Source organism: Phocaeicola sp. RTP21359st1_B8_RTP21360_211022 (assembly GCF_040911965.1).
GTDB classification, from domain to species: Bacteria; Bacteroidota; Bacteroidia; order Bacteroidales; family Bacteroidaceae; genus Phocaeicola; species Phocaeicola vulgatus.
Genome location: NZ_JBDFXP010000016.1, coordinates 1 through 57671, shown reverse-complemented (window position 1 = coordinate 57671; position 57671 = coordinate 1). Strand labels below are relative to the sequence as shown.

Below are 57671 nucleotides of genomic sequence, written 5' to 3'. Positions count from 1 at the left end.
GGATATAGCTGAGATAAACATAGACTAAATCGGGTAAGGAAATGGCCCATACCATCGGCCAGAGCCATTGTTTCAAACCGTTACGGGCTACGGCTATTCCTCCTAAAATACCTCCTAGGGTAAGTCCGATGATGCCGACAGTGCCTTGTACGAAACCTATTTCTTCGGTTGTCAGCCCCAAACCACCTTTTTCAACGGGGTCTATAAGGAAAGGAATGCACATTTTTGCCAGTTGAGCTTCGGGCAAACGGTAGAGTAACATGAAAAGAATGGCAATGCCTGCCTGCTTTTTTTGAAAGAAACTGGCAAAAGTACCAAAGAACTTTTTGAGCAGATTGGAAGCGGAAACTTCTTTGGAGGTATGATCTGAATCCGGACAGGGAAGAACAAACTTATGATAAATCCATATTCCAAGGAAAAGTCCGGCCAATACAAAAAAGGTGATGGACCAAGCGTATGGTATATTATCTGTCATTATTTCCAGTCTTCCTGCAAGCATGATAAGTAATCCTTGTCCCGCAATGGTTGCAATACGGTAGAAGGTACTGCGGATTCCTACAAACAGGGCTTGCCGATGCGAGTCCAGTGCCAGCATGTAAAAGCCGTCGGCAGCAATGTCGTGTGTGGCGGAGCTGAATGCCAGTAACCAGAAAACGGCCAAAGTGAGTTGGAAAAAATGCTCTGTGGGGATGGTGAAGGCTATGCCCGCCAGTCCTGCGCCGATTAAAAGTTGCATGGTGATAATCCACCAGCGTTTCGTCTTGATAAGATCAATGAAAGGGCTCCATAGAGGCTTGATAACCCAAGGCAGGTTGAGCCAGCCGGTATAAAAAGCTAACTCGGTATTGCTGATGCCTAATCTTTTATACATTATGACCGAAATGGTCATTACTGCCACATAGGGCAGCCCTTGTGCAAAGTATAGAGTGGGTATCCATGCCCATGGCGAGGTATGCTTGTTTTTCATGGTTCCTTTCATTTTAAAGAGTCCGAATGGAATCCCCGCCCATGTGGGCGGGGCCTGTTAATAAAAACGGCGGATATCCGCACCTTTATAGTAATGCAATAGAATTTCATCGTAGGTATATCCCCGTTCTCCCATTACGGCAGCCCCGATTTGGCAGAGCCCTACTCCATGTCCCCAGCCGGCGCCGGTCAGCAGAAACCATTCGGGAACGCCGTTTTTCAGTTCTCCCTTATCTATTACAAAGGCTGAGCTGAACAGGTGGGAAGAAGATAGAGTGCGGCGTATTTCCAGTTCCTTTCCGATAGTCAATGTTTTTAGCGAACCTACAATTTTCAGTTTGCAGATACGTCCGGATTTGCCGCGTTGGATAGGAATCAGGTCGATGATGTCCCCATAATCCGATTTTGTATTTTGACGGATCAGTTCGGATAATTCTGCCTGGGAATAACGTACTTTCCAACGATAGAAATCTGTAGTTTCCTGATCGTAGTTGTTCAGAATTTGTGAAATGACTTTTTTATCGTGGGTATCACAGAACGAAACAGGAGAAGTACGTATCCAACGCTCTGCCTCTTCTTCTTTGGTCAGATCGGGTAACGGGCGGTTTTCTTCTTCTTCCGCATCACGGATTGTAGACAAGTAGGGATAATTCTTGTCTTCCCAGCAGTATCCGAATTCCTCGCTTGCTCCTCCGCAGCATTTGGAGAAACGGGCATCGCAAATGCCGCGTTCATACATCAGCAATTGTCCGCGGGTGGCTCTTACTGCTTCGGTCACGGCGGCACTGGATGCTTTGGTTATTCCTTGGTAGCGTTGGCAATGGTCATCGGCGCAAACATCGAATATGGTATGATCTTCGCGGTCGTACCAGCGGATGTATTCGGTATCGGTTTTGATAAAGGAGAAAAAGCCTTCGTTTTTGTCACTCAAGGCCTTGCGTTTCTCTATTTGGGCAAACAGCCAGCTGCGTGATACCACGGCATGGGCTTTCAGAAACTCCAAAGAGGAAGTGGCGTTCATCTCCGAGGAGATGACGCTTATCAGATAGTCTTCGGCGGGAAGAATATTGATAGCGGTGATTTTGCCTTCGTCCACCACTAGTTTCAGTGTTCCCATAAAACTTTGGGTTTCTTGCCGTTCCCAGTGGAAATTAATTCCGATGGTTACGTCATATAATGAAAACGAGGCATGTTCGTCTTGTGGAGTGAAGGTCAGTTCGCGGTAAAGATTACCATTCCACAGAATACCTCCTTCGCTGAAGGCTACTTGTTGTTCACCACAGACTGTTTCTCCTTTAGCGAAAAAATTGCCGTTCAGTGAAAAATGAATTTCTTGTGCATTTACTATTCCTACGCTTATTTCGGGTTCTTTCATTGTTATTCGTCTTGTTTTTGGGCTTGCTGTAATTCCTTCATCTCTTCGTGTTCTCTCTATCTTTTTGCTTTCTCGTCAAAATAACGTCCGGGTATCTTCTCGGCTTCTTCTACTGTTATTCCCACTTCTTTTATGATGGATGCCACTTTTTCTTCTGTTATTTTGTCGAAATCTTCCTGACGGGTGGTGACGATTACGCCAGCCATGTCCAAAGCTCCCGGACTGATGAGCATCTGTTCGCTGCCTTCTGCAAAGTAGCAGTCGGGACGGTGCTTGCTGCGGGGAAAAACCACCGTATAGTATAGATGGCCTTCCTTCCATAACAGCAGGTTGAACTTCGCTTCTTGTCCGTCTTCATCCGGTGGGAAAGCGGCGAGGGCACTGTATAACAGGGAGTCGTCATAATGCGTGTTGCTTGAGAGGATTACCAAAGGACAGGGATAGTCCTTGGTGTTGAGGTAAATTCGGCTACATTCTAGTGGATAATCTTCCTCTTCTTCTAGGTAGGGAAAATACATGCTGCGTATATCGATTGTCTGTGCGTGGGTTATCAGCTGTTGTACGTTCGGGATGATGGGAACATCAGTTTTTCTGACTCCTTGAAGATGGAGATGGTCCGGTGCAGAGGCTCCGCAATGTGCTCCATTATAGAATAGGGCGTAGTCCGGATATTTCTGTACGAATGCACGGACGTCATCGTAACTGAAAATATTCTCATCCATGAGTTGGGGGATGTGATCTTTATGGGCGATAGTGAGGTGATCCGGCAATATGGGATAAGGGTTAACGCATATTCTGTTTGCAGTGATGGTTTCCAGTGCTTTCTGCTCCTTAGGCTGGTTTTCCTTGCACAGGAAACAGGGGCGTGCTTGGATGCTGTCCTTATCCACTTTGGCGGTAGTCGAAACCGCACGCTGTGCATTGCACTGTACCACAAACGTGTAGCCGTTTATGGACAGTTCCTTGGTCTGTATAGTCTGTAATGCCTCGTGGTTGTGGTGTGCCAGTGGCCAGCACGCCAGTTGGCTGTCTATAAATTGCTTGATTTCATTCCGGTTCTTCAGCTCTTCTGTATATTTTTTGCGGATTCCCAGTTCACGGGTGCGCAGGCTGTCTTTGTAGTGATTGTTGGCATTGGTCTGCTCTATGCTCAGGGCGGCATCCGAGTTCCCTTCCCAGCGGCGGCACAGATAGAGTACATCATAGATTCTTCCTATCTTATATTGGCGCGAGAAAATGAGTCCCAGGGCATAATCTTCTCCGTAGCTGACATTGGGCACGCCTGTTTCACGCAGGATAGGTGTGAAGAATGCGCGCGGAGCTCCCAGACCGTTGATGCGCAATGCGTTATTGTGTCCGTTCTCTTTCGTCCACTCGCTATGGTCTATCACTCCCGGAGCGATGGTGTTCAGCCGGAAGTCCGTCATGCGGTAAGTTCCTATTACCATGGCGCATTGCTCTTTGTAGAACGTGTCTACGATGGTTTGCAGGGTATGGGTGTCGCTGTACAGGTCATCGCTGTCAAGCTGTATGGCGAAGCGTCCGCACCGGGGGTGGTTGATTGCGAGGTCCCAGCATCCCCCTATGCCCAGATCGGTACGTTGGGGCTGAAGGTGGATTACCGCTTTGTTGTCCTTGTATTGACCGATGATTTCTGTGGTTCCGTCTGTCGAGTGATTGTCCACGACGATGATGTTGAATGGAAAGCGTGTTTCTTGTGCGAGTGCCGACCGGATGGCATCGTCAATGGTACGGGCGCGATTGCGCACGGGGATGATGACGGAGGCTTCATATTCGAAATTTCCTTTCTTTACATCCGTTTCCACACATATGGGTTCAAGGAGGGCATTGATGGATTTCAAGTATCGTGTGAATGCTTCTTCCATTTCTATCTGTACCTCCCTGTTACGGGGATTTACGTAGTCGAACTGCTTTTCGCCGGACAGGCGGTTGTCGCTTTCTGTTTCCGTATAAAGATATTCGTTGATATGTACCAGATGAGAATGGAGGGTAAGGAACAGACGCAGTTCATAAAGGGCGGCATACTTTCTTTCCTCTGTCATTTGGAGACTGGCGAGGATGAATTCCGTTCTGTTGAATATCAGTAGCGGACCGAAGTCGAAATCATCACGCACACTGCCGGGTTGGTAGTCGTTGACGGGATGTTTCTTCTTTTCTCCGTTTTTCCATTCATGATGGTCGGCATAGACCATGCCGCATTCTCTGTCCTGCAGGAAGTCCGTCATGCGTTCCAGTGCCTTGTAAGCCAGTTCCAAAGCAGAAGTTTTGGTATAGAGCAATATATAAGGTGTGTCTGCTTTTTCAGCAATCATCTTCATTGTCTTAGAACTGGTTAGTGAATCAACAGGTAATATTTCGCATCCTTCGGGGGTGGATAATGTCTTGTTGGGTTCGATATTCAGCAGATAGATTTTGTTGACTATGCTACTTTCTTTTAGAGCATGGATTGTCTGTTCTGCCGCTGTGCTTTCCCTATAAGGAATAAAGCAATTAATTGTTTTTCTCATTGTTAAAAAGTATTTCTCACGGCAAAGATAGGTAATATATCTTATTTTTTCTCTACCTTTGTACGCTAATTGTCTTTTAAATATAAATGGAAACTCCGAAAACAGCATTACTTGGCAGGACATTGGATGAGATTCAACAGATTGTGAGGAATCTGGGAATGCCTAAATTTGCCGCAAAGCAGATTACGTCTTGGTTGTATGATAAAAAGGTGGAAACGATAGACGAAATGACCAATTTGTCATTAAAGCATCGCGAAGCATTGAAAGAAGGGTATGAGGTGGGAGCATCTGCTCCGGTGGAAGAAATGCGTTCGGTAGACGGTACGGTGAAATATCTTTTCCGTACACCGGCTCATAATTTTATTGAAGCGGTTTATATACCCGATGAGGACCGGGCTACTCTTTGCGTTTCCTCGCAAGTGGGATGCAAGATGAATTGTAAGTTCTGTATGACCGGGAAGCAAGGTTTTACAGCTAATCTGAGTGCCCATCAAATATTAAACCAGATCTATTCTATTCCTGAAAGGGAAAAGCTGACTAATCTTGTTTTCATGGGTATGGGAGAGCCTTTCGACAATCTGGATGAGGTGTTGAAAGTGCTTGAGATTCTGACTTCAGAATATGGTTACGGTTGGAGCCCGAAACGCATCACTGTTTCTTCTGTGGGTTTAAAGAAAGGACTGGAGCGCTTTCTGAATGAAAGTGATTGTCATCTGGCTATCAGTATGCATACTCCGATTCCTTCGCAACGAAGGGATTTAATGCCTGCCGAGAAAGCTTTTTCCATTACGGAAATTATTGATATATTGCATAATTATGATTTTAGCAAACAGCGGCGTCTGTCTTTTGAGTATATCGTATTCAAAGGGGTGAACGATTCACTTATTTACGCTAAAGAGATTGTGAAACTTTTGCGCGGCATTGAATGTCGTGTCAATTTGATCCGGTTTCATGCCATTCCTAATGTGGATTTGGAAGGGGTAGATATGGAAACAATGGTTGCCTTCCGTGATTACTTGACGCAGCATGGCGTATTTGCTACGATCCGTGCTTCAAGAGGAGAAGATATTTTTGCTGCTTGTGGAATGTTGTCAACGGCTAAACAACAGAAGGAGAAAGGTGTTACATTACAGTAAATAACAACAATAATACCATATAATTATGAAACGAATAGCATTTTATTTAAGTTTGGTGCTGGTGGTTCTGGTACTGGCTTCTTGTAAGAAGGGACAAAAGAACTTGTTTACCCCCACGTCCAGCGGTAGGCCTTACGAAGTATTGGTCGTAGTAAATAAACCTGTATGGGATCGTCCTGCAGGACGTGCATTGTTTGATGTATTGGATACCAATGTGCCCGGACTGCCCCAGGCGGAACGTTCGTTTCGTATATCAAATGTGGACCCTCAGCATTTTGACCGTGTGCTGAAAATATTCCGTAATATCATCATTGTGGATATTCAAGATATTTATACTCAGCCCAAACTCAAGTTTTCCCGTGATGTTTATGCGTCTCCGCAGATGATTATGACAATTCAGGCTCCTAATGAAGACGAATTTGAGGAATTTGTAGCAAAGAACAGTAAAGTGATTATAGATTTCTTTGTGAAAGCTGAGATGAATCGTCAGATAACTTTGTTGAAACAAAAACATAGCGATGTGATTTCCACTAAGGTAGGAAGTATTTTTGATTGTGATATCTGGGTGCCGGTAGAACTGGCTAACTATAAAGAAGGCAAAGATTTTTTGTGGGCTTCTACTAATCGTGCTACAGCGGATATGAATTTTGTAATGTACTCTTATCCTTATACGGACAAGGATACCTTTACTAAAGATTATTTCATTCATAAACGTGATTCTGTAATGAAAGCAAATATTCCGGGTGAACGCGAAGGAATGTATATGGCAACAGACTCTATGTTTGTAGATGTGGAAGATATTGTTGTAAAAGGAGAGTATGCGCAAGAAGCCCGCGGATTATGGGAAATGGAAGGTGACATGATGGGAGGTCCGTTTGTGTCTCATGCACGGGTGGATCGTGCTAACGGCCGTGTCGTTGTGGTTGAGGCCTTTATCTATTCACCGGATAAATTGAAACGTAATCTGATGCGTCAGATGGAAGCTTCACTTTATACATTGAGATTGCCCAATGAAAGCTTGATTGACGAAATTGTAATTAGTGGTAATATTCCGGAAGAAAAAATAGATACAACAAGCCGGGTAAAGTAAGAAGAGACATATAATATATAATATAGATGGAAGATAACTACAAGATACGAGTTGGTATTACTCATGGGGATATCAACGGAGTAGGATATGAAGTAATTCTCAAAACTTTTTCGGATCCTACCATGCTGGAACTTTGTACACCCATTATTTATGGATCGCCTAAAGTGGCTGCTTATCATCGTAAAGCAATGGATATTCAAACAAATTTCAGTATTGTCAATTCTGCAGATGATGCTCAGCCGGATAAACTGAGCATCGTGAATTGTACGGAAGACGAATTGAAGGTGGAGCTCTCCAAACCGACACCGGAGGCTGGTAAAGCAGCTTTGGATGCGTTGGAGAGAGCTTTGCAGGATTATCGGGAGGGAATGATTGATGTTTTGGTAACTGCTCCTATCAATAAGCATACCATTCAGTCGGAAAGTTTTCATTTCCCCGGTCATACGGAATATATTGAAGAGCGTGTGGGGGAAGGACAGAAGGCGTTAATGATTTTGCTGAAGAATGATTTCCGGGTAGCTTTGGTGACTGGTCATGTTCCTGTACGCGAGATAGCACAAGATATTACCAAGGAACTTATTATGGAAAAATTGGCTGTTTTCCATCGTTCTTTAAAAGAGGATTTTGGCATCGACAGTCCGCGTATAGCTGTGTTTTCATTAAATCCTCATGCGGGTGATGAGGGATTGATTGGTACGGAAGAGAGTGACATTATAATTCCGGCAATGAAGGAAATGGTTGCCAAAGGCATTCAGTGTTTCGGACCTTATCCGGCCGATGGCTTTATGGGATCTGGCAACTATACTCATTTTGATGGAATTCTAGCTATGTATCATGATCAGGGATTGGCTCCTTTCAAAGCTTTGGCAATGGATGAAGGAGTGAATTACACTGCGGGACTTCCCATTGTACGTACTTCTCCGGCACATGGTACTGCGTATGATATTGCCGGGCAAGGGGTTGCCTTGGAAGATTCTTTTCGCCAGGCTATTTATGTGGCTATGGATGTTTTCCGTAACCGTGTTGTCGAGAAAGAGATTCATGCACATCCGCTGCGTAAACAATATTATGAAAAACGGGATGATAGCGATAAATTGAAATTGGATACCATTGATGATGAAGATTAATGGACGATCGGTTTAAAATATAATTTCAAGAAAAAGTAGAAATGAAATTTGCAATTATATCAGCGGGTGAAGGTTCCCGGCTTTCGCAAGAAGGGGTTGCTTTGCCCAAACCTTTGGTGCAACTGAACGGAGTTGCCATGATTGATCGCTTGATACAGATTTTTGTACGTAACGGAGCTGATAAGGTGGTTGTCATTATTAATAATGAAAGTCCATTGACAAAAGAGCATTTGGCAAAACTACAGGCAGAAGCAAAGATCCCATTGGAAGTAGTTGTGAAAACTACCCCCAGTTCCATGCACAGTTTTTATGAACTGAGCCCTTATTTGCAGGATGATAAATTCTGCTTGACTACTGTGGATACTATATTCCGTGAAGAAGAGTTTTCGACTTTTATTGAAACGTTCAAACAATCGGAAACAGATGGGTATATGGCGGTAACGGATTTTATAGATGATGAAAAACCGCTTTATATATCTACGGACAGTGCTTTGGATATAACAGGTTTCCATGATGAGGCGACTCCCGAATGCCGTTATATATCTGGAGGCATTTATTGTCTGACCCCGGCAGCCGTTAAGACGTTGCATGGGTGTATGGAGAAAGGTATGTCACGTATGCGTAACTTTCAACGACAGTTGGTAGCCGACGGCTTGAAATTAAAGGCTTATCCTTTTACAAAAATTTTGGATGTAGATCATGCTGGTGATATCGTGAAAGCTGAAAATTTTCTAGCCGGTAAAGAGGAGTAACTTAAACACAACAGAAGGAATGGATGTAATTTCAATAATAGGGGTAAGCCGTGGAAATGAATATTCCCCCAATCATGTAGACAATGATGCCGCCATATTTAATAAGGTGACGGAGGAATTGCGGCGGTTGGGCTGTGAGGTGAAAGTTTATGCGGAGAAAGATTTCGTGGAACAGGGTGTCAAGGGAGATATTATTTTTGATATGGCCCGTGATAAGGTAACGATAGCTCGTTTGAGGTCTTTGGAGGATGAAGGTGCATTGGTGATAAACTCTGCCTACGGTATAGATAATTGTGTGCGTAAGCCAATGACAGAATTACTTATAAAGAACGGGGTTCCTCATCCGCAAAGTTTTATAATTTCTACGGCAGATGAGTATTTGGAAAATTGTTATCCTTGTTGGGTGAAACGAGGTGACTCTCACGCTATGGTGAAAGAAGATGTTGCCTACGCCACCTGTAAGGAAGAGGTAGAAAATATATTGGCTGATTTCCGTAAACGCGGTATTCCTGTTGCAGTCATAAACGAACATTTGCAAGGTGACTTGGTAAAATTCTACGGAGTGCATGGAACCGATTTTTTTTATTGGTTCTATCCCTCTCCTTGTTCGCACAGCAAGTTTGGTCTGGAGAAAATAAATGGGATAGCTAAAGGAATTCCTTTTAGCGTAGAGGAATTGAAAATACAAAGTGATAAAGCTGCCGAGGCGCTGAATGTGCCCATTTACGGAGGTGATTGTGTGATTTCAGCTGATGGCACACTGCGAATAATCGATTTTAACGACTGGCCCAGCTTTGCCCGTTGCCGTGAGGAAGCGGGAGGTAAAATTGCAGAGTGCATTTATAAACGGGCTAAAAAGCAAATGAAATAAAAAAGACATGAGTACAGAAAGTGAGAAGAAAGGAATAGAGGCTTCTTTCAAATCCATGGACACAGAGGAGTTCCTGGATATTTATTTCAACCGTCCCATAGGTTATGCATGGGCATTATTTTTTAAAAAACTAAAGGTACACCCTAATGTGGTAACCATTTTTTCTATCATTTTAGGTATAGGTGCTGGTGTGATGTTTTATTATCCTGATATGAAACATACTCTTTTGGGTATACTTTTGTTGATGTGGGCGAATCATTATGACAGTGCGGATGGACAATTGGCGCGTTTGACAGGACAGAAAACCCAGTGGGGGCGTATGTTGGATGGATTTGCCGGTGATATTTGGTTCTTTACCATTTATGCAGCAATTTGTCTCAGACTGATGAACCAACCCATGCCGTTTCATATTGGTGACGGCATGCATTGGGGTATTTTTATTTGGATATTGGCTATTGTTTCGGGTACTGTTTGTCATAGCAAACAATGTACATTGGCGGATTATTATCGTAATATTCATTTATACTTTTTAAAAGGGAAAAGCGGAAGCGAATTGGATAATTTCAAACAACAGCGTGAAATCTTCTACAGTCTGCCGTGGAAGGGAAACTTCTGGTGGAAAGCTTTCTTGTATTTCTATGGTAATTATACACGTCAGCAGGAAAGAATGACTCCTAATTTCCAACTGTTTTATGCATTGGTGAAGGAAAAGTATGGAGACAATATTCCACAGGAATTACGGGATGAATTTCGTGCGGCTAGCAAACCTTTGATGAAATATACCAATATCTTGACTTTTAATACACGTGCCATTGCTCTATATATCAGTTTGTTGATTGGCGAACCATGGTTGTATTTTGTGTTCGAGGTTGTTGTGATGACCTCTTTGTTTGTATATATGCGTCATTGCCATGAGGCGATTTGCGCACGATTGTATCATAAATACATAACGAAGTGAAAAGTAAGTATAGAAATATATTCCTGATGTTTGGAATTGCAGCCATCGTAGTGATGCTTTGTTCTTTTGATATGGAGTATGATGAACTACTGGCTAATTTGCGCCGGGCGGGAATGTGGTTGCCGGCTGTGGTAGGGTTATGGATTATTATTTATCTGTTCAATACCCTTTCTTGGTATATTATCATCCGGGATGGAAAAAAGGGAACACCTATTCCATTTTGGAAAGTTTATAAACTGACAGTTTCCGGATTTGCACTGAATTATGCCACCCCGGTGGGATTGATGGGAGGAGAGCCTTACCGCATTATGGAGCTGACTCCTTATGTTGGGGCCAGTAAGGCAACTTCATCAGTAATTCTTTATGTGATGATGCATATTTTCTCGCATTTTTGTTTTTGGTTTTTTTCTATCTTTTTGTATCTGGCTCTACGTCCGGTAGATATTGCCATGGGAACTATATTGGCTGTTGTGGGGGCGGTTTCTCTTTTAGCCATTTATTTTTTTATGAAAGGTTACAAGAATGGTATGGCTGTCCGTACTTTAAAATTGCTTCAGCATATTCCTTTTATCAAAGAATGGGCTAAACGTTTTTCGGAAAATAAACGCGAGGCTTTGGAACGTGTGGACAGTCAGATAGCCGAACTGCATAAACAGCGTAGATCTACGTTTTATGCCTCGTTAAGTCTGGAATTCATGGCTCGGATTATAGGATGTCTGGAAGTGTATTTCATATTGAATATTCTGACAACGGATGTCAGTTTTCCAGCTTGTATTTTAATCATGGCATTTACTTCTTTGTTTGCCAATTTGTTCTTTTTCTCGCCTATGCAATTGGGCGCACGTGAAGGAGGCTTTGCTTTGGCGGTAGGAGGGTTGGCTATTCCGGGAGCTTTTGGGGTTTATACCGGATTGATAACCCGTGTACGTGAATTGATTTGGATTGTAATTGGTGTGTTGTTGATGAAAGTCGGAAATGGTACACCTGCTAATAAGTAAGATAATGGATACATTGAAAAATATTCAGGGAGTTATATTTGATTATGGCGGTACAATAGATACGAACAGCTGTCATTGGGCGGAAGTGTTGTGGACTAAGTATATGGAACATCAGGTGCCGGTGGATAAGGAAAGTTTCCGTGAGGCATACGTTTTTGGAGAAAGGGCGTTGGCTAAATATCCTTTTGTCCAGCCTTGGCATAATTTTCATGATGTGCTTTCTATCAAGACTAAACTTCAGGTGGAATGGTTGGCGGAACAGAGAAAGTTGCCTATGGATGAGTTGCAACTGCAATCTTATGCAGTGAAAGTGGCAGACAGCTGTTATGGGTATGTGTTGGATATATTGCAGGTTACACGCCCGGTAGTGAAGGAGTTGGCTAAGAGGTATAGGTTGGTGTTGGTTTCTAATTTTTATGGCAATATACAGACTATTTTAAAGGATTTCGGACTTTTGGATTTCTTTGATGAGATAATTGAATCCTCTGTAGTGGGTGTTCGTAAGCCGGATCCTGCTATCTATAGACTTGGAGTAGATGCTATGGGATTTGCGGCAGAGAATGTGCTGGTGGTCGGAGATTCTTTCTCAAAAGATGTTGTTCCGGCCAAAGCTGTAGGTTGTCGCGTTGCCTGGTTGAAAGGAGAAGGTTGGGGAGGAGAAGTTATAGACGAATCTGTTCCTGATGTAATTATTACGGACTTGGCTCAATTGCTTGCATTATTGTAATAGGATATGGAAATACAAAGACACGCATTGGTGAAAAGGGACTATTTAGTTCCTTTTGTTTTAGTAACCTCTTTGTTCTTTTTATGGGGATTCGCACATGCTATTCTTGATGTATTGAACAAACATTTTCAAGAGGTGATGGATATTACCCGTACTCATTCGGCAATGGTACAGGTGATGTTTTATCTAGGCTATTTCATAATGGCTATTCCGGCAGGATTGTTTATAACCAAATATGGATATCGTAAGGGAGTTGTTTTCGGATTGTTGCTTTATGGAATCGGGTCCTTGATGTTTATTCCCGGCGAGTATTGGATGTCATTTGAATTTTTCCTGTTCTCTTTGTTTGTCATTGCTTGCGGTTTGGTCTTTTTGGAAACAGCTGCAAATCCTTATATGACAGAACTGGGGGATAGGGAAACAGCTGCCAGTCGGTTGAACCTGGCCCAGTCTTTTAATGGGCTAGGATGTATTTGTGGTCCTTTAGTAGGAGGACTGTTATTGTTCTCGGGGAAGGGAGAAGCAAATATCTCGTATCCTTATATGTTGATGGGAGTGGTTGTACTGGCAGTGGGATTTATTTTTTCCCGTATCAAACTTCCGGAGATTGTTCATGTTGACGATTTAGCTGACGGAGAAACGGTTAAGAGAAGTTTATGGTCGCATAAATTATTCTTATTCGGAATAGTGGCACTATTCAGTTATGAGATAGCGGAGATTTCTATTAATAGTTTTTTTATCAATTATGTGGTGGATGACGGGTGGATGAATGCTCGGGATGCGGCGGTAGTACTTTCTTTCGGTGGACTTGGATTGTTTATGTGCGGACGTTTTGCCGGTAGTTGGATCATGCAGCGAATCCGTGCGGAGAGAGTTCTGCTATGCTGTGCTTTGGGGACGGTAATGGCTACTTTTCTTATCGTTTGTAATTTAGGAAAGATTTCATTAATAGCCTTGTTTTTGGTATACGTGTTCGAAGCCATCATGTTTCCCACTATTTTTGCCATATCTTTGAAGGGATTGGGTGGAAAGACCAAACGGGCTTCTTCCTTCCTTATGATGTCTCCCGTAGGAGGGGCTGTTGGTCCTGTGCTGATGGGTTATGTGGCAGATAATAGTACCATGTCCTTATCATTCATCATACCATTTGTTTCTTTTTGTATTGTGTTATTCTATTCGTGGTATGCTGACGTGGAAAGAAACTGAAAAGAATAATCCCGATACAGTTGTTAGGCTTTATCGGGATTGTCCATTTCTTCTTAAATTTTTTCAGCTTTTAAAGAACTGGTTCGGATGATATTCCATACATCCTCTTCGGTTTTGCTGAAAGGACCGGATGCCTCTAGTTTCAGTGTCGACATAGCTGCTGCAAAACAACCGGCTTCTTCATAGGAAGCCCCTTTATTACGCATATATAAATATCCGGTAGCATAAGTATCTCCACAGCCAGTGGCATCTACTATGTCTTTAGGAGGATAGGCAGGGATTTTATGAAATGTACCTTCCGCATAAATTATAGACCCTAAGCTTCCCAATGTAATCAATACCTCTTTTACTCCCCATTCTGCTAGTTGTAGGGCAGCTTGTTTTATGTCTGTCTGACCGGTAAGCACTTCCATTTCATGTTCATTTACCTTTAGAATGTCAATATATTTTAGTGCTTCTACTTTGTCTGTCCAATCTATCGGATAAACTTTTTCCCCTCGGACTTCACGTAAGTACCCTTGTGCATCTACAGCTAATATACCTTTGGTAGAAAGATATTTCACAACGTCCAAAGAGAAATCATCTGCTAAAAGACTTCCCAAATGAAAAATATGAGCATTTATGTTCTCTAGTTGTTCTACGGTGAAGGGATCGGCTTTAGCCAATACCCGCTGACTGCGGTTGTCTTGATTCTCACCGTATGTATTCTCAAAATACACTGTCCGGTGACTAGGAATAACAGTAACTTTGATGCCTTTAGCACGAATATCTTCAACAGCTTTAAATTCACTTGGAGCTAGTGCCGTGACCAGCTGATAATGCTTTATATCCTTTAAGTGACTGATTCCGTGTGAGAAATAATAAGAAGTCCCGCCGGGCATATAAGTCGTTTTTCTGGGTGTTACTATTTTATCTAATGTAATGTGACCTATGCAACAAATATCATTCATACCTATTTATATTAAACGGTCGCAAAGCTACAAAAAAAACTAGAAAAAGCATGGAAGTTTTCAAAAGAAGGTGTAACTTTGGCACAAATTATCTTAATCTCTGCTATGAGATGCAATTTTAACAAAGAAATTAGAATGGAAAAAATGAATGTGAAACCGGCAACCGGTAAATTAGGCGTTCTTTGTGTTGGATTGGGCGCTGTTACTTCAACTTTTATGACAGGTGTGCTGATGGCTCGTAAGGGATTGGCAAAACCTGTCGGATCTATGACTCAATATGATAAAATGCGTGTTGGCCGTGGAGAGAATAAAAAGTATTTGCATTATGGTGAAATTGTTCCATTGGCAAACTTAAATGACATTGTGTTTGGTGCATGGGATGTTTATCCGGCTAATGCTTACGAATCAGCAGTCAATGCTGAGGTTTTAAAAGAGAAAGATATTAATCCTGTAAAGGATGAATTGGAGAAAATAGTTCCAATGAAAGCTGCTTTCGACCACAACTATGCTAGTCGTCTGGATGGTGATAATGTGAAAGATTGCAAGAATCGTTGGGATATGATGGAACAGTTGCGTGAAGATATCCGCAATTTTAAAGTGGCTAACAATTGTGACCGTATTGTCGTTCTTTGGGCTGCTTCTACAGAGATTTATGTTCCTGTTGATGAAAAAATACACGGAACATTGGCGGCATTGGAACAGGCTATGAAAGATGATGATAAGGCTCATATCGCTCCGTCTATGTGCTATGCTTATGCTGCACTGTCGGAAGGATGTCCTTTCATTATGGGAGCACCTAATACAACTGTTGATATTCCTGCTATGTGGGAGTTGGCTGAAAAGACTAAAATGCCTATTGCCGGCAAGGATTTCAAGACGGGTCAAACGTTGGTTAAATCAGGTTTCGCACCGATTATTGGAACCCGTTGTTTAGGCTTGGACGGTTGGTTCTCTACAAACATTTTAGGTAATCGTGATGGTTTGGTGTTAGATGAGCCGGCTAACTTCCACACGAAGGAGGTCAGCAAATTATCTACACTGGAATCTATTCTTGTTCCGGAAGATCAGCCGGACTTGTATACAGACTACTATCATAAAGTACGTATCAATTACTATCCGCCTCGTAATGATAATAAAGAAGGTTGGGATAATATTGATATCTTCGGATGGATGGGGTATCCAATGCAGATTAAGATTAATTTCCTTTGCCGTGATTCAATTCTTGCTGCTCCTCTGTGCTTGGACCTTGTATTGTTGAGTGACCTGGCTGCACGTGCAGGACGTTTTGGTATCCAACGTTTCTTGAGTTTCTTCTTGAAGAGTCCGATGCATGATTATACTGAAAACGAAATTCCTGTCAATCACCTCTTCCAGCAGTATGCTATTTTGAAAAATGCCATTCGTGAAATGGGTGGTTATGAGGCCGATCAAGAAATCGACTAATTTATAACAGGATTTTTTATTCGGGCGTGGATTGCGCGGGTTTTCACGGTTTTTCTTTTAAAGACCGTATCTATCCGTGAAATCCACGTCTTATTTTTTATTTTTCTGCCATAATTTCTTGTTGTCTGCCTGAGAATTTGTAATTTTGTCATATAATAGAGTGAATATGGTTAGGTCAGAAATACAAAATGTAAAGCTCAGATTTGGTATTATTGGTAATGCCGAAGGGTTGAACCGTGCCATAGACGTGGCTATCCAGGTGGCACCCACTGATTTGTCAGTGTTGATCACCGGTGAAAGTGGGGTGGGAAAGGAAAATTTCCCACAGATTATTCATCAGTTCAGTCGCCGTAAACATGGACAGTATATAGCGGTGAACTGTGGGGCTATTCCTGAAGGTACTATAGATTCAGAGCTTTTCGGACATGAAAAAGGTGCTTTTACGGGCGCTATCAGTGACCGTAATGGCTATTTTGCCGAAGCCAATGGTGGAACCATTTTTCTGGATGAAGTAGGAGAGTTGCCTCTTGCTACTCAGGCACGTCTGTTACGTGTACTTGAAAGTGGTGAATTCATTAAGGTAGGTTCATCTAAAGTGCAGAAAACGGATGTGCGTATTGTTGCCGCTACCAATGTGAATCTGACGGAAGCCATTGCTGAAGGTCGTTTTCGTGAGGATTTGTATTATCGTTTGAACACTGTACCTATTAAAATACCTCCTTTGCGTGAGCGTGGAGATGATATAACTTTACTTTTCCGTAAATTTGCATCAGATTTTGCTGAGAAATATCGTATGCCGGCTATCCAGTTGACAGAAGATGCGAAAGTTTTGTTGCTGGCTTATTCGTGGCCCGGTAATGTGCGCCAGTTGAAAAACATCACTGAACAGATATCTATTATTGAAACTAACCGGGATATAACGGCAGAGATTTTGAGAAATTATTTACCAGAGCAACATGTGAATTCTGGTTTGCCTGCTTTGTTTGGAGTGAAAGCAAATACAGGGAAGGCTTTTGAAAGTGAGCGTGAGATTTTGTATCAGGTGTTGTTTGATATGCGGCGTGATGTGACTGACTTGAAGAAGTTAGTCAATACACTGATGGCGGAACGTGGCGCGCAATCTGTTCCGACGGCACCAGCTACTACGGCAGTTTCTTATTATCAGGAACCGCAACGGAATCTAGTTGCTACAGTGGTGCCTGCTACGCCTACCATAATTTCTGCCGCCAAACCGGCTCATCCTGTAGTAGATGATATTCAGGATACGGAGGAGGTTGTAGAAGAAGCCACTTTGTCATTGGACGAAGTGGAGAAAGAAATGATACGTAAGGCGCTCGACCGTCATCATGGAAAGCGTAAGAATGCAGCAAAAGATTTGAATATTTCAGAACGAACACTTTATAGAAAAATAAAAGAATATGGTTTGGATTAAACAATTGAAAGTAGTTGGTGTGTTGATGGTACTGGCGGGGATCGTAACTGCTTGTTCTATTTCATATAAATTTAACGGATCGTCTATAGATTATACAAAGGTAAAGACTATTTCGTTTGAGAATTTCCCAAACCGTTCAGCTGGCTTTGTTTGGGGACCGATGGAGAATATGTTCAATACGGCATTACAGGATATTTATATGCAACAAACTCGTTTAAAGCAAGTCAAGCGCAGTGGTGACCTGCAATTGTCTGGTGAGATAACGAATTATGAGGCATTTAATAAAGGAATTGGATCCGATGGCTATTCTAGTATGGTAGAATTGCGTATGACGGTGAGAGTGAATTTTGTCAATAGTTCCAATCCTACGGAAAATATGAACGGACAGCAATTTTCGGCTAGTCGTGAATATAATTCCAATCAGCAGTTAAGTGCTGTGCAGGATGAGTTGGTAAACCAAATGATTAAAGAAATTGTAGAGCAAATATTCAATGCTACAGTGGCAAACTGGTAGTGAGTGATTTTCCGTCATGATACAACAACAATTATATGAATGGATAACGCATCCTGAACGATTGAATCGGGATACTTTGTACGAGTTGCGGACGCTGCTTGCGCGTTATCCATATTTTCAGACGGTGAGACTGCTTTATCTGAAGAATCTGTTTTTATTGCATGACATAACATTTGGTGAGGAACTACGTAAGGCTGCATTGTATGTAGCTGACCGCAAGATTCTTTTTTATCTGATAGAGGGGGAGCGCTTTACTGTATCTTCCTTTGAAAAACAAGACCTACCTAAGGAAGAGGCTGGTTTGGATCGTACTCTTTCATTGATCGATACTTTTCTCTCTTCTTTGCCTGAAGAGGCCGCCGCTATGGAATTACCAATGGATGTAACAACAGATTATACTTCTTTTTTATTGCATGAGGAAGAACATGTGTCTGATGATATACCTCAGATGAAAGGACAGAATTTGATAGACAACTTCATTGAAAAGTCGGCAGAGGAACCTTTGTTACCTCAATTAGGAATAAAAGAGGCGGCACCGGTGAAGAATAAAGTTTCTGAAGAAGAGGAGTCGGAAGATAATGAAGAGGATATGGAGGATGAAAGCTATTTCACTGAAACATTGGCTAAAATATACGTTAAACAGCAAAGATATTCTAAGGCTCTTGAAATTATTAAAAAATTAAATTTGAAATATCCAAAAAAAAACGCTTACTTTGCAGACCAAATAAGATTTTTGGAGAAATTGATTATTAACACTAAATCAAAATAAAGAAAATGTATTTATTACTTATTGGATTAATTGTGCTTGCAGCTCTTTTGATGTGCTTCGTCGTACTGATTCAGAACTCAAAAGGTGGAGGCTTGGCTTCTAGTTTTGCTTCTTCAAATCAAATAATGGGTGTTCGCAAGACTACAGATTTTATTGAGAAATTAACATGGGGGTTAGCTGCTTTTATGGTGGCATGTAGTGTGCTTACTGCTTATTTTGTTCCTGCTGCTCATACAGATTCTTCTGTAATCATGGAAGAGGCAGTGAAAGAAGGAGCTACTAATCCGCTGAATGCACCTTCAGGTTTCGCTGCTCCGCAAACAAATGACGCTGCAACAGAAACTCCTGCTCCCAGTGATTCGGCACAGTAATTATAGAGAAAACATTTTCCTTAATTAATAAGGATAAGCGTCCTGTTTCGTTTACGAAAATAGGACGCTTTTTTGTTTTAAGTTTTTTTGCTTTGATAAGTATGCTTTTGTACTTACTTTTGTTCTGGAATGTTTTTAATCTACAAATAATAAAAGAATCATGTTGAAATTCATATCATGGAATGTAAATGGCTTGCGAGCCTGTTATGATAAAGGTTTTGTTGATGTTTTCCATCGTTTAGAAGCAGACTTTTTCTGCCTGCAGGAAACAAAGATGCAGGAAGGGCAACTGGATGCCAAGTTTGAAGGTTATCACTCCTATTGGAATTATGCTGAAAAGAAAGGGTATTCAGGCACAGCTATCTTTTCTAAAGTCAAACCATTATCTGTGACATACGGTTTAGGCATAGAAGAGCATGATCACGAAGGACGGGTAATCACTCTTGAATTGGAATCGTTTTATTTGATTACTGTGTATACTCCCAATTCGCAGGAAGAATTGCGACGGTTGGATTATAGAATGAAATGGGAAGATGATTTCCGTGCCTATCTGAAAAAACTGGAAGAAAAGAAACCTGTCATTGTGTGTGGTGACCTGAACGTGGCGCATAAGGAAATAGACTTGAAGAATCCTAAGACAAACCGTAAAAATGCAGGTTTCACTGATGAGGAACGTGCCAAGTTTACCACTTTGCTTGAGTCCGGTTTTACGGATACGTTCCGCTATTTTTATCCAGAGCAGGAAGGAATCTATTCATGGTGGTCTTATCGTTTTAAAGCCCGTGAAAAGAATTCAGGTTGGCGTATTGATTATTTTCTCACTTCCGATTCACTGAAAGATAGGTTGAAAGGTGCACATATTTATACGGATATCTTTGGCTCAGATCATTGTCCGGTAGAATTGACAATAGAACTCTAAGAAACACTCTGAAAAAGCTTTTGTTTCAACACGAATCTCAGATTATCTATAATTAAAAGATAATCTGAGGTTTGTGTCGTTGAAAGACTCTCTCTGTTTTACTTCCGTAAATTATTGATTCTTGTTTATCTTTACTTTGAAAAAACAAACTATAATGAAAAGTACAGATAGAGTTAGGTATAATTATTATTCTATTGATTTTGCTTGCGTGTCAATTGAGTTTATTACAAAAAGCCAGTGTATGGATGGAAAGTGGATTGCGTTCGGCCATTCAGAAGGAAGTTCTTATTTTTATAGTAGAGGATATCTCAAGTATTTGATGGTGGAATACCGTTTGTTCCCTGTTTTTATTATAAAGATTAGAATATGTGTACAGATTGTCAATACCGGAATCTTTGCTAAACTAAAAGATAAGGGATATTTGAACACAGCTCCGGCTGTCTTATAATTGGGAGAGGGAATAATCTGTTTATTATTGTATATACCTTCAAAAATTGTTTGTATTAGGACTTTCGTTTGAAGAAAGAGTTGGTCTGCTAGATGTGTAATTTTGTTCTGTAGACCGTGTGGCGTATAAAATTTGTAGAAAAATGGGGTTAAGATAAGGACGTAAAGAGGTATTTGTGGCGCAAATTTCCCGTTTGGATGATTGCGCCATGAATAATATGGTTTACATAGCTACTTCAATAGCCAGTATCTGTGTTTCGGAAGTGGCTTCGATAGTGACACTTTCAATGTCCCATATACCGATACCGTCACGGCGTGAAAGGTTTTCGCCTGCTACATTAATCTCTCCTTCTATAACAAAAATGTAAACACCTGTGCGAGGTTTGTGCATACGGTATATTACACTATGTCCGGCATCAAATGTACCTATTGAAAACCAGGTATCCTGCAACAGATGTGCCGGTGTGTTTCCGGAAGGAGAAATGAAAGTTGTCAGTTCGTTACGTTTCAATAACGGGCGGATATTATAATTATGGTACTCAGGTTTGGTTTCCTCTACATTAGGGATCACCCAGATTTGCAGGAATTTCAGATCTTCGGTTTTACTGGCATTGTATTCACTGTGATAGATACCTGTTCCTGTACTCATTACTTGAATTTCTCCGGGGGTGATGGTACTTTCATTTTGTACATTATCTCCGTGTCTTAAATATCCTTGTAAAGGAATGGATACTACTTCCATATTTTTATGCGGGTGCATGCCGAAACCTTCTCCGGGAGCCACTGTATCGTCATTCAATACGCGCAAAGCACCGAAGTGTATACGTCTGGGATTATAATAATCTGCGAAGCTGAATGTGTGGTAAGTTTTTAGCCATCCATGATTAAAATAACCTCTCGTGTTGGCTTTGTCAATAATCGTCTTCATAACTTAATGTCTTTTCTATTGGAATGTTGTTATTGATATAACAAATTAGAAGTTGAAAAGTTTGGAACATTGTTGAGTAATGAAAAAAATGGGGCGGTGTAAAATAAAAGAAGAGATGATCAAATCATCTCTTCTATAGAGCGGAAGACGGGGCTCAAACCCGCGACCCTCAGCTTGGAAGGCTAATGCTCTATCAACTGAGCTACTTCCGCAATTTTTTGTGGGCAAAGATGGATTCGAACCACCGAAGTCGAAAGACAGCAGATTTACAGTCTGCCCCATTTGGCCACTCTGGTATTTGCCCATTCGCTTTTAAGAGTCTATCTCAATTCTCTCATTGAGTAGGTTTGTTTCTCAATTGCGATGCAAAGGTACGGCTTTTTTTTGAATATGCAAATTATACAAGAACTTTTTTTCAAAAAATCTGCGTTTTTTGCAATTTCTCTTTAAAATCGAGCATTTTGATGGCAGTTATTGCACATTCATCCCCTTTATTTCCTAATCTTCCACCGGCACGGTCTTCTGCTTGTTGCATAGTATTGGTAGTAATCAAACCATAGATTACAGGAATATCTCCTTCGGCATTCAGTTGGGCAATACCTTGAGTGGTACCGGCACATACATAATCAAAGTGCGGAGTATCGCCACGAACTACGCAGCCTATTGCAATCACTGCATCTACTTTTCCACTTTTTATCATTTGTGCAGAACCGAAAGTCAGTTCAAAACTGCCGGGTACTGTTTGTACTAAAATATTTTTATCTTTTGCGCCATGTTTCTTCAAGGTACTTATGGCTCCTTCCAATAGGGGGCCGGTAATGTTATTGTTCCATTCGGATACTACGATACCGAAACGCATATTTTCTGCATTAGGAACTGAATTGAAATCGTAATCAGATAAGTTATGATACGCTGTTGCCATTGTTTTTTAGTTTTAGTGGTTTAATAAAAGAAAGAGGTTATCTGTACACAGGTGCAGACAACCTCTTTATATCATTAAGGTATATTCTTTTCTTATTTGATGGATGCACGTTCGATGTACTTATCAATGTCCATTGACTGGTAAGAATTGAAGTATTTTTCTTTCACCAAAGTGTATGCTTTAACAGCTTCACTATTCTTGCCCAACTTTTCGAACAATTGACCAGCTTGGATCAAATAGATAGGACTCAATGCCTGGCTGTCTGCTTTATCCGCTGCTTTCAGCAAAGTTCCTGCAGCTTTGTCCAATTGTCCCATTTCAGCATAACAGTTACCGATAGTTCCCAAAATGGCAGGGCTCACCAGCTGGTCTTTAGCGCTGAATTTATCCAGATATTTCACTGCATCTTCATATTTACCCAACTGTGCATAGCAGATACCTGCATAAGCATTGGCCAAATTACCAGCAGCGGTTCCACTGAATTCATCTGCTACTTTCAGAAAACCCTTGTAACCGATACTGTCACCATTCAATGCGGTTTCAAAGTTATCAGCTCCGAAATATTGTTCTCCTTTAAATAAAGCTTCTGATGCTTTTACTTCATTGGGGTCAGAAATAAAATGCTTATATCCCATGAAACCAGCTATGATAATCACTACTGCTGCAATAGTTCCAAGGATTCTTCCTTTGTACTTGATAAGGAATGCTTCTGAGGTACTCAGTGCTTCTTCCATATCTAATGGGTCCTGAGTGTGTTTTTGTTCTGCCATTTTTATATTTACTTTTTTATTATTTTTCGGATATTCTTTTTCGGTCAGCAAAAGTAGTTCATTTCTATGTATTAATGAAATTTACGGGCATATTTTTTTAGTTTTTCCCGTTTTTATCTCTAATTTTGTATCCTCAATTAAATAGAAGTTCTATGATACTGAAACGCATCTCGATATTGAATTATAAAAACCTGGAGCAGGCGGAATTGGAATTCTCGCCGAAGATGAATTGTTTTATCGGACAAAACGGTATGGGGAAGACAAATTTGCTGGATGCGGTTTATTATCTTTCTTTTTGTAAGAGTGCCACTAATCCTATTGATTCGCAAAATATCCGTCATGAAGGAGAATTCTTTGTAATTCAGGGTTTCTATGAAACAGACCAAGGTGAGCCGGAAGAGGTATATTGTGGATTGAAACGTCGTCAGAAAAAGCAATTCAAGCGGAATAAAAAGGAATATAACCGTTTATCGGATCATATTGGCTTTATTCCCCTTGTAATGGTGTCTCCTGCTGATGCGGAGTTGATTGCAGGAGGTAGTGACGGGCGCCGTCGTTTTATGGATGTGGTGATATCGCAATATGATAAGGAATATTTGGATGCGCTGATACGTTATAATAAAGCATTGACGCAGCGTAATGCTTTGTTGAAATCGGAACAGGAATTCGATGAGGAATTAATGCTGGTATGGGAGGAGATGATGGCATCTGCGGGTGAGGTCGTCTTTAAGAAGCGTAGTGAGTTTATTGCTGAGTTTATACCTACTTTCCAGTCTTTTTATTCTTATATCTCTCAAGATAAAGAGAAAGTGAATCTGGCGTATGAATCTCATGCTATGAGTGGGGGATTGCTGGATATTATCAAGGAGAGCCGTCGGCGCGACCGTGTAATGGGATATTCGTTGAAGGGAGTTCATAAAGATGACTTGATTATGCAGTTGGGGGATTTTCCGATAAAGCGGGAGGGGTCACAAGGACAAAACAAAACTTATCTTATCGCCTTGAAATTAGCTCAGTTTGACTTTTTGAAGAAAACGGGCGGCAATACTACTCCTTTATTGTTGTTGGATGATATTTTTGATAAACTGGATGCTTTTCGTGTGGAACAGATTGTAAAACTGGTAGCCGGAGATCGTTTCGGGCAGATTTTCATTACGGATACCAATCGGGATCATTTGGATAAAATATTGAAGAAGATAGAAAGAGAATACAAAGTCTTTGCTGTAGAAGATGGAGAAGTGACAGAAAGAAAGGAAATGGCTGAATGAAACGTAATGATGCGGAACAAATAGGGGAAATGATTCGGAAATTCTTCCGGCAGAATGCTTTGGAGGCGCCACTGAACGAGTATCGTCTGATACAGGCATGGAAAGATGTGGTGGGACCTGCCATTACTAAATATACGAGTAATCTTTATATTAAGAATCAAATTCTTTATGTACATCTCACTTCATCCGTGCTTCGTCAAGAGTTGATGATGGGGCGTGATTTATTGGTGAAAAATCTGAATAAGCAGGTCGGCGCACAAGTGATAGTCAATATTATTTTCCGTTGACAGGATGGTCTTCTGCTGTTTCTTTGGTATCCCCGAAGTTTCCTGCAATACTTCTTGTCAGGTGCGGATTTTGACGGATTTTTCTTATCTTTCTCGTAAAGTCCGCACTTGAAGAAGTGTAATGTGTAAGAGTAGCTTATGGAACAGTCCGTATCACGATAGATTCTATTTCAATATTCCATTCTCAGTCCAGACTTCATCCATTCTCCGGTCGAAAGGTTCGACAGGCAGCTTTTCGTTTACTTGAAAATTATAACATATACCTATATTATAGGAATGAAGAAGAGGCAGTAATTTGTCATAATATCCTTTTCCTCTTCCCAACCGGTTGCCTCGGGCATCAAAAGAAACACCCGGTATAATGGCGAGGTCTATCTTCTCATACGCTGTAAATGCTTCTCCCGTCGGTTCCTCTATGTGATAAGCCTCACCGGTTTTCAGGTTTTGCCTGCCTGTATAAATACGAAGTTCCAACTCATCTCCTTTGACTACCGGCAGCAAAACTGTTTTCTGCCGGTGCCATTTTTCAACGAAGTCATGTGTCTGTACTTCATCATCCAATGAATAATAGAGCAAAACGGTACGGGCCGATGCAAACTTGGGATGCTGTTCCAGTTTCTCAAGCAAAGCAGCGGACTTCGTTATTAATTCGGTGATGCCGTGACGGCGCTTTTCTTGCGCTATCTGCTTGCGCAGTTGTTTTTTTAGTTCCTTCATCGCTTACTTTCGGTTCTATGGGTTGTTCGGGAGCTTTGGGAAATGATTCACCTTTATCCAATACTTCCAATGCTTTGAGGACAGTCTTGTCGCTCTTGTTCAAGTATTCTATATAAGCTTCCATGCCCAGCATGTTATAAATGATGTTTCCGTATAAATTTGTTTCAAACAGTTTCTGTGATTTATACATCAATATGTTGCGACGTTTTAGCCCTTTGTTCTCAGCGAAACGGGCGAATTGTTCCAAAATATTCTGATGCTTCAAATATTGCAGCAGGCTTTCCTCTGTTTCATATTTTTGCATTTCGGCACGGTGGTTGTCCGTATACTGGAAAGCAAACTGGATGGTCAGTCCGCGATTAACAGCCATGCGATAATAGGAAGTCATGCCGGTAGTATCCTGTGGTACAAAGATATCGGGCATAATACCTCCACCTCCATATACAGGACGGCCTAAAGAAGTTTCAAAGATTTGGCTTTGATCCTGCTTGATACTGTCTTGTGAGAAAAATTCTCCGTGTTCGTAACGGGTCAGGATATCCATTTCATAATTTGCGTCATTACCTTTTACATACGGTTTCTGTATGCAGCGTCCTGACGGAGTATAGTAACGGGCAATTGTCAGACGGATGGCTGAACCATCGCTGAAGTCGATAGGTTGTTGTACCAGCCCTTTTCCGAAAGAGCGGCGCCCGATGATTGTCCCCCGGTCATTGTCTTGGATAGCTCCGGCAAAAATTTCGCTGGCAGAAGCCGAACCTTCGTCCATCAATACGACAATGGGCATTTTCTGGCTGCTTCCGGTTCCGTTGGATGTATAGTTCTCGCGTGGAGACTTGCGTCCCTGTGTATAAACGATGAGTCTGTTTTTGGGTAAGAATTCGTTTACCATCTGAATTGCTGCACCCATATATCCACCGGTGTTACCGCGTAAGTCGATGACCACTCCTTCGCAGTTTGCCTGATTTAGCTTGGCTAATGAAATCAATAATTCGGGATAAGTCGTTTCACCGAATTTGTTTACTTTTATGTAACCGAATTTGTCATTCAGCATATAGGCGGCATCTACACTCTTTACCGGTATGTCACCACGAACAATGGTGAAATGTAAAGTTTCTTTTTCTCCCGGACGAAAAACGCCAAGTTTTACCTCACTGCCTTTGGGACCTTTCAGTCTTTTCATGGATTCATAGTTGGTGACAATTTTTCCTACAAAGGCACTGTCATCCACTTCTATGATGCGGTCTCCTGCCATCAGACCCACTTTTTCTGATGGTCCGCCTTGGATGACATTGTTTACATGGATGGTATCTTGCTGGATGGTAAACTGGATACCGATTCCGCTGAAACTTCCTTTTAAATCAGAATTTACAGCTTCCAGGTCTTTTGCCGGAATATAAGAAGAGTGGGGGTCCAGCTCACCTAGAATTTGCGGCATAGCATCTTCCACCAGTTCACCCATGTTCACTGTATCTACATATTGGTCGTCAATGATACGCAACAATGCATTCAGTTTGTTGGATGAAGTATTAATGATACCTAATTTGTTTCCTGAAAAGTGGTTGGCGTAAAAAGTTCCAATCAATATTCCGGTTACGATGCTTACTGCAACGATTACCGGCATAAAACGGGATGTTCGATTTTTGCTCATATCTTTATTTGCTATTATTCATTGGGATTGATATAGATTACTTCAATATTTGCGCGTTTCAATAAATCAAGCCCGTCTTCCAAACGGTATTTTTCTGAGTAAACTACACGTTTGATTCCTGCTTGGATGATGAGTTTGGCACATTCTATGCAAGGAGATGCGGTGACGTACATGGTTGCTCCGTCGCTGCTGTTGTTGCTTCGTGCTATTTTGGTGATAGCATTCGCTTCGGCGTGTAGTACGTAAGGCTTGGTGACTCCGTTGTCATCTTCGCATACATTTTCGAATCCTGCAGGAGTTCCGTTATATCCGTCGGAGATGATCATCTTGTCTTTTACGATCAATGCTCCTACCTGACGGCGTTCACAGTATGAATTTTCCGCCCAAATACTAGCCATGCGGATGTATCGTTTGTCGAGTTTGAGTTGTTTCTCTTCTTTCGTTTCCATTATTTCAGTCTTGCTTATTATGTGCAAATTGAATATAAGTTTTTTTCCCTTCGGGAGCTAGCAATAAAACATTGCTGTCACCTTGATAAAATATTGCATTATTCAATGCTTCTATGAACTCGTTGTTATAGCTTGTTGAAGGCGGAGTCTTGGTAAAGTTTATGTTTACTGTCCGGTCTTTTCCGTCCGCTTGCCATGTGCCTTCAATGGTTCCATTTTGTATGCTTCCTGTAAAAGTACCATCCGCTTTGAAAGTGATGTTGAAACCATGAATGATATCCAAGGCTTTTCTTCCTTCGGTTGCGATAGCCTTATCCGGATTGCGTGCCATTGCATTGTATTTGGGCTCTCCTTTCCGTTTGTCCCAATTTGCTTTACCATAGAAATCCACTACATGCCATGTGCCGCTTGCAAAGATTTCCTCTACATCGTCTTCATTGTTGCAACTCCATAAGAAAGGGAGTAGCATTAGTATATAAAGAATAGACTTTAGTTTCATATTGTTTGGTTTTTTAGTTGATGATTCCATTTCTTTTCAGCAAGGCATGGATACTGGGTTCTTGTCCACGGAAGCGTTTGTAAAGGGTCATCGGATGTTCCGTTCCTCCTTTCGAGAGAATATACTCCCGAAAAGAAGCAGCGACTTCCTGGTTGAAGATTCCTTTTTCCTTGAATAAGGAGAAGGCATCCGCATCCAGTACTTCCGCCCATTTATAACTGTAGTATCCGGCAGAATATCCCCCCGCCATAATATGTGAGAACTGTACGGACATGCAGGTGTCTTCCACTCCGAGCAGTACTTGCGCTTTTTTCCATGCTTCTTTTTCATAAGCGCGGACATCTCCGTCAAATGTTTCCCGGCGGGTGTACCATGCCATATCCAGCAAGCCGAAACTTACTTGACGCAGGCAGGCATAGGCCACATTGAAATTGGATGCATCTACAATCTTTTGGATCAGTTCGGCAGGAATGGGTTCTCCCGTCTGATAATGTCTGGCGAATGTATTGAGAAATTCTTTTTCTGTGGCGAAATTTTCCATAATTTGTGATGGAAGCTCCACAAAATCCCAATATACGCTGGTACCACTCATGGTTGAATAGGTGGTATTGGCAAACATTCCGTGCAAGGCGTGTCCGAATTCGTGTAGAAAAGTGTTTACTTCTGAGAAAGTCAGCAATGCCGGTTTCCCAGCCGATGGCTTGGTGAAGTTCATGGTAACGGATACGTGGGGACGGCTGTTGACTCCGTTTTCTATCCACTGCTCCTTATAGCTGGTCATCCATGCGCCCGAACGTTTTCCGGCACGGGGGTGGAAATCTGTATAAAGTACAGCCAGGAAACTTCCGTCTTTGTCGAATACTTCATAAGCTTTTACATCGGGATGATAGACCGGAATTTCTTTATTTTCTTTAAATGTGATGCCATACAGACGGGTAGCCAGACCGAATACACCTTTCTCTACTTGGCTCAGCTCAAAATAAGGACGCAGCTCTTCTTCATTCAGATTGAATTTCTTATTTTTCAGCTTTTCTGAATAATAGGCCCAATCCCATGGCATCAGCTGGAAATCATTGCCTTCCATTTCGCGTGCCAATGCTTCAACTTCTGCCACTTCCTTTAGGGCGGCAGGGGTATAGGCATCCAGTAATTGGTTGAGCAGTTTGTATACGGCATCACTCGTTTCGGCCATGCGCTTTTTCAGTTTATACTCGGCAAAAGTGGAGAAGCCTAGTAAATGAGCCAGTTCCATGCGAATGTTTACCAATTGCTTGATGATGTCCACATTGTTGTATTCGTTATTGTGTGTACATTGGGTATTATAAGCCATATAGACTTCTCTGCGCAGTGAACGGTCATCACAATATTTCATGAAAGGAACAAAACTGGGAGCATCCAATGTAATGATGCTGCCTTCTTTTCCCTTATCCTTTGCTGTTTGAGCATAACTTTCCAATGAACTTTCGGGTAATCCTTCCAATTGTTTTTCCGTCAAAGCCAATTCGTAGTTATTTGTTTCTTTCAACAGATTCTGAGAAAAACGTAAGGTCAATATGCTTAATTCGGTATTCAGTTGGCGGAACTTTTCTTTTGCCTCACCGGTCAGGTTGGCACCGCTTCTTACAAAACCATCGTATGTCTTTTGCAGCAGTTGGGCGTCTTCACCTTTCAGTTGTAACTGGTCTTTTTGTTCGTATACGGCTTTTATACGAGCAAAAAGTTTTTCATTCAGACTGATGTTGTTGCTGTGTTCGGACAGTACGGGCATCATTTTTTCTGCCAATTCCTGCATCTCGTCACTGGTCTCGGCACTCATCAAATTGCCGAAAACAGTAGTTACGCGGTCTAGCAACGCACCTGATTTTTCCAAAGCAACAATGGTATTTTGGAAAGTCGGTGTTTCGGGATTATTGACAATTGCATCAATTTCCTCATTTTGTTCTTTCATTCCTTCCAACAAGGCAGGTTCATAATGTTCTATCTTGATAAGATGGAACGGAGCCGTGTCATGAGGGGTGTTATAGGGTTTTAAAAATGGATTTTTATTTTCAGTCATAGCACTATTTTATTTGACTTACAAATTTGCTAAAAAAAAGCATCACTATCCTCATTCTATTTACTTATTTAACAAAGTATATTAAATAGTTAGGTTAAAAATAAAAAAGCACAAGCAGAAATGCCTATGCTTTTCATTTTTATGGGGTTTTACCTGATTATTTATTCTTTTCAGTCAGTTTTTCCAACGCCGGAATGGAGATTTCCTTTCTGCTGAGTTGTACCAATCCCTGTTCCTGTAAATCATTCAGCACTTTTGACACATTGATTCGTGTCTCATCAATCAAACTCGCCAAATCCTCCATTTTGATTTTAAGGATTTTTTTTCCTTCGGGCTTCATGGAGCGCAGCACTAAAAAATTCAGTATTTTTTCTTCTGTATTACCTATGTGGCTGTTCCATAATTTTTCGTATGCCACTTGTGCTCTATTACTCAGAATATTTAAATAGTTAAGGCGGAAGATTTCGTAGTTGTTCAGTTCATTCAATACAAATAACTTGTCTATGGTAACTATGTTAATATCTGTACGTGCTTTGTAAGTCGCTGTATAGTTGGTTTGCATGCCGAATAATGAATAGGGCTCTATAACGAAAGGACTTCCAAAAGTTTCAAATAAGGCGTATGAATGTCGGTTATCGGTTGTTTGGGAGATTATCTCCCCATTTAAGAGAAAGATTAATTGAGTGCAAGGTGCACCTTGTTCCACAATGATATCATCGGCGTTGTATTTACGAAAATGTAGCTTTACCTTGCCTATGATATTGGTGAAGTCATTTTTACATAATCCCTGGAAGAGAGGGAGTTGTAAAAGTGTATCATACATTGTAATTTCCATAAGTTCTGTTGTTCGTTAAGTTATAGTTTAACATACAAAGGTAACGATAAAACGAGATTTATTATTTATAGGTGGAAGAACTTTTATTTTTTTTATTGTTTCTTACCGTCTCCTAATGTTTAAAAGCAGAATACTTGCGGACTGTATAAAAAATAAATATATTTGCATTCAAAAAAAGGAGGAGTTTATGTTTGGATCATTTGATTTTCAAGAATTTTTAAGTGCGTTTATTGTGCTTTTTGCTGTCATTGATATTATCGGATCTATTCCTATTATATTGAATCTTAAGCAGAAAGGGAGAAATGTCAATGCTAATAAAGCTACCGGCATTTCTTTTGCTTTATTGATAGGTTTCTTTTATGCAGGGGATATGATGCTGAAGTTATTTCAAGTTGATATTGCTTCGTTTGCCGTGGCGGGTGCTTTTGTTATTTTTCTCATGTCTTTGGAAATGATTCTGGATATCGAGATATTCAAGAATCAAGGTCCTATCAAGGAAGCGACTTTAGTCCCCTTGGTTTTTCCGTTATTGGCTGGTGCGGGAGCGTTTACTACGTTGCTTTCCCTACGTTCGGAGTATGCTCCTGTCAACATTGTCATAGCCTTGATATTGAATATGGTTTGGGTTTATGTGGTGCTGAAGTTGACAGATCGCATCGAACGTTTCTTGGGTAAAGGTGGAATTTATGTTATTCGTAAGTTTTTTGGAATCATTTTGTTGGCAATATCAGCGCGTTTATTTACTGCTAATCTGACTTTATTGATAGAGCAGTTTCAGAAAGCTCAGTAATATGCTGTTTTTTTGCAGATAATAATGTCGGAACTCACCATAGATATTTTATTGGAAACCAACTGCTTTGTGTTGAATGGATATTAATCTGTGGTGAGTTCCGGTATCATTCCATTTGAATGGTAGCTGTTTGATATTTTGATACGCTCCTTTGGTGTCTATTTCTCGTTGATGATGAATTTCTTCATTCCGTCTGTAAAATAAGTTTCATATTTATCTCCTTCGCCTGAGCAAATAAAATAAGCATCCAGTTCAGGATGTGCTTCACAAAATGCTTTGGCTGAGTCCAGTCCCATCACCATGAAAGCAGTGGCGTATGCATCGGCACTGGCGCAATCTTTTGCAATGACAGTGGAGGACAGGATACTATGTTGTACTGGATATCCGGTGCGTGGGTCTATGGTATGTGCATATTTCTTTCCACCTTTGTAATAGAAATTACGATAATTCCCTGATGTTGCCATGCCTACGTCACTAATGGCAAGCACAGTCTGTAATTCCTGGTTTACTGACAAGGAGTCATCTACAGGTTTGTTTATGCCGATACGCCAAGCGTTCATTTTGGAATTTTTGCCTCTTACCACTACTTCACCGCCTATATCTACCATATAGTTTTTTATCCCTTTACGTTCCAATAGCCTTGCTACTGCATCTACTCCGAATCCCTTGGCTATAGCGCTGCAATCCAGCATTATACGAGGGTCTTTTTTCATAATCCGGTTGTTCTGTAAATCTATTTTTTGATATCCTATCATTTGGCGTAAGCTGTCCACTATCAGTGAATCCACTCCTGTAGATTTTTTGAATCCGAATCCCCATGCATTTACCAAAGGTGCGACGGTGATATCAAAGGCTCCATGGGTTTCATCGGATATTTTCTTTGAGAGATGGAATACATGTACGAAAAAACTGTCAACTTCCGTCTTTTCATTGTGGTTTACGCGGGTGATTACGGAATTCGGATTGAAAGGAGAGAGGGAGTTGTCCACTTTCTTCAGTTCAGTTTCTATTTCTTCTTTCAGATTATCTTCGGACTGGTAGGTGATTTTGTATACTGTACCGAATACAAAGCCTTCATCCGTACGGAAAGGGGCTTGCTTTTTTAGAATAATAATTGTTCCTATTATCAGAATTGCTAGAAACGGCAATTGCCATGCTAATTTTTTTTTATTCATACCTGTATTTTAGTTAAGAAAGAAATAAATGTTCTATTAAAATTTTAACGCCGATAATAATCAAAACCAAACCTCCCCATAATTCCATGCGCAGGTTGAAACGCTTGCCGCAAAATACACCTATCAGACTTCCTAATGTTGAGATAACAAAAGAGGTAAAGCCGATGATGACAATAGGAGAAAGAATAGAAGTGAAAGAGTTTATTCCTACAAAAGCAAATGATATACCGATGGCCAAAGCATCAATGCTGGTTGCTATAGCCAGCGTAACAACCACTTTTAATTTAGTGGGGTCGAAGCAGCGTTTGTCTTCATTGCTGAAGCTCTCTTTTATCATACGCCCTCCCAAAAAGGCCAATAACCCAAAAGCGATCCAATGGTCATAATTCTCTATCAGGTGACTGAATCGGCTGGCGGCAAACCAGCCGATAAGCGGCATGACAGCCTGGAAAAGGCCGAAGAAGAATGCCATAATAAAAAAAGTGCGCCAGCAAATGCGACGCATGATAATTCCGCTTGTTATGGAAACTGTGAAACAGTCCATAGCAAGACTGATGGCAAGGAGCCATATTTCTAAAGTTGTCATTGGTTAAAATGGTAATTTGTATATTAAACTGTATGTTACTCCTAAGTTAGTCGAGTTGTTTTTTCCAAAACCGGGAATATACCAAGGTTCGGTGTGTTCCGCCTTTTTTATGTTCATGCGTATACGGTAACGTAGTGACCATCCCATGTAGAAATTCTTGTACACATTTACCTTTATTCCAGCCAGCAGTTCTGCCCAGGTTACTGTGGTCTTAATTCCGTCATAACTGAAAGGAATTTCAGGAAATCCCCATGTAGGATCCTTCATTGTCGGAGCATCTACATCGTATGAAAAAGAGGTGAATCCGTAACGTATGCCTCCATATAGAAAACCAGGCAGATAGGGCTTCTTGAAAAAGAAGTTGTAGTTCATGCCTATGCGGAAATAAGGAGCTGAGGCTTTATAATGTATATTGGTACCGTCATCAGTAGTGTCGGTGGTTCCATATCCAATTTCAGCTACGGGGACATAACGGTTTTTCAAATTGACCTCCACGCTGATTTCTGTACTTGTAATGTCACCTCCAAAAATTTTGCTTCCCAGGCCAAATATATCTACACCGATAGTAGTTCCCTGATAGAAGGGTACCTTTTCTTCCTCTATGGTTGTTTTTTTTTCTTGTGCCGCCAGTGTGGGGCTGTACAACAGCATACTACTCAGTAGCGTTAACAACGTAATATATGTTGAAATTCTTTTTTTCTTCATTATTGATGTCCGAATTTACAATCTCGATAGATTTTAGGTTATAGGTGGTGTATTTAATGTCTTCCACTTTATAAAACATCATGGTGCCACATTCTATATTCTGCAAGTAGGGGATATTTTGGTGAATGAGTGTGATAGTGTCACGCATCTTTTCCGTATAATGCAATACGTAGGTAGTTTTTGATGTATAACTCAAAGGCAGGCTCATACTGCTTTCCGCTTTATTGAATATCGTGTCATTCATCAATGAGTCTTTTACTACGGTTTCCTTAATAGTTCCATCTTCCAGTGTGTCACGTACAATCACATCGGTAGTGATAAATCCAGTGACGTCAAAAGCCGGACTGAATTTTACAGCTTGGTGTGTCTCTGCATCCAGAAAGTCGAAATGGGCAAAGGAATTGGTGGTAAGCGGACAATCGCTTTCCCCACAGCTTTGCATCAAGGTGCTTACGGTAATCAGGAGCAATAAGATAATGGCTGGTAGTTTCTTCATTTTAAAACTCTTTCTCTATTTTATAATTATTGCGTTCAGGAGCATTCCGGGCTATCAATTCTCCTATGAATCCAGCCAGAAACAGTTGGGTTCCCAAAATCATCAAAGTTAGGGCCAGATAGAAGTAAGGAGAATCAGTAATTAATATATAAGGTAAACCATGTGACAAGGCATATAGTTTGTTCGCTCCGATGATAATGACGGAAATGAAACCAAGAATAAACATCAATGATCCCATAAACCCGAAGAAGTGCATCGGCTTGATACCGAATTTGGATAAAAACCACAGAGTAATGAGGTCTAGATAACCATTGAAGAAACGGTTTAATCCGCCGAATTTTGTTTTACCGAATTTTCGTGCCTGATGGTGTACTACCTTCTCGGCTATCTTAGGAAAACCTGCATTCTTTGCCAGATAGGGGATATAGCGGTGCATTTCACCGTATACTTCGATGTTCTTTACGACATCACGACGATAAGCTTTTAGTCCGCAATTGAAGTCGTGCAGGTTCTTGATGCCTGAAACGGCACGTGCTGTGGCGTTGAATAGTTTGGTCGGAATGGTTTTTGATAACGGGTCGTAGCGTTTTTGCTTGTATCCCGATACTAAGTCGTAGCCATCTTCTGTAATCATTCTGTATAATTCCGGTATTTCGTCCGGGCTGTCCTGCAAGTCGGCATCCATTGTAATCACCACATCACCTTGCGCCTTTTCAAAACCACAATACAAGGCAGGGGACTTGCCGTAGTTCCGGCGGAATTTGATACCTTTTACGTTGTCCGACTCCGAGCGTAGTTTCTCTATCACTTGCCAGGAGTGGTCGGTGCTGCCGTCATTGACAAAAATTACTTCATAGCTGAAGTGGTTGGCATCCATTACACGTTGAATCCATGCGAATAGTTCCGGCAAAGATTCTTCTTCGTTATACAAAGGAATAACTACAGATATATCCATCTTTTATTCATTTTTCTTTTTACGCATCACGATCAATGCCGTAGGGATAGCCATTAGCATCCCGTAAAACATATTTTGTGATATCAGTTGAAATGTCATTTCCAGCGGGGTAAGTCCCGACAGTAAATCTATCGCTTCTTCGAATTGGTTCAGTGAGGTTGTCAGTTCGGCTCCGGCAGTTTCTTTGAACTGATTTAAGATGGAACGGTATGCCTCGAATACGAATCCACCGTCTATATAGCGGAAGTAGATGTAGTGAACTACCGCAACAAACAGAGAGGCGAACATATACATAAAGGTAGTGAATAGAAACGCACGTGAAAAAGTGATGCTTCCGTCACAATGCCGTTCTCTGAACTTTTTGGCAAATATGTATCCTAAAAAGGGTACTCCTATAGTCAGGACTATAAAAAGTAATTGTAGGAAAGGTATTCTCAATCCTAACGGGAAGAGCATGAATTTGAAGGCCCATAAAAGACCCATGCCCGTACCATAGCGCATGGCGCATTCCTGCAAAGTCGGTTTATAATTCGTCATTCTTTATTAATAAGTGCACAAAAGTACTTCTTTTACGGGAATCCGTCCTATAGTTATGGGTGAAAAATGTATTTTTTCTGCTAAAATCAAAAAAAAGTATTCGAAAGTATTGTAGTTTTGAAAATAATGTCTACCTTTGCACTCGCAAAACAAAAATGGGTAAGTCCTATACGGCCAGCTCCTGATGAATCCTCCAGGGCTTGATCGCAGCAAAGGTAGTTGGTTGTAGCGGCGCGATATAGTAAGCTTACCCACCCCCGCCTCTTTAGCTCAGTTGGCCAGAGCACGTGATTTGTAATCTCGGGGTCGTTGGTTCGAATCCGACAAGAGGCTCGGAAAAGCGAGAAGGACGAAGAAATCTTCATTCTTCTCGCTTTTTTTTATTATATTTGCGTTGATATTAGTTTTAAGGTTGGTACAACCGTTATTTAAGAGTTCTTTTTTATGATAGAGTCACAGATTGTGGCAAGAGTATTGCCGTCTAAATGCCGTGAAGCGGTAAAAGTCCTTTTGCAGGAAGTGTACGGATATGAAGATTTCCGTAATTTAGAAGTTTATGATGACTTGTTCAGAGGTAAGGAAAAATTGCAATTGTCTCAAGGACAATTAATTGAGGAGGTCATTATGGAAGCCGAAAAAGGGATCAAGGGTGACTCGTCTGCTCATAATTTGCTCCTGACAGCTCCGACCGGAGCCGGAAAATCATTGTTGTTTCAGCTCCCTGCTATTTATCTGGGTAATGAATATAAGCTTCTTACTCTTGTGGTTTCTCCGCTGAAAGCATTGATAGTGGACCAGGTTGAGGCGTTGCGGGAACTAGGGTATGAACGTGTGGCGTATGCTTCGTCCGATCTTTCACCTGAACAAAAGAACGAAGTATATCGTCGTGTCCGTGAAGGGGAGGTTGATCTTTTTTATCTTTCCCCTGAATTATTGTTGGCGTATGATATCAGTTATTTTGTAGGTGAACGCCGTATCGGACTGGTAGTGGTTGACGAGGCTCATACCGTGACCACTTGGGGTAAAGAGTTCCGGGTGGATTATTGGTTTCTAGGGCGTCATTTGGAAGCTTTAAAGAATGCGTTGGGGTATGTATTCCCTGTTTTTGCATTGACGGCCACTGCTGTGTGGAATCCCGAAGGCGGGAACGATATGATTTTTGATACCATCCGGTCGTTGCATCTTGCTCCGTGTGCCTTGTATGTGGGCACGGTGAAGCGTGAAAATATCGGCTTTGACATTACCGCCATGACCATAGAGGAGGGGGAAACCTACGATAAGGCCAAGCAACGTACTGTTGCCGCCCGGGTGGAGGATTTTCTGGACGGGCATAAGACTATCATTTATTATCCTTTTGCCGGAGGTATAGATATGAAACTGAAGACCTGGGTGTATCCGGCTAACTGGCATTGGGTGGCATCTTATTATGGTAAAAAGGATAAAGAGCAAAAAGCCGAAATTATACAAGCTTTTAAGGAGGGTGAGAAAAAAATAATCGTTGCTACGAAAGCTTTCGGTATGGGGGTGGATATCAGCGATATTGACCGTGTATATCATGTGGCTCCATCCAGCACCTTTGTCGATTATATTCAGGAGATTGGCCGTGCTGCCCGTGATAAGAACATTACGGGTGTGGCGGTGACGGATTTTAATGAGCGCGACTTTTATTATATGAAACGCCTGCATTCTGCGGGTGCCATCTCCCAGGAACAGTTGGGGATGATTCTGAAGAAAGTTTGGGAAATATATCTGATGAAAGGCTGTAGTGATGAAATGCAGATGTCTTTATCCGATTTTGAATTTGCAGTGAAGTTGCCTCGTAAAAAGAACAAGCTGGAATATGAATCGGATTTGGAGCAAGTCGTCAAAACGGCTTTGTTATGGATAGAAGAGGATTTGAGTTTCCGGCATGGCGGTTCTCCTGTTGAAATCAATTCACAGACGTTGTTTTCCGATGGCTATGTGCAGGAAAAGACGGGTGATGCCGCTTTCCGTAAAAAATACAAGCAGTACATGGTTCCCGTGAAAGGGGTTGAAGGAGTCTATAAGGTGGCTTTTGAATCTTTGTGGGAGAATTGTTTCTCGGAGATGGGATACCGTGAGTTTAAGCGCGATTTATACAATGGAAATCTCTTTGAGGGAGTTCGTGCGGCAGCTGTGGGTAAGCATGATGTCTTGTTAAAAGAGAGTGCGGCGGATATCTGCTCCAAGCTGGCAAGTCTCTTGAAGAGTTTGAAAGATTTGTTGACGGTGAGTCTGTATGGTAATAAAGGAAAGTTCGAGGAGGACGATTTGCGTAGTATTTTTGCGGCGTATGATATGGATGTTCCTTCTGCCAAGCGTTTTATCACTTCGTTACTGGAGTCCAGGGTAGAGGAGGGCAGAAGTGTGAGTTACATCACCAGTGCCAAGAAGAAAGATGAAGACAAACTGATGTTTACCGTTACCCGTGGTTTTGATTTGTTGCTTTCCCGTTACCAGAAGTTGTGTGCCCAGCGTATCACAGGAAAGAAAGGAGACCGGCTGTTGTTCTATGTCACTCCGTTCTCCGATCTCAATATGTTGCTCAACTTGTTGTCTATGCTCAATGTGGTGGACTTTACCGTAGAGGGGGGTGTTCCTTCTGTTGGAGTACGTGTCCGTGATGCGGAGATATTGAAAAAGGAAGCTGCTTCGGGGGACTATCAGAACCATGTGCTGGAGAATAATGAGAAAATATTCCAGGAACAGATAGAGTTGTTCCGGCTGTTCTTTGGCAATACAAAACTGAGCGATGAGCAGCGATGGGAGTTTATAGAGGATTATTTTACGGGGATGAGTTTGGAGGGATTGAAAGAAAAATATTCTTGTGTTGTGGAATGACAGCTGTAAGGGCTGTATAATATAACTCGTTGGCGAAATTAATTTTGCCTTGTATGATTTCACGTTAGTATATGAGGTTGTGCCAACGTTTTGACACAACCTCTACTTGATAGCCGACAACATGGGCATTAAATTCACTTGAAATGAATTTGTTTTCCAACTTTTATTGTTAATGCGAAGAGAATGACTTTGACGAATGCTACTCTTTATTTGGCTGGTACGCGCAAAGTCACGGAAGTTGGAATCAGCCTCTTGTCGGCAACCATGACGGTGGAGGAACGGGAAGACAATGTTGTGATAATTGATCATCGTTTTTGTTTTTAAAGGGTTGTTATTATCAGAAAAGTGTCAGGAAGGAACAAGGCGCACACTGCTGCGGCGTCCGGTGAAACTTGGTACAAGATCCGCGGAATCTTGTACCAGGATTTTTGTAATCTTGTGCCGGGGTGCGGCTGGTTCCTTCTGACACTGCAAAGATAACTTCACGTCCGTGCGGCGTGACCCCTTCCGACCCCTTTTGACCCCTTGGCGGATTGCGGGGGGAATCATGGCTCTCCAAGTGGAGGCAGACTAGTTGCAACTGGCAGCGGGGACACGGGGACAGTGGGGACAGCCCCTTTTTTTCTCACACACACGTGCGCGCGTATAAAGCCGGGGTCAGCTCTTGTGATACGTTCCCCCTACCGTCCACACTCATCGGACCCCTTGCTTGGTGAACCGTTTGGGCCGCCTTTTCCTGGTAGTAGGTTTTCATCGCCTTTTTCACCTCGGTGCGTATACGAAGGTCTGCATGCAGGGGGCCTCCCAGGAGCAGTGTGTTGTGTTATTTGGTTTTTTTACTGTAAGAGATGATTTTCTCTAGCAGCTCCGGCCATATGTCATCCTGTGGAAAGGCAGGCAGGGGGAAATAAGGTTCGGAGCCTTCGGTGAGTTGTTCTTCCTCGTTGGTGTCATTGGGAAACTCATTTTCCACCTTATTGTATCGCGCGCACGTGTGTGAGAAAAAAAGGGGCTGTCCCTGCTGTCCCCACTGTCCCTGCCTTGTAAGAATCGGCGGAACTGAATAACGGAAAATATTTTTCAGGAGGACTTGTCTTTAAAATTCACTTGAAATGAATTTGTTTTCCCACTTTTATTGTTAATGCGAAGAGAAGTCGTTATCTTCGCATTAACAATCCATTTAAGAAAAAGAGAATGATGAAATATCCCATTGGCATACAGAGTTTTGATCAAATAATAGAAGGTAATTGGGTCTATGTGGATAAGACCGATTTGGTTTATCGTTTGGTAACGACGACCAAAACTTGTTTTCTTAGCCGTCCCCGTCGTTTTGGGAAGAGCTTGTTGGTAAGCACGTTGGATGCCTATTTCAAGGGGCGCAAGGAACTTTTTGACGGCTTGATGATAGCGAAGTTGGAGAAAGACTGGCATCAGTATCCTGTGTTCAAGATAGATTTCAACGGTGTTAACTTTACGGAAAAAGGAAACTTGGAAGCTACCATAGAATATTATCTTGCCAACTGGGAGAAAATCTACGGAGAAACTCCCCGTGAGGTTCCTATGGGGAAGCGGTTCGAACAAATACTTTCTCTAGCCTATCAGCAAACGGGGCGTCGTGCCGTGGTGCTGGTAGATGAATATGACAAGCCTATTCTCGATGCATTGGATACTCCTCTGGAAGATGCCAACCGCGAAATCTTGAAAGCTTTCTATTCCACCTTCAAAGGGGCTGATGAATACTTGAGGTTTGTGTTGCTTACGGGAGTGACAAAATTTTCGCAAGTCAGTGTGTTCAGCGGGTTCAACCAGCCTAAAGATATAAGTATGGATAATCATTATGAAGCATTGTGTGGTGTGACTCAGGTGGAATTGGAACATTATTTTGCAGAACCTATTGCAAATTTGGCTGAAAAGTTCAATTATACAGTGGAGGAAATGAAAGACGTACTCAAAATGCAATACGATGGCTATCATTTTGGCAGCGGCTTGCTTGGTGTCTATAATCCTTTCAGCCTGCTCAATGCTTTTGATATGAACGATATCCGCGACTATTGGTTTGCATCAGGTACTCCTACTTATTTGATCAAACTTCTGCGGCATAACCACGAGCAGATGGATGAATTGACTGGGCGTTACTATGATCCTTCGATGTTTGTCGATTATAAGGCCGATGTGGAAAAACCGCTGCCTATGATTTATCAAAGCGGCTATCTGACGATCAAGGAATACGACTCCCGGAGAAACCGTTACCTGTTGGACTTTCCAAATAATGAGGTGAAAAAGGGATTTCTGACCATGGTGGCAGCCAATTATTTCAAACCCCAAGAGTTTGAAGTTTCCAACTGGATTGTAGATGCCGTCATTTTACTTGAGGAAGGGGAAACTACGGCTTTTTGTTCAGCTTTAACTTCTTTCCTTGCGGATATACCTTATGATTCTCATGGCTCGATAAAGACGGTTGAAGCGACAGAAAAACATTTTCAATATACTTTCTATCTGATTCTCCGTTTGCTTGGGGTATATTGCCTGTTGCATGTGGAGAAAACTCAGTCAAGAGGAAGAGTGGACTGTGTATTGGAGACAAAGGATTATGTATATATATTTGAGTTTAAACTGGATGGTACGGCTGCTGAAGCCTTGCAGCAGATAGAGGACAAAGGATATGCTACACCTTATCAGACAGACACGCGCAAAGTCACGGCTATTGGTGTCAGTTTTTCATCGGAAACCATGACGGTGGAGGAATGGGAGGAAAAAACGTTGTAGCCCAGTTGAGATTAAATAATAGTGCAAAAGTAATGCCTCAAGCCGGAATCGTCACGATCCCTCTTGAGGCAGTCTTCATTTATGGAATTGGGAATATAAACCGCTTACGCTTTAAAATTGCGTGCTATTTTTTTATATCCATATACGGCACGGTTACCCAATTCTTCTTCAATGCGGAGCAACTGGTTGTATTTTGCCATACGGTCGCTACGGCTCAGTGAACCGGTTTTAATCTGTCCGCTATTGGTGGCTACGGCGATATCTGCAATGGTAGCATCTTCCGTTTCACCGGAGCGGTGGCTGGTCACAGTGGTGTAGCCGTTACGTTGGGCCATTTCGATAGCATCCAGAGTTTCAGTCAGCGAACCGATCTGGTTTACTTTTACCAGGATAGAGTTTGCACAACCTTCACTGATTCCTTTTTCCAGGAACTTCACATTGGTAACGAACAAGTCATCACCTACCAGCTGGCAGCGGTTGCCCAGACGCTCGGTCAGCATGCGCCATCCTTCCCAGTCGTTTTCTGCCATACCATCCTCTATCGAATCAATGGGGTAGTCCCAACTCAATTTTTCCAGATAGGCAACCTGTTCGGCGGCACTGCGCTTTTCCCCTTTGGGGCCTTCAAACTTGGTATAGTCATAGATGCCGTCATGATAAAATTCGGAAGAAGCACAATCCAGACCGATGGTGATATGTTTGAACGGTTCATATCCGGCAGCTTCAATAGCGGCAAGGATACAATTCAAAGCATCTTCGGTGCCATCCAGTGCAGGGGCAAAACCGCCTTCATCTCCTACGGCTGTGCTTAGTCCGCGTTTTTTCAGCACCTCTTTCAAAGCATGGAATACTTCTGCGCCCATCCGTAAGGCCTCACGGAATGTCTTTGCGCCGACAGGACGAATCATGAATTCTTGAAAAGCGATAGGAGCGTCGCTATGCGAGCCTCCGTTAATGATGTTCATCATCGGGACGGGCATGACATAGGTATTTGTTCCGCCGATGTATCTGTAAAGAGGGATATCCAGATAGTTGGCGGCAGCTTTTGCCACAGCCAGGGATACGCCCAAAATAGCATTTGCGCCCAGTTTTGATTTAGTTGGGGTTCCATCCAGATCAAGCATGGCTTTGTCAATGCCACGTTGGTCCATAGAGTCCATTCCTTTCAATGCCGGAGCGATAAGGGTATTTATATTTTCTACAGCTTTTAATACGCCTTTGCCCCCGTAACGGGTCTTGTCACCGTCACGTAGCTCCAATGCCTCATGTTCACCGGTTGACGCACCCGATGGGACAGAGGCACGGCCCATAATCCCTGATTCCAATATCACATCCACTTCCACAGTGGGGTTACCACGTGAATCCAAAATCTCTCTTCCTTTAATCTCTGCTATTTTCATATAATTCTAATTTTATAAGATGGTTTTATTTTAATAACAATAGAGAAGCCGGATTTGTTGAGGTGCCAGGGAAAGTTTTTTCATGATATTTACTTTTTTATTTCTTTCCACAGAGTACATCCGTCTTCTTTTTTCGTCTCCCTTTAATAAAAGCTAGAGATCAATATGAAAATAAAATGGATAGTGGGGGGGCTGTTATGGGCAAGTTCTTACTTGCAGGCTGCCGCACAGGAATATAAACTGTGGTATGACGAACCCGCTCAGGTTTGGACTGAAGCGCTTCCGCTGGGTAACGGGCGGTTGGGAGCGATGGTATTCGGCAATCCCGGTGTGGAGCATATCCAGTTGAACGAAGAAACTATTTGGGCAGGACGTCCCAATAATAATGCTAATCCCGATGCGTTGGAATATATTCCCAAAGTGCGCCGGTTGGTGTTCGAGGGAAAATATCTTGAAGCACAAACGTTGGCTACCGAGAAAGTAATGGCGAAGACCAATAGCGGTATGCCCTATCAATCGTTTGGCGATCTGCATATTTCTTTTCCGGGGCATACACGTTATTCCGATTACTATAGGGAACTGAGCCTGGATTCAGCTCGTACCATCGTGCGTTATAAGGTGGACGGGGTGACTTATCAGCGTGAAACACTGACGTCGTTTGCCGATCAGGTAGTTATGGTGCGTCTTACTGCCAGCCAACCCGGAAAGATTACTTGTAACGCCAATCTTACTACTCCGCATCAGGATGTGATGGTTGCGACGGAAGGGGAGGAGGTTACCCTTTCGGGCGTATCTTCCTGGCATGAAGGACTCAAAGGGAAGGTTGAATTTCAGGGACGTATGACTGCACGTACTCAGGGAGGAACCCGGTCTTGTCGTGACGGAGTCTTGAGTATAGAAGGGGCGGACGAGGCTGTGATTTATATTTCCATTGCTACCAACTTTACTAATTACAAGGATATAACAGGTAACCAAGTGGAGCGTGCGAAGAACTATCTGCGCCGGGCTGTAAGTAAAGATTATATGACATCACGTAAGGCACACGTCGATTTTTTCAAGCAATATATGGACCGTGTCTCTTTGGATTTAGGCATAGACAAATATGCAGGGGTAACCACTGATATGCGTGTACAGAATTTCAAGGAAACGAAGGATGATTTTCTGGTGGCCACTTATTTCCGTTTCGGCCGCTATCTGTTGATTTGTTCTTCACAGCCGGGTGGGCAGCCTGCTAATTTGCAAGGCATTTGGAATGATAAATTATTTCCTTCCTGGGATAGTAAATATACATGTAATATCAATGTTGAAATGAACTATTGGCCGGCCGAAGTGACGAATCTCAGCGAATTGCACGAGCCTTTGATACAACTGATCCGTGAAGTGAGTGAAACAGGGCGTGAGTCGGCCAAGATTATGTATGGGGCGGATGGCTGGGTATTGCATCACAATACGGATATATGGCGTGTTACCGGAGCTATAGACAAGGCTCCGTCGGGATTATGGCCTACGGGTGGAGCCTGGCTGTGCCGTCATTTGTGGGAACGTTATCTTTATACAGGCGATATGGAATTTCTCCGCTCGGCTTACCCTATCATGAAAGAAGCCGGTAAGTTTTTTGATGAAATCATGGTGAAGGAACCGTTGCATAACTGGTTGGTGGTATGTCCGAGCAATTCTCCGGAGAATACTCATGCAGGCAGTAACGGGAAAGCGACTACGGCTGCCGGGTGTACTTTGGATAACCAGCTGATATTCGATTTGTGGAATCAGATAATCACGACCGCCCGTCTGTTGGGTACGGATGCTGAATTTGCCACCCGTTTGGAACAGCGTTTAAAGGAAATGGCGCCCATGCAGATAGGACGTTGGGGGCAATTGCAGGAATGGATGATGGATTGGGACAATCCGCAGGATGTGCACCGTCATGTGTCACACCTTTATGGTTTGTTCCCCGGTAATCAGATTTCTCCTTACCGTACTCCCGAATTGTTTGATGCGGCACGTACTTCGCTGATTCATCGTGGCGATCCGTCTACCGGATGGAGTATGGGATGGAAGGTATGTTTGTGGGCCCGTCTGTTGGATGGTGACCATGCTTATAAACTGATAACCGATCAGTTGACTCTCGTACGTAACGAGAAGAAAAAAGGAGGAACTTATCCTAATTTGTTTGATGCCCATCCACCTTTTCAGATTGACGGTAATTTTGGTTGTACGGCGGGTATCGTAGAAATGCTGATGCAGAGCCACGATGGTTTTATTTATTTACTTCCCGCATTGCCGGCGCAATGGAAAGAGGGAAGCGTGAACGGGATTATAGCCCGTGGAGGTTTTGAATTGGATTTGAGTTGGAAGAATGGTAAAGTGAGCCGGTTGGTGGTGAAATCCCGTAATGGGGGAAACTGTCGTTTGCGTTCTTTAAATCCGCTGGCAGGCAAAGGGCTGAGAAAGGCGAAAGGAGAGAATCCGAATAAATTGTATGCCATACCCGAAATCTTACAGCCGATTATAAATAAAGAAGCGAAATTGAATAAAGTTGAGTTGAAAAAAACTTATCTTTATGATCTGGAAACCAAAGCAGGTGAAGAGTATATATTCTTAGGTAAGTGATGATTCTTGCATTGATTGTAAGGATGAAAAATAGTAAAAAGAAGAAATATGAAAAGAACAGGATTAAACATTATTTGCTCATTGTTGCTGGCAGGTGGAATGTGTGCATGTACTGCCACTCCTAAACAGACCGAAGAAATCAAATGGAGCGAACGTATGGCTCAGTCGGAAATGCAACGTTTCCCTGAGCCTTGGATGATAGAAAAAGCGAAAAAGCCTCGTTGGGGCTATACGCACGGACTGGTGGTGAAATCCATGTTGGAGGAATGGAAACATACCGGTGACACTGCCTATTATAATTATGCAAAAATATATGCAGACAGTCTGATAGACACCGACGGTAAGATAAAGACCATGAAATATCTTTCTTTTAATATTGATAATATCAATGCCGGAAAGATTTTATTCGATTTTTATGAAAAGACGGGAGACGGGCGTTATAAGGTGGCGATGGATACTCTTCGCAAACAACTGGCCGAACAGCCCCGTACCAGTGAAGGCGGTTTCTGGCACAAACTGGTATATCCGCACCAGATGTGGCTGGATGGTATATTCATGGCTTCTCCTTATCTGGCTCAATATGGTAACGTATTCAAGGATACTACGGTCAATGCCGATATTGTGAATCAAATAAAGCTGATTGCCCGTAAAACGTATGATCCTAAAACCGGTTTGTTCTATCATGGCTGGGATGAGAGCAAGACACAAAATTGGGCAAATAAGGAAACCGGGTGCTCACCCAACTTCTGGAGCCGCAGTATAGGCTGGTATGCCGCTGCCGTGGTGGATGTATTGGACTATATGCCGGCGCAGTTCGAAGGACGCGACAGCATTATGACGATTATAAATACGTTGGCCGAAGGCATTGTAAAATACCAGGAGCCTGAAACAGGGGTATGGTGGCAGGTGACTGACCAGAATAACCGTAAAGGAAATTATCTGGAATCTTCCGCTTCATCGCTTTTTGTATATTTCTTGTGTAAAGCGGTGAATAAAGGATATATTCCTGTGGAGTATAAAGCGGCCGCAGAGCGTGGTTTTAATGGCCTGATCAAACAGTTCATTAAAGAAGAGCCTGATGGTTCATACACTATTACCAACTGTTGTGCTGTTGCAGGATTAGGCGGTAAAGGAAACCGGGATGGAAGTTTTGCTTATTACATAGGTGAGCCGGTGATAGAGAACGATCCGAAATCAGTAGGTTCCTTTATTTTGGCAGCTATTGAATATGAGAAAATGAAGCAGTAGGAATAATCTGAAAAAGATGAGGACATTTGTCAAAAAGGTCTTCATCTTTTCCGTAAACATAAGGACCTTTTTTAAACACCTTGTTGTTTTGATAAAAGCTCTTGTTTGGAGATTGTCAATTAATTAATAAACGAATTTGAAAATACAATGATGAACAGACACGCATTACTTTCCTTATTGGCTTTATTGCTATGTTGCTCTACTTCGTTGCCGGCGCAGAAAGCGAAAACGTATATTCCCTGGAAGAACGGCAAACTGGTGGTGTCCGAGGAGGGACGCTACCTGAAGCATGAAAATGGAGTACCTTTCTTCTGGTTGGGTGAAACCGGATGGCTGATGCCGCAACGCTTGAATCGTGACGAGGTTTCTTACTATCTGAATAAGTGCAAGGATGCTGGATATAACATGGTGCAGGTGCAGGTATTGAACGGTGTGCCTTCCATGAATATTTACGGCCAGTATTCCATGACAGACGGTTTTAAATTCAAAGATATCAACCGCAAAGGGATTTATGGATATTGGGACCACATGGACTATATTATTAAAAGTGCCGCTTCACGGGGCATCTATATAGGGATGGTATGTATTTGGGGAACTCCCGTGGAACAAGGGCTGATGAATGAAAAAGAAGCCGTGGCATACGGTAAGTTTCTTGCAGAACGTTACAAGGATGAGCCGAATATTATTTGGATGATAGGAGGGGATATCCGCGGTGATAATAAGACGGAGGTATGGGATGCGTTGGCAAACAGTATCCGCAGCATAGACAAAGGTCATCTGATGACTTTCCATCCGCGTGGACGTACCACGTCGGCTACTTGGTTTAATGACCGCGAATGGCTGGATTTCAATATGTTCCAAAGCGGACACCGTCGTTACGGGCAGCGTAACGGTGATGGTGACTATCCCATCGAAGAGAATACGGAAGAAGATAACTGGCGTTTTGTGGAAGCCAGTCAGGCAAAGACTCCGTTGAAACCGGTGATTGATGACGAACCTATTTATGAAGACATTCCACAGGGGCTGCATGATCCCAATGAAACCCGTTGGAATCAGCACGATGTACGTCGTTATGCCTATTGGTCGGTATTTGCCGGATCATTCGGGCACTCATACGGTCATAATGATATCATGCAATTTATCCGTCCCGGATATGGAGCCTCTTTCGGTGCCGACGGACGTAAGAAAGCATGGTGGGATGCTTTGGAAGACCCCGGTTTCAATCAGATGAAATATCTGAAGAACTTGATGCTGACTTTTCCTTTCTTTGAACGTGTGCCCGATCAGAGTGTCATTGCAGGAACTAACGGCGAACGCTATGACCGTGCCATCGCTACCCGTGGAAATGACTATTTGCTGGTTTACAATTACTCAGGACGTCCTATGCAGATCGATTTGAGCAAAATCAGCGGTGCGAAAAAGAATGCATGGTGGTATAGCGCGAAGGACGGTAAGTTGGAATATATCGGTGAGTTTGACAGTAAAGTCACTCCTTTCCAGCATGATAGCGGTTATCTGAGCGGCAATGATCAGGTTCTGATTGTTGTGGATTCTGCGAAGGATTATGTGCAGAAAGCTTGGACAGCCTTGCCGGATGCCATACAGAAATGGAATAAGTAAGAAATATGCATATCATGAAAAAACAAGTATTATTAATCATTCTTCTGGCACTTCCGTTGTGGTTGAAGGCAGCGGATGTTTCGGTTACCGGCCTGCGTACCGAGCAGATGGTAGATCCCATGGGGTTGGATACTGCTGCTCCCCGTATGAGCTGGCGGTTGGAATCTTCTCAAAGAAATGTGATGCAGACCGCCTACCGGATCTTGGTTGCGTCTTCTCCCGAACTTTTAGCACAGGATAAAGGAGATTTGTGGGATTCCGGAAAAGTGGAATCCGATGCGTCCGTATGGATTCCCTATCAAGGGAAGCGTTTGAAAAGCAATCAGCGTGTTTACTGGAAAGTGAGAAGCTATACCAATCGCGGTGAGACAGAATGGAGCGAGCCTGCCCGATGGGGGATGGGACCTTTAGGTGAGATTCATTGGAAAGGACGATGGATAGGTTGGGACGCTGCGTTTGCATGGGACCGGGAAGATTCACACAGCCGTTTGAGCTCTCGTTATTTACGTACGGAATTTAAAACGCAAGCCAAGGAGATAAAGTATGCTACCCTTCATTTGTGCGGTTTGGGTATGTACGAACTGTTCATTAACGGTCAGCGGATAGGTGATCAGGTATTGGCGCCGGCTCCAAGTGATTATCGTCGTACTGTGCTTTACAATTCTTTTGATGTCACCAAACAGGTTGCCGGAGGAAATGCCGACAATGCCATCGGAGTGACCCTGGGCAACGGACGTTTCTACACTATGCGTCAAAATTACAAACCTTATAAGATTCCTACTTTTGGTTACCCCAAGTTGCGTCTGAATCTGATTATAGAATATACCGACGGCAGTATCCAGCGTATCAACAGTGATGAGAAATGGCGTTTGACGGCTCAAGGGCCTATACGTAGCAATAATGAATACGATGGTGAGATTTACGATGCCCGTATGGAATTGGGAAACTGGACACAGCCCGGTTATGATGATTCCAAATGGCTGAAGGCGCAACGTGTTTCATTGCCGTACGGTACACTCCGCGGCAATACCGCTCCCAACATGAAAGTGATGAAAACGCTGAAGCCGGCTGTCTTCAAGCAATATGGTGACCGTTATATGATTGATTTCGGTCAGAATATGGCAGGATGGGTGCGTATTAACATAGCGAAAGCCGCTGCGGGAGATACGATTTGCATACGTTATGCCGAACGGGTAAAGAACGACGGTACGGAACTGGATGTGGAAAATCTCCGCCATAGCCAGAGTACGGATTATTATATCTGCAACGGTAAAGAAAACAACACCTCCTGGAGTTCCCGTTTTTCTTATCATGGATTCCAATATGTAGAAGTGACAGGTTATAAAAATCTGAAAGCGGAAGATTTGGTTGCTGAAGTAGTATATGATGACTTGGAAGATAACGGTACTTTCGAGTGTTCCAATGATATCATGAACCGGGTTTATCGGAATGCCTGGTGGGGAATTTCCAGTAATTATAAAGGAGTGCCTTTGGATTGTCCGCAGCGTGACGAGCGCCAGCCCTGGCTTGGCGACCATGCTATGGGAACGTGGGGGGAAAGTTTCATGTTCAATAATGGAAACACCTATGCCAAATGGGCGGATGATATCCGTGAAGCGCAGCGTGAAGACGGTTGTATTCCTGATATTTGTCCGGCTTATTACAATTATTATACATCGGAAATGACATGGTCGTCCACATTCCCGGTAATCTGTGATATGGTTTATGAACAGTTCGGCAACATCGAACCTATTCGTAAGAATTATGCCGCTATCAAGAAATGGATGCACCATATACGCAGTGAGTTCACCACAGAGGATGGAGTGATTAACGCCGATAAATACGGTGACTGGTGTATGCCTCCCGAATCACCGGAGCTGATTCACAGTCAGGACCCTGCCCGCAAGACGGATGGAGCACTGATTGCTACAGCCTACTATTATAAGGTATCGCAAATGCTGGCCAAGTTCGCCCGTTTGCAAGGTCTGGAAGATGAGGCGAAAGGATTCGAGAAGGATGCAGCAAAAATCAAAGACTGCTTCAACGCCCGTTTCCTTACGGTTAAGAAGGGAACTTCTCCGGTACAAACGCCGCATGTTCTTTATCCCGACAGCATATTCTATGGTAACAATACGGTGACAGCCAATATCCTGCCGCTGGCTTTCGATATGGTTCCTGAGGCCTATAGGGAAGAAGTGGAGAAAAATGTAATAACAGGCATTATCACCCGGAATAAAGGTCATATCAGCAGTGGGGTGATAGGTATGAACTGGATGATGCGTGAGCTTACCCGTATGGGGCGTGGCGATGTTGCTTTCCTGTTGGCAAGCAACAAGACTTATCCCAGTTATGGCTATATGATAGAAAAGGGAGCTACTGCCATTTGGGAATTGTGGAACGGTGATACCGCCAATCGTTGGATGAACAGTTGTAACCATGTGATGATATTGGGTGATCTATTGACTTGGTATTTCCGTGATTTAGCCGGATTTAATCCGGCACAGCCCGCTTACAAACAAATCATCCTTAAACCTGATTTTTCCATCCAGGAGTTGAGTTATGTCAAGGCTTCGCACAACACTTTATATGGCAAGATGATTAGTAACTGGAAGAAGACCCTTACGCATCTGGAATGGGATATCACGGTTCCCTGCAATACCACTGCATTGGTTTATCTTCCAACGTTGGACGAGAAGGCGGTAAAAGACAAGGACGTTACCTTTGTACGTCGGGAAGGCAACTCTACCGTATGGAGTGTTCCTTCGGGGAACTATCATTTTTCGGTTAGCATGGACCCTTCTTCAGGTAAAAACCGTGCAGGTATCGTGGAAGATCAGTTCCTATACGAACAAGCTTCTTTTCCCGAATGTCACGGCGCTACTATTGTGGAATTGAAGAACGGAGACCTGGTAGCCTCTTTCTTTGGAGGCACTAAAGAGCGTAATCCGGATTGTTGTATCTGGGTATGTCGCAAGCCGAAGGGCGCGACGGAATGGAGCGCACCTTATCTGGCTGCCGACGGGGTGTTTAGTCTGGATGATCCGCAGGCTGTCTTGGCAGGCATTACGGCAGAATCCACTCCGGCGGATGCCGGCCCCGTGGCTTCTACGTTTAAAGGGGACAAGTTCCGGGCACGCCGCAAGGCTTGTTGGAATCCTGTGCTTTTCCAGATCCCCGGCGGAGATCTGATCCTGTTCTATAAAATAGGATTGAAAGTAGCCGATTGGAGTGGTTGGCTGGTACGTTCTAAAGATGGTGGAAAAACTTGGAGCCAACGTGAACCGTTGCCAAAAGGTTTCTTAGGTCCTATTAAAAATAAGCCGGAGTATGTGGATGGCCGTATTATCTGTCCTTCCAGTACGGAAGGCGATGGAGGATGGCGTATCCATTTTGAAATTTCGGATGATAAAGGAAAGACTTGGAAGATGGTAGGTCCTGTAGAGGCGGAAATGAGTGTGCCTACAGCTTTGCGTAAGGAAAATGCAGCCAATGTAGACGATCAGGAAGGCGGTGAAGCCATAAAAGGAGAAGGCGAGAAGCCTATTTATGCTATCCAGCCCAGCATTTTGCGTCATAAGGATGGGCGTTTGCAGGTACTTTGCCGTACACGTAACGCACAGATTGCCACTTCATGGAGCAGTGACAACGGTGAAACATGGAGCAAAGTCACTTTGCTTGATGTTCCCAATAATAATTCGGGCACGGATGCCGTAACCATGAAGGATGGCCGCCATGTATTGATTTATAATGATTTCAGCACATTGCCGGGTACTCCGAAAGGGCCGCGTACACCGTTGTGTGTGGCGGTTTCGGATGATGGCATTCACTGGAAGAATGTAATGACATTGGAAGACAGTCCCATCAGCCAGTATTCTTATCCGTCCATCATTCAGGGCAAGGATGGCAAACTGCATGCCGTATATACCTGGCGCCGTCAGCGTGTGGCTTATAAAGAGTTGGATTTGAGCAAACTGAAATAATACAATTGTGGATAAAGGAATTCTTTGATAGAGAGTATTGGAGAATTTGAAAAAAACGGGTGTCTGAAATGAAAATCAGATACCCGTTTTTTTGAAAACAGACTCCCATTATCCGCCAATGAAAGCTCTTTCTAAAGATACAGAATATGAAATAATTATAAATAGAGTACAAACGTTTCTTATTATCGTCCTCCCTTTATAAAGAAAAGAATAAGTGACAGATTATTATGAAAAGCATTAGACTACTACTTTTACTGGCTTCCGGAGTAACTACGGGAGCATTTGCCCAGTCGGGCGGGCTGACGGATATGAGCCAAAGTCGTTTTGCCAAGATGGCCAATACGGAATTAGGTGCCGTGCATTGGACAGATGGCTTTTGGGGCGACCGTTTCAATGTATATAGCCATACCTCCTTGCAAAGTATGTGGGATACATGGAACAATCCCGATGTTTCGCATGGCTTCCGTAACTTTGAAATAGCTGCCGGTGTTTGCGAGGGCGAACATTGGGGACCTCCCTTTCATGACGGTGATATGTATAAATGGATGGAAGGGGTGGCTTCCGTGTATGCCGTCACGAAAGATCCCGAATTGGATAAACTGATGGATCACTTCATTGAACATGTGGTGAAAGCCCAGCGTGCGGACGGTTACATCCATACCCCTGTCATCATCGAGGAAAAGAATAAGGGGATTGACACTCATTCGGACAAACAGCAACAGACGGTAATTGGCACCAAAGTAGGAGGTGAGGACGAGAAAGGTGCATTTGCCAATCGTCTGAATTTTGAAACCTACAATTTGGGGCATCTGATGATGGCAGGTATCATTCATCGCCGTGCCACCGGAAAGACTACTTTATTCGATGCTGCCGTAAAAGCGACGGACTTCCTCTGTCATTTCTATGAAACCGCTTCTGCGGAACTGGCAAGAAATGCCATTTGTCCCTCCCATTATATGGGTGTGGTGGAAATGTACCGTGCTACAGGGAATCCCCGTTATCTGGAACTTTCCAAGAATCTGATTGATATCCGTGGAATGGTGGAAAACGGCACCGATGATAATCAGGACCGTATTCCGTTCCGTCAGCAATACAATGCGATGGGACATGCCGTGCGTTCCAATTACCTGTATGCCGGTGTGACCGATGTGTATGCCGAAACAGGAGAAGACCAACTGATGAAAAACCTGACCAGCATCTGGAAAGACATTGTGACCCGCAAGATGTATGTTACAGGAGCGTGCGGTGCGCTGTATGACGGCACTTCGCCGGATGGAACCTGCTATGAGCCGGACAGCATTCAGAAAGTACACCAAAGCTATGGCCGTCCTTATCAGTTGCCTAATAGTACGGCGCATAACGAGACCTGTGCCAATATCGGCAATATGCTTTTCAACTGGCGTATGCTGGAAGTGACGGGCGATGCCAAATATGCGGATATTGTGGAAACCGCCCTTTACAACAGTGTGTTGAGTGGTGTCAGTCTGGATGGAAAGAAATATTTCTATACCAACCCGTTGCGCATCAGTGCGGATTTGCCATATACACTTCGCTGGCCTAAAGAACGTACTGAGTATATCAGCTGCTTCTGTTGTCCGCCTAATACGCTGCGCACCGTTTGCCAAGCCCAGAACTATGCTTATACGGTGACTCCGAATGCGGTATATTGCAATTTGTATGGAGCGAATACACTGGCTACAACTTTGAAGGAAACGGGAAAGATCGGGCTGGTGCAAGAAACGGAGTATCCGTGGGAAGGTGCTGTGAAGCTGACTGTTACCGAAGCTCCGAAACCGTCAAAGAAGAAAGCGTTTTCTTTGTTCCTCCGTGTTCCTGACTGGTGCGAGAAGGCAACTTTGAAGGTAAATGGCGAACCGGTGCAAGGAACCTGGAAAGCGAATACATACGCCGAGGTAAACCGCATCTGGAAGAAAGGGGACTGTGTGGAATGGGTGATGGATATGCCTGTAAAATTGCTGGAAGCCAATCCGTTGGCCGAAGAAATCCGTAACCAGGTAGTGGTGAAACGTGGGCCGTTGGTCTACTGTCTGGAAAGTATGGATATAGAAGGCGGGCATAAGATAGACAATGTGCTGATACCTGCCGATATCCGGTTGACTCCGAAAAAAATAACCATCGAAGGCAGTCCGATTGTCGCATTGGATGGTACTGCCCGTCTGGTCGATGAAGTATCATGGAAAGATACCTTGTACCGCGAGGTAGGAAAGGCCGACAAACCGGTCCATATCCGTCTGATTCCTTATTATGCATGGGGAAACCGCGGAAAGGCTGAAATGACGGTATGGATGCCTTTGGCACGGACTAATCACTAACCACTTACCCCTAATTAGTTACAAATGAAAAAAATATTCATAACCACTGCCGCGCTGCTGATAGCTTGTACACTGTCAGCAGCCGATTTGTTCGTATCTCCGGAAGGCAATGACCGGAATCCGGGTACCAAAGACTCTCCGAAAGCCACCCTTACAGCCGCATTGCGTCAGGCAAGGGAACTTCGTCGCCTTAATGATGAAAGTGTAAAAGGTGGCATCACCATTCATTTGGAGGCAGGTGACTACCATCTGTACGAACCCGTCTTTATCCGTCCGGAGGACAGCGGGACGGAAGCGTCACCTACCGTCATCACTTCGGATGGAAATGCCGTTCTGAATGGTGGGGTGGAAATCAGGAACTGGAAGAAGCAAGGAAAGTTGTGGGTAGCCGATGTTCCTATGTTTAACGGGCGTCCGCTGGATTTCCGGCAACTGTGGATCAATGGGCAAAAGGCTGTTCGTGCAAGGGATGTGGCAGACTTTGAAAAGATGTACCGCATCATCAACAACGACCCCCAAAACGAAATACTGTGGGTACCTGCCGCTGCTGTAAAGAAAATACAGAAGGCCCGATATGCCGAAATGGTCCTTCATGAAATGTGGTGTGTGGCAAATCTCCGTATCAAGTCGGTCGAAATACAGGGAGACAGTGCCGCCGTGCGTTTCCATCATCCTGAAAGCCGCATCCAGTTCGAGCACCCGTGGCCGCGTCCTATGGTGACCAAGGATGGTCATAACTCGGCTTTCTATCTGACCAATGCCATGGAATTGCTGGATGAACCCGGCGAGTGGTATCACGACATTGAAAGCCGTAAAATATATTATTATCCTCGGAAAGGAGAGAAGATAAGCAAAGCCGTAGTTCCCGGCATCGAAACGTTGGTATGGGTGGAAGGAACGATAGACCGTCCGGTAAAGCACATCCGTTTTGACAATATTGCTTTCCAATATACCACCTGGATGCGTCCCTCTTTGCAAGGTCATGTTCCTCTTCAGGCAGGTATGTATATGACAGACGGATATAAAATCCGTCCTTCCATGATTCGTAAGAACAATCATAAACTGGATAATCAAGGTTGGTTGGGCCGTCCGGCATCGGCAGTCGTAGTCAAGGCTGCCTGGGATATTGATTTCGAGAAGTGCCGTTTCCAGCATTTGGGCTCTACAGGCATTGATTATGAATGGGCCACCGATGGAGGACATATAAACGGCTGTCTGTTCCGTGATATTGCCGGGAACGGTATTGTAGCGGGCAGTTTCAGCCCTGCCGCTCACGAAACACATCTTCCATACGATCCTGCCGACCGTCGTGAGGTCTGTACCGGACTGACCATTTCCAACAACTACATCAACGATGTGACCAATGAAGACTGGGGCACTTTGGGCATTTGCGCCGGTTATGTCAGTGATATCAATATCGAGCACAATGAAATCAGTGATGTATCCTATTCGGGCATCAGTCTGGGATGGGGGTGGACACGTACGGTAAACTGTATGCGCAATAACCGCGTGCACGCCAACCTGATTCATCACTATGCCAAGCACATGTATGATGTAGCCGGTATTTATACATTAGGTTCACAACCCCATAGCCGGATTACGGAAAATTGCGTTTCCGACATATTTTCACCCGGTTATGCACACGATCCCAATCATTGGTTCTATCTTTACACCGACGAAGGATCTTCATTTATCACCGTCAAGGACAACTGGACGGAAGGAGAGAAGTTCCTGAAGAACGCCAACGGTCCGGGCAATACATGGGAAAACAATGGTCCGATGGTGAACGACAGCATCAAGGCAAATGCCGGACTGCCCAAAGAATATAGCTATTTGAAGGAAAAATAAAACGTGATACCATTATGAAAAACAAACTTGCCACTTTAGTCGGAGCACTTGCATTGAGTGCTGCCGCCTCCGCCCAGACCTGGATCTGGTATCCGGGTGATTATGAGATATGGCTGGGCAACCGGATGAACAACCGCCGTACGGAACGCGGTGCTTTTTTCCCTCCCTTCTGGAAAACGGACAGCCATTATGTGGTAGTGGAATTCAGCAAGAAATTGGACCTGGCGGAACCGGAAGAAATCTTCATTGCCGCCGAAGGAAAATACAATGTGAAATTGGACGGCAAACTGCAATTCGGTATGCCCTCCACCTTGAAACTCCCCGCAGGAAAACACAGCCTGAACATCAAAGTGTGGAATCAGTCCACTCCCCCCACTATTTATGTGAAAGGAAAAACCGTAAATACGGACAAGACCTGGAAAGTAACCTACGAAGACAAGGAATGGATAGACGAAAGCGGAAAAGCCAGTGATACTTCTGCCACCGTTTATATGGATGCAGGGTGTTGGAACTTTGACGGAGCCACCCAACTGCCTTCCAAGTTTTCATTGGCCAGAAAACCGATGAAAGCAGTTTCCTCCACTCCCCGGAAAGAAGGGGTATTGTACGACTTCGGAAAAGAAACCTTTGGTTATATCACTCTGAAAGAGGTAAAGGGAAAAGGAACGATCCATATCTATTACGGTGAAAGTCCTGAAGAAGCCTTGGATACGGAATATTGCTGTAGATACTAATTGAAAAGTGCGCCAATATTCCAGTTGAAAATTGCGCCACCATAGGATAAGTATAATGACCTTTG

General features: G+C 43.0%; 48 protein-coding genes, 3 tRNA genes and 1 pseudogene (1 of these 52 running past the window's edge). 30 read left to right on the top strand and 22 right to left on the bottom strand.

From position 1 onward, the window contains the following. The 3 genes in view from AB5062_RS10295 to AB5062_RS10285 are tightly spaced (at most 57 nt apart) and all read right to left on the bottom strand, a layout consistent with a single transcriptional unit that may run on beyond the window. A protein-coding gene (locus AB5062_RS10295; protein ID WP_005848180.1) for an MFS transporter crosses the window boundary here: on the bottom strand, positions 1-967 show its 5' portion. 308 nt of this gene lie to the left of the window's left edge; 967 of the gene's 1275 nt are visible here — the first part of the coding sequence; its start codon is at positions 965-967; its stop codon lies off the left edge, out of view. A 57-nt stretch (positions 968-1024) separates the two neighbouring features. Beyond that, on the bottom strand, positions 1025-2341 hold the full coding sequence (locus AB5062_RS10290) for a SpoIID/LytB domain-containing protein (RefSeq protein WP_005847325.1): 1317 nt from the start codon (positions 2339-2341) through the stop codon (positions 1025-1027). Between the two features lie 56 nt (positions 2342-2397). After that, positions 2398-4869, bottom strand: a complete 2472-nt coding sequence (locus tag AB5062_RS10285) for a DUF4922 domain-containing protein (RefSeq protein ID WP_057280165.1) — start codon at positions 4867-4869, stop codon at positions 2398-2400. A gap of 86 nt (positions 4870-4955) precedes the next feature. On the opposite strand from AB5062_RS10285, the gene rlmN reads away from it, so the two are divergent. From rlmN to AB5062_RS10240, 9 genes are read left to right on the top strand one after another with little or no spacing between them, the layout of a single operon-like run. Further along, positions 4956-6005, top strand: a complete 1050-nt coding sequence (gene rlmN, locus AB5062_RS10280) for a 23S rRNA (adenine(2503)-C(2))-methyltransferase RlmN (protein WP_005847329.1) — start codon at positions 4956-4958, stop codon at positions 6003-6005. Between the two features lie 25 nt (positions 6006-6030). Then, complete coding sequence (locus AB5062_RS10275) at positions 6031-7095, top strand: DUF4837 family protein (protein WP_005847331.1); 1065 nt, start codon at positions 6031-6033, stop codon at positions 7093-7095. 26 nt (positions 7096-7121) lie between these two features. Further along, positions 7122-8222, top strand: a complete 1101-nt coding sequence (pdxA, locus tag AB5062_RS10270; protein WP_005848175.1) for a 4-hydroxythreonine-4-phosphate dehydrogenase PdxA — start codon at positions 7122-7124, stop codon at positions 8220-8222. A gap of 41 nt (positions 8223-8263) precedes the next feature. Continuing rightward, entirely contained in the window at positions 8264-8974 is a 711-nt protein-coding gene (locus AB5062_RS10265; RefSeq protein WP_022509013.1) for a sugar phosphate nucleotidyltransferase, read from the top strand. A gap of 19 nt (positions 8975-8993) precedes the next feature. Next, complete coding sequence (locus AB5062_RS10260) at positions 8994-9845, top strand: hypothetical protein (protein WP_022509014.1); 852 nt, start codon at positions 8994-8996, stop codon at positions 9843-9845. 7 nt (positions 9846-9852) lie between these two features. Beyond that, the gene (locus tag AB5062_RS10255; protein WP_005848173.1) at positions 9853-10803 is read left to right on the top strand and encodes a CDP-alcohol phosphatidyltransferase family protein; all 951 of its coding nucleotides are present in this window, start codon (positions 9853-9855) and stop codon (positions 10801-10803) included. Continuing rightward, complete coding sequence (locus AB5062_RS10250; RefSeq protein ID WP_005847343.1) at positions 10800-11801, top strand: lysylphosphatidylglycerol synthase transmembrane domain-containing protein; 1002 nt, start codon at positions 10800-10802, stop codon at positions 11799-11801. Before AB5062_RS10255 ends, AB5062_RS10250 begins: the two co-directional genes overlap by 4 nt. A gap of 4 nt (positions 11802-11805) precedes the next feature. After that, positions 11806-12528, top strand: coding sequence for an HAD family hydrolase (locus tag AB5062_RS10245; RefSeq protein ID WP_005848172.1), 723 nt, complete (start codon positions 11806-11808; stop codon positions 12526-12528). A gap of 6 nt (positions 12529-12534) precedes the next feature. Continuing rightward, a complete protein-coding gene (locus AB5062_RS10240; protein ID WP_005847347.1) occupies positions 12535-13734 on the top strand; it encodes a sugar MFS transporter in 1200 nt (399 codons plus the stop codon). Positions 13735-13787: 53 nt separating this feature from the next. Here the strand turns inward: AB5062_RS10240 and AB5062_RS10235 are convergent, their stop codons facing one another. Continuing rightward, entirely contained in the window at positions 13788-14684 is an 897-nt protein-coding gene (locus AB5062_RS10235; RefSeq protein WP_032952263.1) for a PfkB family carbohydrate kinase, read from the bottom strand. 135 nt (positions 14685-14819) lie between these two features. On the opposite strand from AB5062_RS10235, the gene AB5062_RS10230 reads away from it, so the two are divergent. The 7 genes from AB5062_RS10230 (at position 14820) to AB5062_RS10200 (ending at position 20580) form a co-directional block, all read left to right on the top strand. Beyond that, complete coding sequence (locus AB5062_RS10230) at positions 14820-16127, top strand: inositol-3-phosphate synthase (RefSeq protein ID WP_005847351.1); 1308 nt, start codon at positions 14820-14822, stop codon at positions 16125-16127. Positions 16128-16293: 166 nt separating this feature from the next. Continuing rightward, the gene (locus AB5062_RS10225; protein ID WP_005847353.1) at positions 16294-17559 is read left to right on the top strand and encodes a sigma-54-dependent Fis family transcriptional regulator; all 1266 of its coding nucleotides are present in this window, start codon (positions 16294-16296) and stop codon (positions 17557-17559) included. Next, the gene (locus AB5062_RS10220) at positions 17546-18073 is read left to right on the top strand and encodes an LptE family protein (RefSeq protein WP_005847355.1); all 528 of its coding nucleotides are present in this window, start codon (positions 17546-17548) and stop codon (positions 18071-18073) included. The genes AB5062_RS10225 and AB5062_RS10220 overlap by 14 nt, the downstream gene beginning before the upstream one ends. Before the next feature lie 16 nt (positions 18074-18089). Then, on the top strand, positions 18090-18842 hold the full coding sequence (locus AB5062_RS10215) for a hypothetical protein (RefSeq protein WP_005847357.1): 753 nt from the start codon (positions 18090-18092) through the stop codon (positions 18840-18842). A 5-nt stretch (positions 18843-18847) separates the two neighbouring features. Continuing rightward, on the top strand, positions 18848-19213 hold the full coding sequence (gene secG, locus AB5062_RS10210) for a preprotein translocase subunit SecG (RefSeq protein ID WP_005847359.1): 366 nt from the start codon (positions 18848-18850) through the stop codon (positions 19211-19213). A gap of 160 nt (positions 19214-19373) precedes the next feature. Beyond that, complete coding sequence (locus AB5062_RS10205) at positions 19374-20132, top strand: exodeoxyribonuclease III (RefSeq protein WP_005847361.1); 759 nt, start codon at positions 19374-19376, stop codon at positions 20130-20132. 154 nt (positions 20133-20286) lie between these two features. Next, positions 20287-20580 (top strand): hypothetical protein, encoded by a 294-nt coding sequence (locus AB5062_RS10200; protein WP_011965658.1) that lies wholly within the window; start codon positions 20287-20289, stop codon positions 20578-20580. A gap of 222 nt (positions 20581-20802) precedes the next feature. On the opposite strand, the gene AB5062_RS10195 is transcribed toward AB5062_RS10200, so the two are convergent. The 5 genes from AB5062_RS10195 to AB5062_RS10175 all read right to left on the bottom strand — a co-directional run bounded on the left by AB5062_RS10195 (position 20803) and on the right by AB5062_RS10175 (position 23199). Next, positions 20803-21507: a pirin family protein gene (locus AB5062_RS10195; RefSeq protein ID WP_005847365.1), complete on the bottom strand. Its 705-nt coding sequence runs from the start codon at positions 21505-21507 to the stop codon at positions 20803-20805. A gap of 139 nt (positions 21508-21646) precedes the next feature. Next, positions 21647-21719: transfer RNA gene (locus AB5062_RS10190), tRNA-Gly, on the bottom strand. Between the two features lie 9 nt (positions 21720-21728). Continuing rightward, a tRNA-Tyr gene (locus AB5062_RS10185) sits at positions 21729-21811 on the bottom strand. Positions 21812-21922: 111 nt separating this feature from the next. Further along, the gene (ribH, locus tag AB5062_RS10180) at positions 21923-22429 is read right to left on the bottom strand and encodes a 6,7-dimethyl-8-ribityllumazine synthase (protein WP_005848165.1); all 507 of its coding nucleotides are present in this window, start codon (positions 22427-22429) and stop codon (positions 21923-21925) included. Positions 22430-22521: 92 nt separating this feature from the next. Further along, a complete protein-coding gene (locus tag AB5062_RS10175) occupies positions 22522-23199 on the bottom strand; it encodes a tetratricopeptide repeat protein (RefSeq protein ID WP_005848164.1) in 678 nt (225 codons plus the stop codon). Between the two features lie 152 nt (positions 23200-23351). Between AB5062_RS10175 and AB5062_RS10170 the strand changes: the two genes are divergently transcribed. Continuing rightward, positions 23352-24467, top strand: a complete 1116-nt coding sequence (locus tag AB5062_RS10170) for a DNA replication/repair protein RecF (protein ID WP_005847371.1) — start codon at positions 23352-23354, stop codon at positions 24465-24467. Then, complete coding sequence (locus AB5062_RS10165; protein ID WP_005847373.1) at positions 24464-24754, top strand: DUF721 domain-containing protein; 291 nt, start codon at positions 24464-24466, stop codon at positions 24752-24754. Before AB5062_RS10170 ends, AB5062_RS10165 begins: the two co-directional genes overlap by 4 nt. 165 nt (positions 24755-24919) lie before the next feature. On the opposite strand, the gene AB5062_RS10160 is transcribed toward AB5062_RS10165, so the two are convergent. The 6 genes from AB5062_RS10160 to AB5062_RS10135 form a co-directional block, all read right to left on the bottom strand. After that, positions 24920-25399, bottom strand: coding sequence for a 5-formyltetrahydrofolate cyclo-ligase (locus tag AB5062_RS10160; protein ID WP_032947321.1), 480 nt, complete (start codon positions 25397-25399; stop codon positions 24920-24922). Then, positions 25374-27122 (bottom strand): S41 family peptidase, encoded by a 1749-nt coding sequence (locus tag AB5062_RS10155; protein ID WP_005848162.1) that lies wholly within the window; start codon positions 27120-27122, stop codon positions 25374-25376. The genes AB5062_RS10160 and AB5062_RS10155 overlap by 26 nt, the downstream gene beginning before the upstream one ends. Positions 27123-27136: 14 nt before the next feature. Further along, a complete protein-coding gene (locus tag AB5062_RS10150; RefSeq protein ID WP_005844718.1) occupies positions 27137-27571 on the bottom strand; it encodes a dCMP deaminase family protein in 435 nt (144 codons plus the stop codon). Between the two features lie 4 nt (positions 27572-27575). Further along, positions 27576-28070: a DUF4847 family protein gene (locus AB5062_RS10145; RefSeq protein WP_117693620.1), complete on the bottom strand. Its 495-nt coding sequence runs from the start codon at positions 28068-28070 to the stop codon at positions 27576-27578. 13 nt (positions 28071-28083) lie between these two features. Then, positions 28084-30126, bottom strand: a complete 2043-nt coding sequence (locus tag AB5062_RS10140) for a M3 family metallopeptidase (protein WP_368326876.1) — start codon at positions 30124-30126, stop codon at positions 28084-28086. Between the two features lie 157 nt (positions 30127-30283). Beyond that, positions 30284-30961, bottom strand: a complete 678-nt coding sequence (locus tag AB5062_RS10135) for a Crp/Fnr family transcriptional regulator (RefSeq protein WP_005844724.1) — start codon at positions 30959-30961, stop codon at positions 30284-30286. 187 nt (positions 30962-31148) lie between these two features. Between AB5062_RS10135 and AB5062_RS10130 the strand changes: the two genes are divergently transcribed. Continuing rightward, positions 31149-31751: a MarC family protein gene (locus AB5062_RS10130; RefSeq protein ID WP_117693614.1), complete on the top strand. Its 603-nt coding sequence runs from the start codon at positions 31149-31151 to the stop codon at positions 31749-31751. A 158-nt stretch (positions 31752-31909) separates the two neighbouring features. Here AB5062_RS10130 and AB5062_RS10125 read toward each other — a convergent pair whose 3' ends face one another. From AB5062_RS10125 to AB5062_RS10100, 6 genes are read right to left on the bottom strand one after another with little or no spacing between them, the layout of a single operon-like run. Further along, a complete protein-coding gene (locus AB5062_RS10125; RefSeq protein ID WP_008669987.1) occupies positions 31910-32926 on the bottom strand; it encodes an FAD:protein FMN transferase in 1017 nt (338 codons plus the stop codon). A 13-nt stretch (positions 32927-32939) separates the two neighbouring features. Then, on the bottom strand, positions 32940-33512 hold the full coding sequence (locus AB5062_RS10120) for a manganese efflux pump MntP family protein (protein WP_074783116.1): 573 nt from the start codon (positions 33510-33512) through the stop codon (positions 32940-32942). Positions 33513-33515: 3 nt separating this feature from the next. Beyond that, positions 33516-34217: a DUF6048 family protein gene (locus AB5062_RS10115; protein ID WP_008669988.1), complete on the bottom strand. Its 702-nt coding sequence runs from the start codon at positions 34215-34217 to the stop codon at positions 33516-33518. Then, entirely contained in the window at positions 34165-34713 is a 549-nt protein-coding gene (locus AB5062_RS10110) for a DUF6452 family protein (RefSeq protein WP_005844744.1), read from the bottom strand. Before AB5062_RS10110 ends, AB5062_RS10115 begins: the two co-directional genes overlap by 53 nt. A 1-nt stretch (position 34714) precedes the next feature. Then, on the bottom strand, positions 34715-35668 hold the full coding sequence (locus AB5062_RS10105) for a glycosyltransferase family 2 protein (RefSeq protein ID WP_005844746.1): 954 nt from the start codon (positions 35666-35668) through the stop codon (positions 34715-34717). Positions 35669-35671: 3 nt separating this feature from the next. Continuing rightward, positions 35672-36205: a DUF4199 domain-containing protein gene (locus AB5062_RS10100; RefSeq protein ID WP_005844749.1), complete on the bottom strand. Its 534-nt coding sequence runs from the start codon at positions 36203-36205 to the stop codon at positions 35672-35674. A gap of 259 nt (positions 36206-36464) precedes the next feature. On the opposite strand from AB5062_RS10100, the gene AB5062_RS10095 reads away from it, so the two are divergent. The 4 genes from AB5062_RS10095 (at position 36465) to AB5062_RS10080 (ending at position 41833) form a co-directional block, all read left to right on the top strand. Beyond that, positions 36465-36538 (top strand) — tRNA-Thr (locus AB5062_RS10095). A 111-nt stretch (positions 36539-36649) separates the two neighbouring features. After that, the gene (locus AB5062_RS10090; protein ID WP_032944861.1) at positions 36650-39067 is read left to right on the top strand and encodes a helicase-related protein; all 2418 of its coding nucleotides are present in this window, start codon (positions 36650-36652) and stop codon (positions 39065-39067) included. A gap of 183 nt (positions 39068-39250) precedes the next feature. Beyond that, positions 39251-39391: a hypothetical protein gene (locus AB5062_RS10085; protein ID WP_250729985.1), complete on the top strand. Its 141-nt coding sequence runs from the start codon at positions 39251-39253 to the stop codon at positions 39389-39391. Positions 39392-40264: 873 nt separating this feature from the next. Then, complete coding sequence (locus AB5062_RS10080) at positions 40265-41833, top strand: ATP-binding protein (protein WP_016270205.1); 1569 nt, start codon at positions 40265-40267, stop codon at positions 41831-41833. A gap of 104 nt (positions 41834-41937) precedes the next feature. Here AB5062_RS10080 and eno read toward each other — a convergent pair whose 3' ends face one another. Next, positions 41938-43233 carry a phosphopyruvate hydratase gene (gene eno / locus AB5062_RS10075; RefSeq protein ID WP_005844757.1) on the bottom strand — a complete coding sequence of 432 codons (1296 nt, stop codon included), beginning with the start codon at positions 43231-43233 and terminating at the stop codon, positions 41938-41940. 165 nt (positions 43234-43398) lie between these two features. On the opposite strand from eno, the gene AB5062_RS10070 reads away from it, so the two are divergent. The 7 genes and pseudogenes from AB5062_RS10070 to AB5062_RS10040 form a co-directional block, all read left to right on the top strand. After that, positions 43399-45843 (top strand): glycoside hydrolase N-terminal domain-containing protein, encoded by a 2445-nt coding sequence (locus tag AB5062_RS10070; protein ID WP_151265699.1) that lies wholly within the window; start codon positions 43399-43401, stop codon positions 45841-45843. 48 nt (positions 45844-45891) lie between these two features. Continuing rightward, the gene (locus AB5062_RS10065) at positions 45892-47091 is read left to right on the top strand and encodes a glycoside hydrolase family 105 protein (protein ID WP_005848148.1); all 1200 of its coding nucleotides are present in this window, start codon (positions 45892-45894) and stop codon (positions 47089-47091) included. A 150-nt stretch (positions 47092-47241) separates the two neighbouring features. Further along, a complete protein-coding gene (locus AB5062_RS10060; protein WP_117875871.1) occupies positions 47242-48711 on the top strand; it encodes a glycoside hydrolase family 140 protein in 1470 nt (489 codons plus the stop codon). A gap of 5 nt (positions 48712-48716) precedes the next feature. Then, positions 48717-52691: a family 78 glycoside hydrolase catalytic domain gene (locus AB5062_RS10055; RefSeq protein WP_117926064.1), complete on the top strand. Its 3975-nt coding sequence runs from the start codon at positions 48717-48719 to the stop codon at positions 52689-52691. 227 nt (positions 52692-52918) lie between these two features. After that, positions 52919-55024 carry a glycoside hydrolase family 127 protein gene (locus tag AB5062_RS10050; RefSeq protein WP_005844768.1) on the top strand — a complete coding sequence of 702 codons (2106 nt, stop codon included), beginning with the start codon at positions 52919-52921 and terminating at the stop codon, positions 55022-55024. Between the two features lie 24 nt (positions 55025-55048). Then, complete coding sequence (locus AB5062_RS10045) at positions 55049-56872, top strand: right-handed parallel beta-helix repeat-containing protein (protein WP_011965669.1); 1824 nt, start codon at positions 55049-55051, stop codon at positions 56870-56872. A gap of 14 nt (positions 56873-56886) precedes the next feature. Continuing rightward, positions 56887-57594, top strand: a pseudogene (locus AB5062_RS10040) (alpha-rhamnosidase); the annotation flags it as partial. Between the last annotated feature and the right edge of the window lie 77 nt (positions 57595-57671).

What these genes read in the sequence shown, in the direction of transcription:
- AB5062_RS10290 (WP_005847325.1), bottom strand. Translation starts at nt 2,341, where the DNA reads ATGAAAGAACCCGAAATAAGCGTAGGAATAGTAAATGCACAAGAAATT.
- AB5062_RS10285 (WP_057280165.1), bottom strand. Translation starts at nt 4,869, where the DNA reads ATGAGAAAAACAATTAATTGCTTTATTCCTTATAGGGAAAGCACAGCG.
- rlmN (WP_005847329.1), top strand. Translation starts at nt 4,956, where the DNA reads ATGGAAACTCCGAAAACAGCATTACTTGGCAGGACATTGGATGAGATT.
- AB5062_RS10275 (WP_005847331.1), top strand. Translation starts at nt 6,031, where the DNA reads ATGAAACGAATAGCATTTTATTTAAGTTTGGTGCTGGTGGTTCTGGTA.
- pdxA (WP_005848175.1), top strand. Translation starts at nt 7,122, where the DNA reads ATGGAAGATAACTACAAGATACGAGTTGGTATTACTCATGGGGATATC.
- AB5062_RS10265 (WP_022509013.1), top strand. Translation starts at nt 8,264, where the DNA reads ATGAAATTTGCAATTATATCAGCGGGTGAAGGTTCCCGGCTTTCGCAA.
- AB5062_RS10260 (WP_022509014.1), top strand. Translation starts at nt 8,994, where the DNA reads ATGGATGTAATTTCAATAATAGGGGTAAGCCGTGGAAATGAATATTCC.
- AB5062_RS10255 (WP_005848173.1), top strand. Translation starts at nt 9,853, where the DNA reads ATGAGTACAGAAAGTGAGAAGAAAGGAATAGAGGCTTCTTTCAAATCC.
- AB5062_RS10245 (WP_005848172.1), top strand. Translation starts at nt 11,806, where the DNA reads ATGGATACATTGAAAAATATTCAGGGAGTTATATTTGATTATGGCGGT.
- AB5062_RS10240 (WP_005847347.1), top strand. Translation starts at nt 12,535, where the DNA reads ATGGAAATACAAAGACACGCATTGGTGAAAAGGGACTATTTAGTTCCT.
- AB5062_RS10235 (WP_032952263.1), bottom strand. Translation starts at nt 14,684, where the DNA reads ATGAATGATATTTGTTGCATAGGTCACATTACATTAGATAAAATAGTA.
- AB5062_RS10230 (WP_005847351.1), top strand. Translation starts at nt 14,820, where the DNA reads ATGGAAAAAATGAATGTGAAACCGGCAACCGGTAAATTAGGCGTTCTT.
- AB5062_RS10225 (WP_005847353.1), top strand. Translation starts at nt 16,294, where the DNA reads ATGGTTAGGTCAGAAATACAAAATGTAAAGCTCAGATTTGGTATTATT.
- AB5062_RS10220 (WP_005847355.1), top strand. Translation starts at nt 17,546, where the DNA reads ATGGTTTGGATTAAACAATTGAAAGTAGTTGGTGTGTTGATGGTACTG.
- AB5062_RS10215 (WP_005847357.1), top strand. Translation starts at nt 18,090, where the DNA reads ATGATACAACAACAATTATATGAATGGATAACGCATCCTGAACGATTG.
- secG (WP_005847359.1), top strand. Translation starts at nt 18,848, where the DNA reads ATGTATTTATTACTTATTGGATTAATTGTGCTTGCAGCTCTTTTGATG.
- AB5062_RS10205 (WP_005847361.1), top strand. Translation starts at nt 19,374, where the DNA reads ATGTTGAAATTCATATCATGGAATGTAAATGGCTTGCGAGCCTGTTAT.
- AB5062_RS10200 (WP_011965658.1), top strand. Translation starts at nt 20,287, where the DNA reads ATGAAAAGTACAGATAGAGTTAGGTATAATTATTATTCTATTGATTTT.
- AB5062_RS10195 (WP_005847365.1), bottom strand. Translation starts at nt 21,507, where the DNA reads ATGAAGACGATTATTGACAAAGCCAACACGAGAGGTTATTTTAATCAT.
- ribH (WP_005848165.1), bottom strand. Translation starts at nt 22,429, where the DNA reads ATGGCAACAGCGTATCATAACTTATCTGATTACGATTTCAATTCAGTT.
- AB5062_RS10175 (WP_005848164.1), bottom strand. Translation starts at nt 23,199, where the DNA reads ATGGCAGAACAAAAACACACTCAGGACCCATTAGATATGGAAGAAGCA.
- AB5062_RS10170 (WP_005847371.1), top strand. Translation starts at nt 23,352, where the DNA reads ATGATACTGAAACGCATCTCGATATTGAATTATAAAAACCTGGAGCAG.
- AB5062_RS10165 (WP_005847373.1), top strand. Translation starts at nt 24,464, where the DNA reads ATGAAACGTAATGATGCGGAACAAATAGGGGAAATGATTCGGAAATTC.
- AB5062_RS10155 (WP_005848162.1), bottom strand. Translation starts at nt 27,122, where the DNA reads ATGAGCAAAAATCGAACATCCCGTTTTATGCCGGTAATCGTTGCAGTA.
- AB5062_RS10150 (WP_005844718.1), bottom strand. Translation starts at nt 27,571, where the DNA reads ATGGAAACGAAAGAAGAGAAACAACTCAAACTCGACAAACGATACATC.
- AB5062_RS10145 (WP_117693620.1), bottom strand. Translation starts at nt 28,070, where the DNA reads ATGAAACTAAAGTCTATTCTTTATATACTAATGCTACTCCCTTTCTTA.
- AB5062_RS10140 (WP_368326876.1), bottom strand. Translation starts at nt 30,126, where the DNA reads ATGACTGAAAATAAAAATCCATTTTTAAAACCCTATAACACCCCTCAT.
- AB5062_RS10135 (WP_005844724.1), bottom strand. Translation starts at nt 30,961, where the DNA reads ATGGAAATTACAATGTATGATACACTTTTACAACTCCCTCTCTTCCAG.
- AB5062_RS10130 (WP_117693614.1), top strand. Translation starts at nt 31,149, where the DNA reads ATGTTTGGATCATTTGATTTTCAAGAATTTTTAAGTGCGTTTATTGTG.
- AB5062_RS10125 (WP_008669987.1), bottom strand. Translation starts at nt 32,926, where the DNA reads ATGAATAAAAAAAAATTAGCATGGCAATTGCCGTTTCTAGCAATTCTG.
- AB5062_RS10120 (WP_074783116.1), bottom strand. Translation starts at nt 33,512, where the DNA reads ATGACAACTTTAGAAATATGGCTCCTTGCCATCAGTCTTGCTATGGAC.
- AB5062_RS10115 (WP_008669988.1), bottom strand. Translation starts at nt 34,217, where the DNA reads ATGAAGAAAAAAAGAATTTCAACATATATTACGTTGTTAACGCTACTG.
- AB5062_RS10110 (WP_005844744.1), bottom strand. Translation starts at nt 34,713, where the DNA reads ATGAAGAAACTACCAGCCATTATCTTATTGCTCCTGATTACCGTAAGC.
- AB5062_RS10105 (WP_005844746.1), bottom strand. Translation starts at nt 35,668, where the DNA reads ATGGATATATCTGTAGTTATTCCTTTGTATAACGAAGAAGAATCTTTG.
- AB5062_RS10100 (WP_005844749.1), bottom strand. Translation starts at nt 36,205, where the DNA reads ATGACGAATTATAAACCGACTTTGCAGGAATGCGCCATGCGCTATGGT.
- AB5062_RS10090 (WP_032944861.1), top strand. Translation starts at nt 36,650, where the DNA reads ATGATAGAGTCACAGATTGTGGCAAGAGTATTGCCGTCTAAATGCCGT.
- AB5062_RS10085 (WP_250729985.1), top strand. Translation starts at nt 39,251, where the DNA reads ATGACTTTGACGAATGCTACTCTTTATTTGGCTGGTACGCGCAAAGTC.
- AB5062_RS10080 (WP_016270205.1), top strand. Translation starts at nt 40,265, where the DNA reads ATGAAATATCCCATTGGCATACAGAGTTTTGATCAAATAATAGAAGGT.
- eno (WP_005844757.1), bottom strand. Translation starts at nt 43,233, where the DNA reads ATGAAAATAGCAGAGATTAAAGGAAGAGAGATTTTGGATTCACGTGGT.
- AB5062_RS10070 (WP_151265699.1), top strand. Translation starts at nt 43,399, where the DNA reads ATGAAAATAAAATGGATAGTGGGGGGGCTGTTATGGGCAAGTTCTTAC.
- AB5062_RS10065 (WP_005848148.1), top strand. Translation starts at nt 45,892, where the DNA reads ATGAAAAGAACAGGATTAAACATTATTTGCTCATTGTTGCTGGCAGGT.
- AB5062_RS10060 (WP_117875871.1), top strand. Translation starts at nt 47,242, where the DNA reads ATGAACAGACACGCATTACTTTCCTTATTGGCTTTATTGCTATGTTGC.
- AB5062_RS10055 (WP_117926064.1), top strand. Translation starts at nt 48,717, where the DNA reads ATGCATATCATGAAAAAACAAGTATTATTAATCATTCTTCTGGCACTT.
- AB5062_RS10050 (WP_005844768.1), top strand. Translation starts at nt 52,919, where the DNA reads ATGAAAAGCATTAGACTACTACTTTTACTGGCTTCCGGAGTAACTACG.
- AB5062_RS10045 (WP_011965669.1), top strand. Translation starts at nt 55,049, where the DNA reads ATGAAAAAAATATTCATAACCACTGCCGCGCTGCTGATAGCTTGTACA.